Source organism: Anaerobacillus sp. 1_MG-2023, from assembly GCF_030547345.1.
Taxonomy (GTDB): Bacteria; Bacillota; Bacilli; order Bacillales; family Guptibacillaceae; genus Guptibacillus; species Guptibacillus hwajinpoensis_B.
This window is the reverse complement of the sequence record NZ_JAUORD010000020.1, coordinates 1-53,041: the sequence shown is the minus strand read 5'-3', so window position 1 is coordinate 53,041 and position 53,041 is coordinate 1. Positions and strand designations below refer to the sequence as shown.

The following is a 53,041-nucleotide window of genomic DNA, read 5'->3' as shown; positions in this document are numbered from 1 at the left end:
ACAATGTTTTGTTTCCGTAGAAACAACTACTTACATGGCGTTTCGTTCAGTTTTCAAAGATCAATTTATTTCTTTCGATGTCGTTTTCAGCGACTTTATTAATATACCATGTTAACTAAGTCGATGTCAACAACTTTATTGAAATTCTTTTCGGCGTCAACCGCGTTGTTGCGGCGACCTATATAACTATATCAGGGTTACTTTAGATACGCAACCCCTTTTTTGAATTCTTTTTAGAAAAACTAAAAAGAATGAAGTTCGATAAACGAACTTCATTCTAAAGGCTTTTAACTTCTATCGTTCCGTATTTCTCATTTGAGGGAATAGAAGAACATCTCTAATAGAAGGAGAATTTGTTAGAAGCATTACAAGACGATCAATTCCAATACCTAAACCACCGGTTGGTGGTAAACCGTACTCAAGAGCTTCGATAAAGTCATGGTCCATCATGTGGGCCTCGTCATTACCTTGCTCTCTCTCCACAAGCTGCGCTTCAAACCGTTCTCTTTGATCAATTGGATCATTAAGCTCAGTAAATGCGTTGGCGTGTTCACGAGCTACGATAAACAACTCAAAACGATCTGTGAAACGGCCATCTTCAGGATTTTTCTTAGCTAGAGGCGAAATAGCCACCGGATGTCCATATACAAAAGTAGGTTGAATGAGCGTTTCTTCAACTTTCTGTTCAAAGAATTCATTTACGACATGTCCGAATTCCATTGTCTCTTTGATTTCGACGCCATGTTCCTTAGCGATACTGCGCGCTTCTTCATCCGTCATCTCTTTCCAGAAGTCGACACCTGTTGCTTCTTTAACAGCATCGACCATATGCACTCTTTTCCACTCTGGTTCGAGGTTAATCTCATAATCACCGTACTGAATCATTGTAGAGCCTGTTACCTCTTTAGCGATGTGAGCAACCATTTGCTCTGTTAAGGACATGACATCTTTATAATCCGCATAGGCTTCGTATAACTCAAGCATTGTGAATTCAGGATTGTGTCGTGTAGAAACACCTTCATTTCGGAAAACTCTTCCGATTTCATATACACGCTCCATGCCACCTACAATCAATCGCTTTAGATGTAGTTCAATGGCAATACGCATATAAAGCTCCATATCAAGAGCGTTGTGGTGTGTAACGAAAGGACGTGCTGATGCGCCGCCAGGAATAGAGTGCATCATTGGTGTTTCAACTTCTAGGAAACCCTGGTCATCAAGATAACGTCTCATCGATTGGATGATGCGACTTCTTGCGATGAACGTTTCTTTAGAGTCAGGACTCATTATTAAATCAAGATAACGCTGACGGTAGCGTTGTTCTACATCTTTCAAACCATGGAATTTGTCTGGCAATGGACGTAGTGATTTTGAAAGCAAATGAAGGTCACTCGCTTTAACAGAGAGTTCTCCGACTTTTGTTTTGAATGCTTCACCACTTACACCAATGATATCTCCAATATCCATTGAATCAAAAAGATCATACTGCTCATCTCCAACAGTGTCTTTACGAACATAAAGCTGAATTTGACCAGTTAAATCTTGAATATGCGCGAATCCCGCTTTTCCTTTTCCACGTTTAGTCATAATTCTTCCAGCTAAGGAAACTGCCTTGCTTTGTTCAGCTAATTCTTCCTTTGAAAAAGAATCGAACTCTTCTAACATTTCGCTAGCTGAATGAGTACGATCAAACCGATGTCCGAATGGATCAATATTATTCTCTTTCAGAACGTCAAGCTTTTCTCTTCTTACTTTAAGAAGGTCATTCAGTTCAAGCTCCTGACTCATCTCTATCACTCCTGTCAAATCTATGTTTATCCCGCTATAACTTTATCGGAAAGCATCATGAATAGCAAGCATTCACTTATATAAAACTTATGACAAACGCCCCGGGTGTATCATGGCAAAGATGAAGAGCTAGTTAGAAGGTCAAACTGCCTGTCTAAATTCAAGCTCTGCAATAAACGCGCATAGTAATTCAGCAAGACCATCTCTCGTAGTCGTTACATTGATTTGGTAAAGAATCTTACCGTTACCGTGAAGTTCTATTGAGTATTATTCAACATGTTTACCTATTTAGTGAACGGAAACTTTTTCTCCTTTAAGCTCTATAAGACGATCAAGATGAAGCATTGCTACATCAATCTTCTCTTTAACCATAGGATACCCAGAATCTTTTCGGTTTCAAGGTATTGAACCGTGCGATAAAGCAACATCACCAGTCGTTAACACGCTTCACTTCACTTTTTAGTTGTGTTCTAAAGGAAAAAGTTCCTCAAGCGGAACTCTGAGCTGCTTAGCTACTAGCTGCATAAAATCATTTGTAGGTCTTCGGTTCCCTCGCTCGATCTCTCCTAGTACAGATACCGAAACGCCGAGTTCCTTCGCAAGCTGTTCCTGAGTATAACCTTTCAACTTTCGAAAAGCGCGAATACGTCTTCCGTAGATCTCCGCTTCCATAGACGTACACCTTCTTTATCTTCTATATGATTAAAATAGGAATCAATTCTCTTATTGGTAGTTGGAATAATAATATCAGGACTCAATTCGTGAAGAGGTATAACCACAAATCCTCTTTGAATGAGACGAGGATGAGGAATGACCAGACCTTCTGCTACAATATTCTCATGATTATAGAGCAAAATGTCAAGGTCTATTGTTCTTGGACCCCATCGAATGTCGCGCTCTCTACCTAGAGACTGCTCAATCCCTTGGAGAATTTCGAGCAGCTGAAATGCATTCAATTCTGTTTCTAGCAAAGCCACCATGTTAAGAAAAGCACCCTGCTCTGTTACACCTACAGGAGCGGTTTCATATAATGAGGATGTAGATGTGATCTCTACACCTGGGTACTCTTGAAGTCTTAATAAAGATGTTTTGATATAGTTTTCTCGATCCCCTACATTGGATCCAATACCAACATATACACTATTCATTACGTTCCCTCTTCATCTCGATTGCAACAGAATCATATTGACCATCGATTGGAGGATCCGGTTTAGTCACTTTCACCGTACAAGCATCGACAATCTCAAATTCTTGAAACATCTTTTTTGTTATTTCCTCAGCAACAGTTTCAACTAGCTTTCTTGGTGTGCCTTCAACAATTGATTTGATTGAATTATACGCGTCTGCATAATTCACAGTGTAATTTAAATCATCAGAGTTACTAGCCTTGGATAGATCTGTTTCGAGGGCCAAATCAACATAGAAACGTTGACCAAGCTTATTTTCTTCAGGAAAAACGCCGTGATAACCGTAAAATTTCATTCCGTTTAGATAGATCTTATCCATATCATTCACTCTCCTGTTGTTTAATTAAGCTGTGGTTTAAGCATAGCATCCATCATACGAGCCATACGTACCATTGGTTTCACATCATGAACTCTGATAATTTGAGCGCCTCTTTCAATCCCGAGACAAACTGTCGCTCCAGTACCTTCTACTCGATCATTCGGCGGCGTATTCAATGTTCTAGCAACAATCGATTTTCTTGATGTACCAAGCAAAACAGGATATCCAAGAGAAGAAAATTCATCGAGTCTCCTCATAACTTCAAGATTTTGCTCATGAGTTTTTGCAAATCCAATTCCAGGATCGAGAATGATATTTTCAGTCCGTACACCTGCAGAACGAGCTATCTCAATACTTTCTTCAATGTCAGACTTGATATCAAGCATGATATCCGCATAATTCGTGTCATACCGATTATGCATAAGAATAATTGGTACATTATGTTCCGCTGCCACCCTGGCCATATCAGGGTCCGCCTTAGCTCCCCATACATCGTTAATAATATCCGCTCCTGCTAATATTGCTTGATTAGCCACTTCCGCTTTATAAGTATCAATAGAAATAGGGACGTCAACAGTATGACGCACAGCTTTGATAACTGGAATTACACGGTTCAACTCCTCATCCACCGGAACTATTGTAGCCCCTGGGCGGGTAGATTCACCGCCAATATCAATTAGGTCCGCTCCATCTTCAACAAGTTGGAGAGCATGAGCTACCGCTTGTGCTGTAGTGTTATATTCTCCACCATCAGAAAACGAATCAGGGGTTGCATTCAGAATACCCATAATCCAGGTTTTTTCATTCCAGTCAATGAATCCATCCTGCCATTTCATCATCATTGGGTGTTTTTTATGATTATCTATTACCGTCGCCAAACGGCTCACTCCTTTTCGTACATACGTTCTCGGTTAGCATTCATTTCGACTCATTAACGAAGTGCGGTGTTGTTCATATTGAAGGATGAGCTCATTTGTCGCATGACCCTCAAGTCCCGGTAAAGATTTGTGCTCAATCTTAGATAATGGCACGATCTCTTGGATAGAATTTGTAACAAACACTTCATCCGCTTCAAGAATTTCCTTTTTCTCGAAGTTACCTTCCCTAACTAAAATCCCCTTTTTTCTTGCAACATCTATTACATATTGTCTAGTAATCCCATTTAAGATTCCTGTAGTAAGGTCCGGGGTGTAAAGAATGCCGTTTTTAAACCAGAATAAATTTGAAACAATTCCTTCAGCAAGCTTTCCTCTTTGTGAGAGAAAAATCCCTTCCACTGAAGGATCATTTCCAACTTCTCTTTTCGCAAGAATATTATTTAAATAGTGGTGTGATTTAAGTCTTACAGGGCCTTCAGGCGTATTTCGCCTAAGCGAAAGAATCACACCATGCTTTTCTTTTTGTACTGGGTCGCCTATTTCTTTCACATAAATAATTACCGTTGGACTATTGTAAGGTTCCGTCCTCAGACCAATCTCTCCTTCTCCAGCAGAAACATTTAAGCGAACATATGCGTCTGTAATGCCATTCACTTCAATCGTTCGCCTTATCTCAAAGAGAAGCCCTTCTTTTGTAAAGGGTAGTGCAATTTGAAGTTCATTTAAGGAATCACAAAGGCGATTATAGTGATCTTCAAATAAAAAGGGATGTCCATTGTACGTTCGAAACGTCTCAAAAACTCCCACTCCATAGAGATAACCGTGATCATAAGCCGGTATAACAGCTGATTTTTCATCGACAAGTTCTCCGTTAACGTTTATAAACATGGCTCTTTTCGATGCTCATCTATAAAGTTCTTAAGCAAAGCTTTCCCTATACCAGTCATAATCGATTCAGGGTGGAACTGAACCCCTTCAATCGCAAGCTCTTTATGTCGAATTGCCATGATTTCGCCTTCCTGTGTCCAGGCGCTGATCTCAAAGCATTCCGGTAATGTCTCTTTTTTGACAATTAATGAATGATATCTCGTTGCAGTAAACGGATTCTCGAGTCCCTTAAAGATTGATCGCCCGTCGTGATGCATCGGGGATGTTTTCCCATGCATTAGTCTATCGGCTTTAATAACATCTCCACCAAATACCTGCGCAATTGACTGGTGACCAAGGCACACACCGAATATCGGTATGCTACCGGCAAAGTGCTGAATAACAGACATACTAATTCCCGCTTCATCAGGACTACACGGTCCTGGAGAAACCATAATAAATGACGGACGAAGCTGTTCAATTTCTTGAATAGTTATCTCATCATTTCTTTTTACAACTAGCTCTTCTCCCATTTCTCCAAGGTATTGCACAAGGTTATACGTAAATGAATCGTAGTTATCAATCATTAAAATCATTTTGTTTCCTCCTCTAAGCTAATCTCTGCTAATCTCTTCACTTAACTCTTTTGCTTTCCATAATGCTCTTGCTTTCTTTAGTGACTCTTTGTACTCCGCTTCGGGATTAGAGTCAATTACAATTCCAGCACCGGCTTGTACGTGAGCAATATTATCTTTAATGACCATAGTTCGAATAGCAATATTTAATTCCATATCATCATTGAACCCAATCCATCCGATAGATCCAGTGTAAACCCCTCGGCGAACAGGCTCAAGTTCTTCAATAATTTCCATTGTTCGTACCTTAGGAGCTCCCGTAATTGTCCCCCCTGGAAAAGTGGCTTTAATAGCATCAAATGCTGTCGCTTCAGGCGATGAAATACCACGAACGTTTGAAACAATGTGCTGCACATGAGAATATTTTTCGATCACCATAAACTCATCTACTTCTACCGTTCCATAGGTACAAACGCGCCCCAGATCATTTCGCTCAAGATCGACAAGCATCACATGCTCGGCGCGTTCTTTCTCATTCTCAATAAGGGTCCGTGCAAGTTCTTCATCCTCATCGTCATTCTTTCCCCGTGATCTCGTCCCCGCAATTGGTCTTGTACTTAATTCTTGTCCCTTTTTCTTAATAAGTAATTCTGGTGAAGCACTCACAAGATCAAATGAGTGAGTATGAATAAAGGACATATACGGAGATGGATTAATCGTTCTAAGCGTCTCGTAAATAGAAATAGGGGCTGTGTGGAGACTTCTTGACTCTCTTAAGGAAAGATTGACCTGAAAAACGTCTCCAGCTGAAATATACTCCTGTACTTTTCGAACGGCCATCGAGAATGACTCTTGACTCATTGAAAAGGTCTGTGTAGCTGCTTTTGAATAAGAATCAGCCACAGAAGAACTTGCTTCACTTTGTTGTACCCACTTCTCCTTATACGCTTCGAGACGCCGCTTACCTTCTTCTTTATTTCCCTCTTCAACTTGTGCAATAAACCATAGTGTTTGCGTAGTGTGATCATATACGCCAACATCTTCATACACAACAAAGAAAAGTTCAGGAAGCTCCAGGTCATCTGATGCTATATCAGGAAGTTTTTCAATTTGACGCGCAATATCATAGCTCAGAAACCCCATTGCCCCACCCTGAAAGTCAGGTAAGCGTTCATCCATGATCGACACATTCCGTTCCATCCAGTGTTGCATCAACTCAAGTAAATTACCCTCTAACGTTTTCGGTTCTTTTCCTACTTCATCAATCGTAAGAAAATTGCCGTGTCCATACAGGCTCGCAATAGGCTTAATACCAAACATGCTATATCGACCACCACGTGTACTATCCAATAAAATATGTTCATCGCGGCCTTCAATAAAAGATTTATACCCTGAAAACCACTCATCCGCACTTAATTCGAGAGTTTCAAAAATTGAAACCCGTGTTGTTTTCTCTAGTTGTTCCGGCAAATTTTTCACACCCTATCACAAGCTAAGCGTACGCCCTGTTTATGCCTCTATTCTACATGAAGTCTTTCGTTGCTTCATCCTTTTTATATTCCCCAAACTCTTCTGAACAACCTTTTAGAAAAACTTACCTTTTTTCTTTTCGTTTAGCTTTTTGTTGTCTCTAATAAAAAACTTGATAGACTGTCTTGTTTAATTAACTATTATTTAGGATAGTAAAGAATCAATACTTCAAAAAACTAAAAAGAAAAACAGCCCGTTAAGGACTGTTTTTAGAGTTGCTTAATCTTCATCAAATTGAAAAAGAGGTGTGCTGAGGTAACGTTCCCCATTACTTGGAATTACAGCAAGCACTTTCTTTCCTTTACCCAGTTTCTTTGCTACTTCCAGCGCTGCATAAATCGCCGCGCCTGAAGAAATGCCTCCAAGAATACCTTCTTCTCGTGCAGCTTTTCTAGCCCATTCAAAAGCCTGATCATTTTGAACCTGAACGACTTCATCATATACATCCGTATTCAAAACTGCCGGTACAAATCCTGCACCGATCCCCTGAATTTTATGTGGGCCAGGCTTGCCTCCGGATAGAATAGGTGAATCTGTTGGTTCAACCGCGTATAGCTTGATCGAAGGGAAATGCTTCTTTAACACTTCTCCTGCTCCAGTAATCGTACCACCAGTTCCAATACCTGCCACAAATCCGTCAAGCTGGTCCATCTGATCTACAATTTCTTGACCAGTCGTACGACGGTGCACTTCCGGATTTGCTTTGTTATTAAATTGCTGAGGCATGAAATAACCATGTTCCTTCGCTAGTTCTTCTGATTTACGAATCGCTCCGCCCATACCTTCAGAACCAGGAGTAAGGACAAGCTTTGCTCCATACGCCTTCAGCAGGTTACGACGTTCCGTGCTCATAGTATCTGGCATAACAAGAACAGCCTGGTAACCTTTTGCAGCCGCAACCATCGCAAGACCAATACCCGTATTTCCACTTGTTGGTTCTACGAATGTATCACCAGGTTTCAATTCACCTTTTTCTTCAGCTGCTTCGATCATTGCAAGTGCAATACGATCTTTAACGCTGCTTCCAGGGTTCATGAATTCAAGCTTTAAATATACCTCTGCATGTTCCTCGTTAGTGATGCGATTTAGTTTCACAATAGGTGTTTGACCGATTAAGTCAGTAATAGAATTTGCTACCCTCATCATCACGCCTCCTCAAACCCGAGTGTTTTTATAGGAATTCTCTTTCTAAAAGAATATCACCGTAGGTCAAAAGTGTCAATTTGAACCTTTTTAAACTTTACTCTCAGCGTGTAATTCTTCAAGCTCTTCTTTCGAGAAGTGATAATGTGCATTGCAGAAGTGACAAGTTGTTTCCGCTTCACCGTCTTCTTCAATCATACTTCTGATCTCTTCTTTGCCAAGTCCCATAATGCCATTCGAAAATCGCTCTTTGGAACAACTACATTCAAATTGAACAGGCATATTGTCAATAATTTTAATGTTTTCTTCTCCGAGAAGATCATTCAAAATTTCTTCAGGTGTTTTCCCTGCTTCAATCAATTTAGAGATTGGAGGAATCGCTTCAATACGCTTTTCAATAAAACGGATCGTTTCTTCACCTGCACCAGGAAGTAATTGAATCATAAAACCACCAGCTGCAAGAATCGTATTATCTGGATTAACAAGCACGCCCACTCCAACTGCTGAAGGAACTTGTTCTGAAGTCACAAGATAGTACGTAAAGTCTTCTCCTAATTCACCTGAGACAATCGGAACTTGCCCTGTGAATTTTTCACGCATACCAATATCTTTTACAACGGATAAGAAACCATCTTGTCCAACGGCACGCGCAACGTCCAATTTCCCATTATCATTAAGATCAAAGTGCACATGTGGATTGCTTACATACCCGCGCGTTTCACCTTTCGCATTAGCGTCTACTACAACGGCTCCGATAGGACCACCGCCCTCAATCTTCACAGTGATTTTCTCTTCACCTTTTAGTCCTGTTGCTATCATTGTCGAAGCAGTCATAGCACGACCAATTGCAGCGGATGCAGTTGGCCAAGTAGTGTGACGTCGCTGTGCTTCCGCAACCATTTCAGTACTAGATATCGCATAAGCCCTTACATTGCCATCGAACGCAAGTGCTTTTATCAAATAATCATTCATTTGTTTGTAGCTCCTTTCACTAATGGGCCAATGCCCAATTACACGATACAATATTTTTTCAAGAACTTCCATTATGAGAAACTGACATGCTCTCGCTTCCATATCTTTCGTTAAATAAATCTGTGGTCTGCGACTTACCTTTTAAATACTTTTGTGTACTAACTTTAGATATCATTATGGAAAACGTCTCATTCAATAATAAAATAAGAGATATAAAGAGTATCTATTTTTATTTTCCCCCAAAACGCAAAATGAAAAACGCACCCCGTTTTATCGGTATGCGTTTAATTCTTCTTTGTTCTTATTATAAATTAAGTGTAATCCTTTTAATGTTAGAAACGGGTCAACCACATCGATAAGATCGCATTCTTCTGCTATAAGTGAGGCAAGTCCACCAGTCGCTATTACAGTAGGTTCCTTCGGAGAATGTTTCTTCATCCTAGAAACAATCCCTTCCACTTGTCCTACGTATCCATATAGCGTGCCGCTTTGCATGGCGCTAACCGTATTCTTTCCAACGATATGATTTGGCTTCGCAATTTCAATTCGTGGAAGCTTTGCTGCATGCATGTATAGAGCTTCTGTCGAAATGTTAATGCCTGGTGCGATGGCGCCCCCAACATACTGTTTTTGCTCATCAATGTAGCAGTAAGTTGTAGCTGTTCCAAAATCCACAATAATTAGCGGTGCTCCATATAAATGAATCCCCGCCACGGCATTCACAATACGATCCGCTCCTACTTCTTTCGGATTATCATATTTTATATTGAGGCCCGTCTTAATTCCTGGACCAATCACTAACGGTTTATGATGAAAATATTTCTGGCACATACGCTCAAGAGCGAACATAATAGGTGGCACTACAGACGAAATAATGATGCCTTCCACATCGTCAAAAGAAAGCTCCTCATGAGAGAAGAGTCCTTTAATAACCATTGCGTATTCATCTTCTGTCTGTTTTCTGCTTGTCCCCATTCGCCAGTGATGCGTTAACTCTTCGCCTTCATATACACCAAGAACAATATTTGTATTTCCTACATCAAGCACAAGTATCATATTATCACCTTATTAAAAAAATTTAACTTTCATCATGCTCTCTATAGTTATACCACACAATGGAATTAAAAACGAAGTTCTTTTTTGAAAACGATTACTATCCATATGGATTTCACAAAAAACAAGCATTTATTTTAAATAAAAAAGCAGGACGTCCTTGAGACATCCTGCTTTCAATCATATTTATTCTTGTTCTTCATCTGTTTCAGGCTTATCTTCCTTTTTAGAGATGTTAACTTTCACATCTTCAGAGGTACCAGTTGCATGGTGACCTTCAGGAAGTTTTCCATCTTCAACAAGAGAACGAATTTGTTCAGCATCGAGAGTTTCAATATCCTTAAGCGTTTCAGCGACAAGGTTTAACTTATCCTGATTTTCAAGGAGTATTTCACGACAGCGTTCATAAGCTGATTTAATGATTTTTTGAACTTCAAGATCAATTTCATTGGCGAATGAATCACTATAGTTCTGTTCATTTTGAATATCACGTCCAAGGAAGACGTTTCCTCCTGAACCTGATCCAAACTGCATCGGACCTAGCTTTTCACTCATACCATATTCCGTAACCATACTACGTGCAATGGCTGTTGCACGTTGAAAGTCATTACTTGCTCCGGTACTTGCTTCACCGAATGTAATTTCTTCTGCAACGCGTCCACCAAGTAAACCAATGATTTTATCAACCAATTCAGGCTTAGTCATTAAGTAGCGGTCTTCTTTAGGAAGCGTTACGGCATAACCACCAGCTTGTCCGCGTGGAACAATCGTAACCTTATGAACAATATCTGCATTATCAAGTTGTGTACCGATAATTGTATGACCCGCTTCGTGATAAGCAACGATATTTTTCTCTTTTTCAGAGATCACGCGGCTTTTCTTAGCAGGACCAGCAATAACTCGGTCAGTTGCTTCGTCGATATCATTCATATCAACCTTTTTCTTGTTATGACGAGCGGCTACAAGCGCAGCTTCATTCAATAAGTTCTCAAGGTCTGCACCAGAGAATCCTGGAGTACGCATAGCGATCGTTTTCAAATCAACTTCATCGCTTAACGGTTTGTTACGTGCATGTACTTGAAGGACAGCTTCACGACCGTTCACATCGGGACGGTTTACCGGAATTTGACGGTCAAAACGTCCTGGACGAAGAAGTGCCGGGTCAAGTATGTCAGGACGGTTTGTTGCTGCAACGATAATGATACCTTCGTTTGCACTAAAACCATCCATTTCAACGAGAAGTTGGTTAAGCGTCTGTTCACGCTCATCGTGACCGCCACCAAGACCTGCTCCACGTTGACGACCAACTGCATCGATCTCATCAATAAAGATAATACAAGGTGCGTTCTTCTTCGCATTTTCGAATAGGTCACGTACACGAGATGCACCGACACCAACGAACATTTCTACGAAATCAGAACCAGAAATTGAGAAGAATGGAACGCCTGCTTCACCAGCAACTGCTCGTGCAAGCAACGTTTTACCTGTACCCGGAGGTCCTACTAATAGAACACCCTTTGGAATACGGGCCCCAACTGCAGCAAACTTACGAGGATCCTTCAAAAATTCAACGACCTCGACAAGCTCTTGCTTCTCTTCATCAGCACCAGCTACGTCTTTAAATGTAACTTTCTTTTTCTCTTCGCTGTATAACTTCGCTTTACTCTTACCAAAGTTCATGACACGGCCACCGCCGCCTTGAGCCTGGTTAAGTAGGAAGAAGAACAGAATGAAGATAATAACGAAAGGAATGATACTTGTTAAAAATGTTACCCACCCGCTTTGTTCAGGGGCTGGTTCTGTCGTTAATTCTACAATTCCTTCGTCAGCTGCAGTTAAGATATTCTCTACAGCTTTCTCTGAGTCAGGTACATTCGTTACGAATGTATTAGCATCTTCGCTGTCTTCATCACCACCAGCTAATTGACCAGTGACAGTGTAAACCCCGCGCTCAGGTTGTAACGTTAACTCTTGAATCTCACCATTATTCAATTTGGACTGAAATTCGCCGTAATCGAGGACATTCGTGTCATTATTTGTTCCGTTAAAGAAACTGACAACACCTACTACGACGAGGAATATTAACAAATAAAATATTGTATTTCGGAAGATACGATTCATTCCTTACCTCCTCCCACGAACAGGAAACCATAGATTATCTTACCATACTGGCACAACTGACTACAACAAATTAACCTTGATAAATCTCGGGTTTAAGAATCCCGATAAACGGAAGATTACGATACCTTTCAGCGAAGTCAAGACCGTATCCGACTACAAACTCATCAGGTACGATAAATCCTGCGACATCCGGCTTTAAATCAACTTTTCTTCCAGTAGGCTTATCTAGAAGCGTTACAATCTTAATCGACTTTGCTTTACGGTATTTTAGAAGGTCGATCAAATAGCTAAGCGTTAACCCACTATCTATAATATCTTCGAGAATAAGAACGTCTCGTCCTTCTACGGAAGTATCAAGATCTTTAATTATCTTTACTTCACCAGAAGAAACGGTTGAATTGCCATAACTTGATACGTCCATAAAGTCCATCTCAAGATGACAAGTCATACGCTTTGTTAAGTCACCCATGAAAGGCATTGCACCTTTAAGGACGCCAATTACAAGCGGAAAGCGATCCTCGTATTCGTCTGAAAGCCGTTTCCCTAACTCGCGGCATTTCTCTTGAATCTGTTCTTCACTAATTAGTGTTTCTTGAATTTCATTCAACATCAGTGGTATTGCCCTCCCAACCTATGTAAGTGTTTTTTTCTCATAGTGCACGTGCACGAGCTGATTCTTTTTTGCAGACAGTGTTGCCTTTTCAGAACGAGTTACTCCAGCGACCCAGATTGTGTGGCCCATCACATCCTCAACGATTGGCCATACATCGCGTTCTGAACGGTCTATTTTACGGTCGATAAAAATATCTTTTACCTTTTTCGTTCCTATCATGCCTTTTGGCTGAATTCGATCACCAGGACGCCTGGAGCGTACAACCGCAGGAAGCAATTGCTCCTCAATAATAAGATCATCACTTGTCAGGTGTTGCGGAACGTCGTTAACTGGAACGGCCGTAATCGTTCCAAGTGGCGTTTCGACAGCACCCCATAAAGGGAGATGATACTTATACGGTTCTGGTTGCAAAAAGGTTTCAAAAGAAAAATAACAGGTGGTATAAGATTTTACCGCCCTCAGTTCCAGGGGTAGATTAAGGGAAGCAGAAGGGTGCTCAGAATCGAGCATTAACCGCAAATCCTCAATATGTATAGAAGAAAAAGGAGCATTGCCTGTATAAAGATAATTTAATATTAGATGAATCACTCTTCTTTGTAAAGGAATAGGAAGGCAATCATACGCCTTGTTATCCATCTTCACAAATTTGTCATTTTGATCGATGATCACTTCATCGAGATATCTCTTAGCTAAATCCATTAAAAATGCTTCGTCACTTTGAGCTCGCTCGCTATATAATTGGTATCTTATATGGACATTGGGGTTTTCTTCCTTAAGAAAAGGTAGCACATGATTCCGAAACCGATTCCTCATATATTGATTGCTCTCATTAGATGGATCGAGCCTATACCCAAGTAAATGCTCCTTACAATAGTTCACGAGATGCTCCTTTGTAACGCATAGAAACGGACGAATGATTTTTCCAGTTGAGAAGGGACGTTGGACCGGCATCCCAGTAAGTCCAGAACTTGAGCTACCGTGAACCTGTCGCATAAGCATTGTTTCAATCTGATCGTCTCCGTGGTGAGCAAGGGCCAGGGCGCTAGCATGATGTTTTTCCATTACTTTTCGAAAAAAATCATAGCGGCAATCTCGTGCTGCAACTTGTGTAGAGAGGTTTCGCTCCTTTTTGTAGGCATTCACATCTACCGTAGAAGCTTCAAAGATGATCCCTTCTTGTTCACAATAGCTCTCCACAAACGCTAAGTCTTCAGCAGATCCCTTTCCCCGTAAACTATGGTCCACATGCGCGGCAACAATTGATAATTTTAACCTGGGAGCAATACTTACTAAGTAGTGAAGTAGCGCAACAGAGTCTGGTCCTCCAGAAACTCCAATAACTAGTGTATCCCCATGTTTGATTAAATCATGCTTATGGATAAAACGTTCGACATCTTGCAACAAACTCTGTCTTCCTCTCACTCACTGTCTCGATAAACAGCAATTCATTTTAGTACTAATAACCCAACCACGTCTTTTTCAAACCTTTCTTTTATATAGGCTCTGTTAAAAAACATGACCAACTAAGTATAAAGTATAGAAGAATAGAAGAAAAGCAACTATTAGTACGGTTTCAATCCATTTTGAGCCCTTTTGTTTCACACGTTTTGGAGGCTTCTGCCTTGAGGCTACCCTTGAGTTAGAAGGTGCTTCTGGTCGTTTACGGACCTTTGACTTATCTCCTTGCAGTAGGGAAAAAAGCTCCTGTCGCATATCTTGAGCATGTGTATACTTCCCTAGTAGGGCCTTTCGAAGAATTGGCTTATACTCCCTAAGCAGATGACTTTGTTCTATTTTATTGAGCAAATAGGTTTCTGAGTCTTTCTTAGGACGGTCAAACCGCTTAGGGTAAGCGGCATTCATTACGATCATAGCTACAGAAAATAAATCATACGACGGCTCTGCTACTCGGTTGCCAAGTCCCCAGTATCCTCGATCGAAAAACTCCGTAAACTCCTTCACTGATCTTCCCATTGAAGTCGTCCCTCCCACATCAAGCCACCTCATAGTTGGAGGCGATCCTTCTACTAGAAGATTGTCTGGTTTCAGATCACCAAAAACCCAGCCTTCTTTATGAAGGGCTGAAAGATCACGGAGCAATTGAAGCATCAAGATCCCAATCCATTCTTTTCCTCTACGTTCAATGAAAGTAAAAAGAGGTTCACCATCAATATATTCCATCACATAAAAAGAATAACGCTTCCCGTTTATCTCCCAGTCATCCACCTCATAGAAAAACGGCCCAAGAACTGTTCCCTGGACCACCGAAAGCTGTTTTAGAACATTCACTTCTGACGTGATGGACATACTATCAGTACCTAATTTTAATGCGACTCGCCCCTTTTCAGAGTCAGCTAAGTATACTGTACCAAGTGCCCCGCTACCTAATTTCCTCATAATTTGGTAGCTTTGCTGATTCCATTTCCCTCTTATTCTTGTTCCACGAGGAACATTAGCTGCCTGATTCTTCGAAGTACCCGTCATCTAACAGCCCTCTCTTTGAGCGTTTTTTCTGATAAGCTTCGATCGCTTCTTTTAATGCCGGACCTGTTGGCGTAATACCGCCAGATGTCAGCTTTGGAAAAATGGTATGAATATCTTTCAACATTGGCGTCCATTCCATTAGACGTTCTACTTGCTTTCGTTTCCCGGGAAATGCATATAGAGAATATTCGTTTTCACCGATTCTTGAATGAAGGCTAATTGAAAGATCAAGAAGGGCATCTTCTACCGTAGGAAGTTTATGCTGCATACTCGCACTTGTATCGATCATAATTAACACTTCGAGATCCATCGTTTCCCCCAGTTCATCGACCACTTCCACGACCTGCCCCCGTTTGTCAGGTGGTAAATCTTCTATTTCTTTTTCGCTACCCAAGATCGATTGCAATTCTTTATGAATGAATCCTTGAATCGTCTGGGTCATCGCTTTACGTGTAACCATTTGCACCGTATGCGATAGCTGCTTAGCATAAACAAGCTGGTGGATGCCCCCGCCAGATAAAGCAATATTCTCAATTTCTTTTAGACCATGATCTGTCCGCTCGTTTTCGTCTAGCACGCCAATTACATTCACTGTCATTCCATGCTCCCGTGCAAGAGCCGCCATTGCAACCGGATCTTCCCCCTGATTTGAACATCCGTCTGTGATTAATAGAATCTGTCTTAGCGTTCCTTTCTTCATCTCTACTCCTCCTTTTTTGCTGTTACAAGCATCGCCTTTAGGAGGAGAGTTTATACTTACCTACTGCGCTTTTTTCTTCCTGAATGAAGGAGCTGAATAGATTGGAATAGTTGACCATTTAGGCACATTACGTTTTATTCTTGCCACTACAATCGTCATGTCATCATCAATTCTGCCATACTCCGTTCTAATTACTTCTTCCATGATGAGGTCTGCGATTTCTTGTGGCTTATCTGTTGAAAGCTCTCTAATTTTCCGCTTCATCCAGAACTCCGGATTCTCTATATTTTTAACCCCTTCATAAATACCGTCGCTCATCATAATCAAGAGATCCCCAGCTTTCAATTGTTCACTTACGACCTCTACATCAAATTCTGGAATAATCCCCATCGGTAGATTACCAGATTCCACCATCATGACTCGATCGCCTCTTTTTATAAAGCTTGGAATTGATCCGATTTTAAGAAACTTGGCTGAAGCATCCTGTAAGTCAATCATAGCTAAATCAAGTGTTGAGAATATTTCGTCGGTATTTCGTAAAGATAGAACAGAGTTAACCGATTTAATCGCCACCGTCTCATCAATTCCTGAATGAAGAATTTTTTGAAGGAGTTGAATGGTTTCCGTGCTTTCCTGATGCGCTCTTTCTCCATTGCCCATTCCGTCACTTATCGCAATAGCATATTTGCCTGCACCTAGCTCAATCGTAGAATGACTGTCTCCAGATATCCAAGCTCCTCCTTTCGCTGCATTTGCTACGCCTGTTTCAATCACGAAATCTTTAGCTGATCCAAAGTAAAGGTGACATGTGTCGTGCTCATGTTCTGCACACACTTCTTTTTTCACGACGATGTTTTCCTTTAGAATATCTGACAGCATTGGAGCGATGACCTTTTCTCCTTCTCCTCTCCCTCCGCAGGCAGGTATCTTCATTTCAATGTCGACGTTCCCCTCTTCTAGGCTGTAGATTTCCACCTGTCCTACTTCCAGACCCATACTTTGAATGGCATCCATGATTTGCTCTTCTTGTTGGTGGAGATTATCACGTTCTTTTTGTATTTCTTTTGCGAAATCCCCCATAACATGCGACACTCCACGCAATTGATCCGCAACGATCTTCCGGCTTTCACGAACTTGTTTTTTTAACATTCGATTGGCGTGATAGTGACTCATCTCCTTTCCAATAAGATCAATCACCTTATTTGCCTTAATGCAGTGCTTATCGAAGTCTCTCTTCAGACTATAATTAGTCAATTCTGCCGTTTGTTCCAGTTCCTCCATTATTCCTGTCATATACCCATAGGTAGCATCGAAGTTCTTCGCCCAGCACGTTTCTTTCTTAAAACAATTTTGACAAGTCTTTTCTGTAACATGACTTAAAAAATAATCAACTTCGCGCTCTGACTGTTCATCACCTTGAAGGTCGGCATCTGTAAAGCTACTCGACAGAGCCTGAAATAAGCTTGAAAACTGCTCGACGCGATTGGCTGTAACGTCGCGTACTTTTCTTAAGTATTGTTGCTGCTCATTCGCATGTTCCACCGTTCCTGGTATATATTTAGAAAGCTGAGAAGTAACTTTAGATGGTGTGAAGAAAAAGAGTAATACGGCAATCACAGACTCCATCAGATTAGGATATAGAAACTCAGGACCACTCCCATATAAAGCGATTAATAACGTACCGATCAGTAAACCCATACCAACTCCAACTTTTCTACCGTCTTTCAATAACCCTCCTAATAATCCCGAAAACGCAAGCATACTCATCTGATAAAGACTGGCTACATTAGCGAGGGCCAGTATCAAGCCAGTAACCACGCCAACTGTTGAGCCAATCGCTGCTCCACCTACATATGCGAAAATTAATACGAGATACCGAGAAAGGATATTTTCAATTGAGAAACCATATACAACCCAACCTATTGTTCCGGTTAACATCGTTGCTAATAAAATGATAAAACTAATGATCTCTTCATTTTTTAGAGCCTGTGTTCTTTTCTTAATAGATAATACCGGTATACTCTGAATAAAAATAATGGTTAGTATCATTCCAAGAGCACCTTCAACTGCTGCTAGGATCCAATTAGTGTTAGCTAATGAACGTTCAGTAAGTAAACTTAGGATCAGACGTCCCAACATACTCGTTGAGAACACAAGTATGGGTAACGTCTTAACAAGAGAAAGGGAAGATAACTTCACAAAACGATTAATGAATAGAAAAACAAGAATGCCACACATTATAAATGCTGTATTCTGCAAATTAGCCGTTGATACCGCTCCAGCTAATAAAGCAACGATAATCATAGGTGCACGTTCTCGTCTCAGGAAGAATACTGCGCCAAAAAAAGGAATAGCGAAAGGAGTAACCTGAGTAAGGATGACAGCTCGTCCAAGTAGGAACCCAATCACAAAAAGCAGAAGACCTCGCTGGAATAGAATCGTTTCTATCCGACTCTTTGTTCCGTGAATCCATTTGCCCATCTTCGATTTTGACCTTTCCATCACTAGTTCGCTTTGCATTCCCCCACCTGCTTTCTTTCATTCTTTTTTTCACCGATCTGCTTGAAGCAGTTTGTGTTAATCATTAAAACACAATAGAAATTCGCTTTTTGTCAAAAAAAGAACAGGTATGATATAAACTTCTCGACTTCTTTCAGTGAAGCTTGTCAATCACTTGTAGACAGAACAAGAAACCTGTAAACAAGTGGAACGATCTATAATATAGGAGAGTGTGAATTTTCATTAGAAAGATAAAGCTTTTTCATGCTTTTCTATCTAAAAAAGCAACTAGAAATAAAAGGTCGAAATGTTAAAGATAAAAAAGAAAAGAAACTCTCATAAAACCGATAAAAGAGTAGTAATAACGTTTGTTTTCACTATGAATCCTAGAACTCATAGTAAAATCATGAAAGACAAGACAAAAAAACACCCTGCATTAATAAAATGCAGGGTGTTTTTTAGCAGACTATGTATATAACTAACATTCAAATGAATAGTTATTACTAATAAGTGGTGACCCGTACGGGATTCGAACCCGTGATACCGCCGTGAAAGGGCGGTGTCTTAACCACTTGACCAACGGGCCAATTAATAAAAATGGTAGCGGCGGAGGGGATCGAACCCCCGACCTCACGGGTATGAACCGTACGCTCTAGCCAGCTGAGCTACACCGCCATAAGACTGTTGCTTTCTTAAGCACAAGATATATAATACATTGCGAGAAAGTTTGTGTCAACTTCTTTTTAATATATTTGCATAAAAATCTTATAATCTTCTTCAGAAACTATAAAAGATTCATTTCGTATAATCCTATACTGTAACTTACTTAAGAAAATTAACCAAAAACATTTACTGAGATGACAGGGAATACATCTTCACATATAACAAACCAGGCATGCGAATGCATGCCTGGTTTGTTATAGAATATAAATAGTAGACAACAAGCCCTAGCCGCGACGAGCGCCGCGACCACCGCGTTTTGACTCTGTTTGTTTCTTCAAAGTTGAAAGGCGGTCTTCACTGTCTTTAAGGAACTTACTCATCTTATCCTCAAATGACTCTACCGGTGGACGTCCGCCACCACCGCGTGGCTTACCTTTAAAACCACCGCCTCCAGATCTTCCACCGCCTTGTGGACGGCCTCCGCCACCTTGAGGGCGACCTTGTGGACGGCCCTGAGGACGCTCAGGAGCAGGTCGATCTTTTGCTTTCTTAATCGATAAACCAATTTTACCGTCGTTTTCAACCTGGATGACTTTTACCTCAACCTGATCGCCAACTGAAAGAAAATCATTAATGTCCTTAACATAATTGTCTGCAACTTCACTAATGTGAACGAGACCTGTTTTGCCGTCTGGTAGTTCAACAAACGCGCCAAAATTTGTAATACCTGTTACCTTTCCCTGTAACTTGCTGCCTACTTCGATTGCCATGTAAAAAAAGCTCCTCCTTAGAATCTTTAAAAGATCAGTCGTACGCTAATTATACCCCTTCAAAAAACAACGTGTCAATTTGAGGAAGAAGGAAGCTTAAAGATTGTCTCTCCGGGTTTTGACATAAAGTAGTCTCTTCTTGCCAATTCACCAATATAATCAAGGTCATTAAGTTTCTCAATTTCTTCCGTTAAATATTTTTCCTGTTCTTTCAGTTTCGTTAATTCTTCTTCAGCCTGCTTTTGCTGTAAGTTTTTTTCTTCGATCGTTGCTGCCTGTGAAGTGAATACGGAGATGAATAGAATAGCTATGGCTAAAGCAGCTACCGCGAAGGCCGTCAGACGCCGTACAAGACCTCTCTTTCTTCGTTCTTTCACTTTGTCCTGTAGCTGTTTCTCTTGATGATATTCCGAATGCACTTCCGTAACTTTAGGCTTACGCTTATTCGCAGTAACCAAGCTTTTCCCTCCTCACTTTCGTATTTTAGTTAACCAATGGTATATGTAGTTCTTTATTTTATCGGCAACTCCTGCTAATTTTATTAGTGGCATTTGTACCGATTGTGGTATTAATCGCCAGATCAACGAAGATCCCCACTTTAACGGTACCCAAAAAAACTTAAAGATAAACCAAAAAATGGTTGTCATAATACTCACTATCATCATACATAAGCTAAATACAACTTTCAATATGAACCTTATCGGCTGATAAATAAGATAAATAAATAAAGACTTCACAAAACGAATAATAGCAATAGTTATTAGAATGATTCGTTCAAGTAAACGGCGATATAACGGTTGAAAAAGGGACCGATATGCTGCATAACCACATAATATGGCCAAAAAGACATAAAATCGTAATTCACCCTCGTTAACAAGATAGAGAACATAAAAGATAATCAGCCCTTGTAGCAACCAGAAAACGATATCGTTCGCATAAAGCCACAAACTTTTACTTCTATCTGGATGAAGAAAACGGCTATAGGTATCCATGGCTATACCAAGCCACACCCCCATAGCCACCATGGCAACCATCGTATAAAATTGCACCGTTAGCGTCATTTGAACAGCTTGCTAAAGAAACCTTTAGCTTTTTCCCCTTCGTGATGATCGAGATAACTAAGGTCAAAGATTTTCCCTTCGATCGAAACACGACCTTGCTCGACATTTAAATTTTTCATTTTCAAATGCTGCCCTCTGATCGCAAGAAATCCCATTGCTGTTTCTAGAAGAAATTCTTCATTATCGAAGCTATCTACGTGCTTCACACCTGTAATTTCAAGCGACTTTCGCGACTTCATAACTAAATCATGCTCAGGGGGGTTAGAAGCCTTATCATATGTGCCATATTCATAATAATTATCCATCGCTCTCCTCCTCTTCTCGATACATGTCTATGAGAAGAAGAGATCATTTAGAACAAGCTGTTCTGATGGTTTAAACGATTCAAAAAGGAGCCCATCCCCTTCTCATTTAGAAGAGAATTTCAAAATGATCATCAATAAAAAAAGACCCTCTCGGATCTTTTTTTATTCACCTGCAGCTTCTTCTTTTAAAATGGTAAACATATTGCTAGCTTCTTCTTTCTTCGTTGTTTCTTTAATTTCATCAACGCGAGCCGTCACTTTCTTATGACCAAAAGAAATCACCAGTTCGTCGCCGGCCTTCACATTTGTTCCAGCTTTTGCTTTATTTCCATTCACTTCAATTCGTCCTTTATCACAAATTTCTTTAGCGATTGAACGACGTTTAATTAAACGTGATACTTTCAGAAATTTATCTAATCTCATTTGTTTCAACGCTCCCTATTAAATTCCTTTTTCTTTTGCCTCATCCCAGAAGTGATCAAGTTCCTCAAGTGATAAATTCTCGATCTCAAGTCCCTTTTCCTTTACCCGATTCTCAATATATTGAAAACGCGAGAAGAATTTATGATTCGTGCGATGGATCGCCACTTCCGGATCAACTTTATAGTACCGAGCTAAATTGACGACAGCAAACACTAAATCGCCTAATTCGTCTTCTCGATCATCAAAAGATTTTTCATTTACAGCTTCTTTAAATTCGGCTAGTTCCTCATAAATCTTTGCCCAAATCGGTTCAACTTCGTCCCAGTCAAATCCGACTTTCGCAGCAGCCTTCTGGATTTCATTGGCGCGCATGAGACCTGGAAGCCCTTTTGGTACCTGGTCAAACTGTGATGGTGCAATTTTCTTTTCTTCTTCTTTCACTCGCTTCCAAACACCAGCTACTTCTTCGGCTGTTTGCACATTTTCGTCGCCGAATACGTGTGGATGCCTCCGTATTAATTTGTCGTTTAGCTTATGAATCACATCATCCACAGAAAACATACCTTCATCTTCACCTATCTGGGCATGAAGCATAACTTGAAGCAGCACATCACCAAGCTCTTCTGCGAGATGCTCTTCATCTTGATCATCAATAGCTTCTAATACTTCATAGGCTTCTTCAATCAAATATTTTTTGAGAGACTCATGCGTCTGCTTCCTATCCCACGGACAGCCCCCAGGTCCTCGCAGTGTTGCAACCACATTTCGTAACCATCCGAAATCCTGGTAGAGAAGCTTTTCTTCTTTTACTGGAGGAACATAGACAGCGGTTAAATTATTTACTTCCATCGAACGATCTAATTCAAAAAGCGGAACAGAGACGATTTTCTCATCCCGACTTCCCGCTGCTTGCAGTACAGTAATTTCATAATCGTCAGGTAAGAGCTCCATTAATGTGAGTTTTACACTCGATGCTGTAAATTGATCATAAACTTGGACAAAGATTAAGTGATTACGTACCTGAACCTCAGACCTTGTAAAACGCGTGGCATCTAGAATTTGACAACCTTCAATAGGATCGATTTGAACTGCAGTAAAAAGCGCATCAAGAAAGCTTTGGCCTCCAGCAACAGTCACTTCAACACCATGCTGAGATTGTTCTTCCAACAGGAGCTGCACGGTTGCTTCAGCCATCATTGGATGACCAGGTACTGCGTAAACAAGCGATCCTTTTTGTGCTTCATGAAACAGCTGATTAACAATGGTTCGATAAGTCTCCTCGAAAGATTCATTCGCTTCATATACCTCATCAAACCCTGTCATCGATAGCCCATCATCCATCAATTCCCTAAGAACGGGGTGATCAAGCGTCCTAGCAAATATCCGTTCAGCTGACTGAAGCATGCGGTAACTTCCTAGTGAAAGCTGACTGAGATCTCCCGCTCCAGTTCCTACAATTGTTATACGTGGCATTGCTTATGCCCCTCTCCGTAATTTATTTTGATAGATCGTAATAATTTCTCCTTTTGGCAATTGCATTAATTCTTTCTCTGTAAACACCCGCAGCGCTAATGTTGCAAACCCAAAAACGATGCCTCCGAGCAACGCGCCTCCAAGTGCTGAAACACTTGAAAGCCCCCTAGAAAGGAAGGAGGGGATAAATAGTTGCAGAATGATTACAGCTGCACTCATGAACATAACGGCTGTTACTGCACGCCCTACATGAAATTGGTACTGGAGAAGCCCTACTTTGTAATATACGGCAAGAATGGCGAGCGTAGCGACAACGACAAAGCCAAAAACCGTGGCCACTGCCGCCCCATTAATACCGATAAGCGGGATTAGCACAAGGTTTAACAATCCCTTAACTAGTATTCCAATTCCAGCATACCGAGCAGCGTTTCTCGCTAAGCCCACTCCTTGCAAAACACCTGCTGCCGTCATGCTAAGCGAACTAAAAAAGATTGCAACGGCAAGGATACTGAGCGTAGCAGAAAGGGATTGATCTTTAAATAACATCATGTTTGTCTCACTCATAATAATGGCCAACCCCGCAGCAGCAGCAAGCCCTATTACAAAGCTCACTTTAAGAGCAAGAGCTGCTTTTTCGCGAATCAATATCTCATTATTCTCTGCAGCCGCTTTAGAAATGACTGGGACAATCGATAATGAGAGAGATGTGGCCAGAACGGTACCGACCTGCATTAATGGCTGTCCTCGATCAAATACCCCTTTCATTTCACGAGCTTCTAAAGAAGAAAGACCATGCTCAGTTAATCCCGGCACAATCGTTAAAGCATCCATTAACTGAAATAGCACCAATACAAGCGCACTTACACAAATTAACGTACCTTCTGTTAGGAGCCTACGCGCAATACCAATGAACTGAAAAGACTCAAATTTGATTTTCGTTATTTTAGCTACTCGGTTCTTAAATCGAAGCACTACAAGAAGCAATAGCGCAGCGACTCCCCCTAATATTGACCCTAGCGCTGCACCTGTACCAGTCGCATATGCATCCGCTCCGCCCGCTACAAGACCAATTGAGATAGCAAGAATAGCGATAACACGAATCGATTGTTCTGTCACTTGAGACCATGCAGTAGGTACCACATTTTCCTGTCCCTGAAAAAAACCTCTGATTGAAGCAATGCCAGGCATAATAAGAAATGAAAATGCCGTCATTCGCAGAGGACCAATTAAATTTCGATCCTCCATTAAAGCCGCCACGGCTGGCGCACCTGTATAGAGCAAAATAAAGCCTGTAATGCCTAGAATCACAAGCACGTAAAAGCTATACCGTGAAAGCTCCTCAGCCTTCTCATACTCACTTTTTGCAATTTCTTCTGAAATAAGTCGGGAGATTACGACCGGAAACCCATATGTAGCAAGTATTATTGCGATTGAGTAAAATGGATAGATTTGTTGATACACATAAAAACCGATGTCACCAGTTATATTTTGATAAGGAATTCGATAGCCGACGCTGAGAACTTTCATAAAAAGAGCTACTGCAGTTAGCAGAAGCGCGCCTTGCCAAAATCCTTTTTGATTTTCTTCTTTTGTCATATACACCTGCCAAATGAAAGTACCAGTTTATGTACGAATTATATCACATGAATAAAAATGGGAAACTTTTCAAGCTTCATAAAACGAAGAAAATGGAGGCATTGGCCTCCATTTTCTTCTATACTTATTGTTCCATTTGTCTTGCAAGGAAACCTGCTGCCGTTTCAGACAGCTTTTGTTCCAATTCAGTCACTTTTTCATCTTCTTTTGCAAGTAGAATCACCGTACCAATTGGATCGCCATTCGCTATAATTGGAGCTATCACGTGACCTGTATCAACAGGAACACCTTCAATGAGCTCTGACTTACTTTCGTTCAATAAACTTCTTCGCTCATTCATTGCTTTTTCTACAGAATCGCCAATGCTTTTGTTCAAATACTCTTTCTTTGGGCCACCTGCAGCTGTAATATAGACATCTCGGTCAGATATGAGAGCAATGTGTCCCGAATGTTCTGCAAGAGACTCGGCATACTCTTTGGCAAAGTCACCTAGTTCACTAATGGGAGAATACTTCTTAAGAATAACTTCCCCTTCGCGATCAACAAAAATTTCTAATGGATCTCCTTCTCTAATCCTGAGGGTTCTGCGAATTTCTTTCGGAATGACAACACGACCCAAATCATCAATACGACGAACGATACCTGTTGCTTTCATCTAAGTTGCCTCACTTTCTGGAAGTTGTAGGTGATTGCTCCAATCACTTTTACTATTGTTTGTTCTACAATATGTTTCCATTAGTATCCTTTCGAGGTATCAGTTCTATTCACAAACCTGTCAAAATTATGAGATTCATCCAAAATCGACTTTAATTCGCATTCATTGGCTGTTTTACTGCTTGCTTCACTTTCTTTAAGACTTTCTCAACAAGCTGTAGGTGAGCTTTTGTATCAAGACCTCTTCCTTTCACCGTTACCTTCACTTTATTTCCATCTGCTCCTAAAGCTAACTTATTTCCAAATTCATTCGCTACTTCAAAAATTGTTTCCCCACCAATCGCCTCTCGAGCCGATTCATGGAATAGAAGTTGAATATCTTTTTTACTTCGGCCAACTTTCTCAACCTTAACTTCTTTGGCAATCTCTTTCATGCGGGAGACTTGGAAAAGATAGCCCACTTCTTCAGGAAAATCACCGAAGCGATCCATCATTTCATCTTGTAAGTCCATAATATCTTTCAACGATTCAATTGATCGGAAACGTTTATACATATCGATTTTCTGTTTCTCATCGTTAATATACGTACCAGGAATATAGGCATCTACTTCAAGGTCAATTTCAACGTTAAATGCCTTCTCTTTCGATGCATCACCTTTTCTTTCTTCGATGGCATCTTTTAACATTTGAGAATATAAATCAAAACCAACTGAATCAATAAATCCATGCTGCTCCGCACCTAGAAGGTTACCAGCACCTCGAATTGAAAGATCTCGCATCGCAATTTTAAATCCAGAACCTAGCTCAGTAAATTCCTTAATCGCTTGAAGACGTTTTTCCGCTACTTCGGTTAAAACCTTATCCCGTTGATAAGTAATATAAGCATAAGCTACTCGGTTGGAACGCCCAACGCGACCACGTAGTTGATAGAGCTGAGAAAGCCCCATTTTATCCCCATCATATACGAGCAGTGTATTGACATTCGGAATATCAACGCCTGTTTCAATAATCGTTGTACTTACAAGAACATCGTAATTCCCATCAAGAAAATCAATCATCACAGACTCAAGCTCCGTCTCAGTCATTTGACCGTGTGCAAAACTGACTCTTGCTTCAGGCACTAGTGTACGAATTTGGTCTGTCATATATTCAATTGATTCCACTCGATTATAAAGAAAATAGACCTGTCCCCCTCGAGCAAGCTCTCTTTCAATTGCTTCTCGTACAAGGGTGCCGCTATATTCAACCACATACGTTTGAACCGGGAAGCGATTCTCAGGCGGAGTCTCGATTACGGATAGGTCCCTCACACCTAACATCGACATATGAAGCGTTCGTGGAATTGGCGTTGCAGTAAGAGTAAGCACATCGACATTCGCTTTTAACTTTTTAATTTTCTCTTTATGTGTTACTCCAAACCGCTGTTCTTCATCCACAATAAGTAATCCAAGCTCGTTATAGGTGACGTCCTTTGATAAAAGACGGTGCGTACCAATAACAATATCAACGGTCCCATTTTTTAATCCTTTTAACGTCTCATTTTGCTCCTTACGTGAGCGAAAACGACTTAATAAGCCAATGTTAATCGGGTGATCTGCAAAACGCTCTTGAATCGTAGCAAAATGCTGCTGAGCTAGAATTGTAGTTGGAACAAGCAAGGCTACTTGCTTTCCGTCCATTATAGCTTTAAAAGCGGCACGGATACTGACTTCTGTCTTACCGTAACCAACATCTCCACAAAGTAATCGATCCATCGGACGTGTTTTTTCCATATCCTCTTTAATTTCTTGAATGGCTCTAAGCTGGTCGTCTGTTTCTTGATAAGGGAAGGCAGCTTCAAATTCTCTTTGCTCTTCCGTATCTTTCTCAAAGCTGTGACCAACGCTTGCTTCACGTTCTGCATACAATTTAATTAAATCGTCTGCAATATCTTCAACGGAAGATTGTACTTTACGTTTAACTTTCTTCCACTCTGTTCCACCAAGCTTATATAGCTTTGGTTCTTTCCCTTCAGATCCAACGTACTTCATCACCTGATCAATTTGTTCAACTGGTACATACAGGTTGTCATTACCAGCGTAGCTCACATACAGATAATCCTTGTGAATACCACTCACTTCAAGGGTTCGAATACCGAGGTACTTTCCTATCCCATGATTCACGTGAACGATATAATCGCCTACTTTTAGTTCTGAATAACTCTTGATTCGCTCCGCATTAGACATCTTTTGAGAACGGCGCGGTTTTTTCGACTGCTTCGTAAACACTTCCGCCTCTGTTAGAACGGCTAGTTTCTGCATCGGCAGTTCAAATCCACCATTAAGACTTCCGATTAATATTTGTGGCTGTTGATGAGAGATCGGCGTATCTTGTTCGACCATCATCGCATTAATCTCATAATCCTCTAGTACACGTTCAAGTCGTTTACGTCTTTCTTCCGTTGCTGCAAGAAAGACAATCGCCATACCGCTTTTCTTCCATCGTTCAATCTCAGTACTTAATACTTTCATCTGACCATGGAAATTTTGCATCGCTTTACTTGAAGCATTAATGATATTCTCAGGATTAGTATAAGGAACATGTCGTAAGAAAATTGATAAATAGATAGTTGAGTGTACAGGCTTCGAGAATAACGTATCATAAGATCTCGATAGGGAAACAGACGAGACAATCTCTCCTTGATTGAGAAGAGCTGTTTGCCATTCTGCTTCTTCCTTATCCAGATCAGTTGACATTTCCTGAATGCGACTCACTTCATCAAAAACGACCAAACCATCTTCGGGTAAATAGTCTAGCAAACTCGCAGGTTGATCGTAATAAAAGTCCATGTATTTGATAACACCCTGGAAATTTTGCTGGTTTTTCAATTGATCAATTTCGTAAGTAATGTTTTCATGCATTGCTTCTTTTACTTTCTGATCCTTCACTTTCTTTAAGGAACTCTGAAGTTCTTTTTGAAGACGTTCTGCCCCTTTTTTATAGTGCTCAGGGAATAAAACAACTTCGTCTGCTGGCCCAATCGTAATTCGTTCTGTTTTGTTAGCAGAGCGCTGAGACTCGATGTCAAAAAATCGAATCGAATCAACTTCGGTATCAAATAACTCAATTCGTATTGGGCTATTTTCAGTCAATGGATAAATATCTATGATACCACCACGCACACTGAACTCCCCCGGTGAAGATACCATTGGTACTCGTTCATAACCCATCGCTACAAAAGTAGCGAGTGTTTCATCTAAAGGAATATCGTCGCCTACTGCAAACGAAATCTGACTTCTTTCCCAGATACTCTTCGGTGGTAAATATCTTCTTACCCCCGAGATCGGGGCAATCACAATACCATTGTTATTTTTCATCCAATAATTTAAAGCTTCCATTCGCTGCCCTCTTAATTCCGGGCTAGCAATCGCGATTTCCGAAGAAATGAGTTCATTAACTGGGTATAAGTAAACTTCGTCTGGTGAAACAAGCTCACACATGTCTTCATATAGCTTTTGAGCTTGATATAAATTATGGGTAATAATCAGCTGGGGGCGCTTTGTTTCATGATAGAGAGAAGCCATTAGGAACATCCGAGCAGAACCAGCTAGCCCTGCAACAAGTTGTTCTTTAAGACCCTCTTTCACCCCGGTAAAAACGGACTGGAATTCATCGCCCTTACTAAAATATTCTCTTAAGCCTAACATCGGTAGGTTATTCTCCCCTCTCACTCTGAAAAGCGCAAGCGCACATGTAGTCCCAAGAAGCGCTTCCACCAATTAGTCAAAACAGATCTTGATTGTTTTGAAAAAGGCGAAGCAGCCCATGGGACCTGGCACTGAAGCTAGACTTCTCTTAAATTTATATTCTATAACACAAACTAATCTTTATAATCATTCTGTTAACGCAAAAATGCTTTGGACGAACTCCCAAAGCTTCTTACTGAATAAATGTATCAAGCTCATGAAAAGAAGGCGTACGCTCCATAGCTTCATGACAATCTTCACAAATGGCTTTCACTTCAATTGTACCATCGTGGTGGTAATGAACCATTGCTTGCCGCTCCTCTTCAGTGAGCTGCTGAAATCCGAGTTCATCAGCTGTGTGGTTCATCTGTGACAGTCTTCCAATCTCAGCTCTACAGTGACGACATACGTAATGAATATCCATAACAGATCCTCCCTGTTCCTAACTTTTACTAGTATGGACGGGAGAATAGAAGGATATTCACGTGTTATATTGATTCATTACTTCTGGGAAAGACGTTGTTGTCCACGCTTCACAAGCTTTGACCGTCTGTTCAATGGCAAGCTGAATTGGCTCTGCCTCTTCTTTAGAGAATGGCTTTAGAACGTAGTCAATGACGGACTGTCTGGCAGAACGATCAATTCCTATACGCACTCTCTTAAAATCTTGAGTATGAATGTGTGTGATAATTGACTTCATCCCATTGTGACCGCCAGCGCTACCTTTTTGACGAATTCTCACTTTACCAGTAGGAAGGTCCAAATCATCGTAAATGACTAACAAATCATTCACTTCAATATTAAAGTATTCCATCAAAGGACGTACCGATTCACCTGACAAGTTCATATATGTTTGCGGTTTTAAGAGGTACACTACTTCTCCGTTTACTACACCTTTCCCATAGATCCCCTGAAATTTCTTCTGATCTAAAGATATGCCTAAGTCTTTCGATAGCTGATCAATAGCCATGAATCCTACATTATGTCTTGTATTATCAAATTTCTTCCCCGGATTACCGAGGCCTACAATTAATTTCAACAGCTGACGCCCTACCTTTCATTACTTTTATTCTATCCTATCAAAAATGCGACCACTTATTCACCTGTTAGCTCATTATCTTGAAAAAAAGACGTAACCCGTTCGGTTACGTCTTCGAAGTTTATTCGGTTTTCGTTGTTTCATCATTAGTTTTTTCTTGATCTGCTGGTGGCTCTTCAGCCACTTCATCAGCTTCTTCTTCGTCTTCAGCAGGTTCTTCCGTCGGAGGAACAATTGAAGCAATTGGCTCTTCAGCGTCTAAAAGAATTTCGTATTTATCTCCTTTTGGAAGATCTCCCGCTTGAATAGCATCTCCAATGTTAAGTTCAGCAATACTAACGTCGATGCTATCAGGGAAATCGTTCGGCTTCGCTTTTACGAGAATCTCGTGAAGCATTTGCTGAACAACGCCACCCTCTTTGCTACCTGCAGCTTCGCCAGTCAAATGAACTGGAACCTCTGCTTCAACTTCCTTGTTAAGGTCAACTGAATAGAAGTCTACGTGAAGAACTTGATTCTTGATTGGGTCGACTTGCATGTCGTAAACCATGACTGGATAAGTGCCCTGTCCTTCAAAGTTCAATTCAATAACGCCGTTTTTTCCGACCTGACGATATACTTTAATGAACTCTAAAGCGTCAACCTGTACCGGTGCGCTTTTGCGGTCTTTACCGTAAAGAACAGCCGGAAGACCTTCTTCTGTTTCGCGTAATGTTCTAAGTTCACTTCTTTTTTTCGTATTACGATCTAATGCTTTTAATGTTGCTGCCATTTGAAATCACCTTCCTGATTAGGTTTTACTCTTCTATATGGATACCCATAATCACGAGGCAATAAACATAATTTATTTAATCAAATAATTTACTTACAGAAAGTTGCTCATGAACACGGATGATTGCTTCACCAAGAAGAGGTGCAACAGATAGTTGTGTGATTTTATCGATTTGCTTATCATGCGGAAGCGGAATCGTATTTGTGATAGCAAGTTCCTTAATTTTAGATTGATCGATGCGTTCAATAGCTGGTCCTGATAAAACAGGGTGCGTACAGCATGCAAATACTTCTGTCGCTCCATTTTCGATCAATGCATTGGCTGCTAAGGTAATTGTACCGGCCGTATCAATAATGTCGTCAATAATGATTGCCGTTTTTCCTTCAATATTACCTACAATATTCATGACCTCTGCTACATTTGGACGTGGACGACGCTTATCAATAATAGCAATTGGTGCCTTTAGTCGCTCAGCAAGCTTGCGAGCACGAGTTACACCGCCATGGTCTGGAGATACGACAACAATATCTTCAAGGTTCTTTTCTTCAAAGTGTTTAGCGAGAGTCGGAACCCCCATTAATTGATCAACAGGAATGTCAAAGAATCCTTGAATCTGAGAAGCATGAAGATCGAGTGTAATGAGTCGAGTTACTCCAGCAACTTCAAGTAAGTTTGCAACTAATTTCGCCGTAATGGGTTCACGAGACCTTGCTTTACGATCCTGACGTGCATATCCATAATAAGGGAGTACAATATTAATTGTTTTAGCTGAGGCTCTCTTTAGCGCATCAATCATGATAAGAAGCTCCATAATGTTTTCGTTTACTGGAGCACAAGTTGATTGGATTACGTAAACGTCACACCCACGAATACTCTCTTCAATGTTAATCTGGATTTCCCCATCGCTAAAGCGAACAACAGAACATTTCCCCATCGGAACACCAATATGTTCTACGATCTCTTCTGCAAGATCAGGATTCGAGTTTAAACTAAACACTTTCAAGTTTGGATCTAAATAATTAGCCATTGGCCGGTACCCCTCCATTAATTAGTAAGAAAAGCGCGAGCGTCTTAATCAATCCAAAACGATTATGCATTGGAGTAAGACACCAAGAGTTCAAGCTTTCTTATCTTCTTAAAATTAACTATCCTTCTTTTTCGTTGCGTAGTCTTCTTTATTCGTCTGACGAGAACGAGCAATTGATAGCGCCTGTTCAGGAACATCATCTGTGATCGTCGATCCAGCAGCAACTGTTGCACCTTTACCTACCGTTACAGGGGCAATCAAATTCACATTACATCCAATGAACGCGCCATCTTCAACTTTTGTTAAGTACTTTTTCTTACCATCATAATTTACTGTAATAGAACCACAACCAAGATTCACATCTTTACCAATTTCAGCGTCGCCAACATAGCTTAAGTGGGAAGCTTTGCTACTATCACCCATAACGGATTTCTTTACTTCAACGAAGTTTCCAATCTTCACTTCGTTTCCAATTTGTGAAGCTGGACGAACGTGTGCGAAAGGACCAATATTGACAGCATTTCCTACTTCGCTATCATGAATAACCGATTGTTTCACAACGCTCTTATCTCCAACTTTACTATCCTTAATTTCAGAGTTAGGGCCGATCTTAGCTTCATTACCAATAGTAGTTCTGCCAGTTATAGTGGTTCCTGGATAGATAACAGTATCTTGACCAATCACTGCTTCTGAAGAAATATATGTTTGATTGGGATCAATTAACGTAACGCCATTACGCATATGTTTCTCATTAATTCGTTTTTTCATCGCAATTTCAGCTTTTGAAAGCGCGACTCGATCATTTACGCCCATTGTTTCATCAAAATCTGCTGTTTGATAGGCGCTTACGATCTCACCTTGCTTTTGAAGAATTTCAACAACGTCTGGAAGATAATACTCTCCCTGAGCATTTTCATTCTTAACGAGCTGAAGCGTCTCAAAAAGGGTTTTGTTATCAAAACAGTATGTACCTGTGTTAATTTCCGTTACTTTCTGCTCAGCTTCACTTGCGTCTTTCTGTTCGACAATTCGTTGAACACTTCCATTCTCATCACGGATAATTCGACCGTATCCAAATGGATTATCCGCATCTGCTGTTAGAATCGTAGCTTTTGCACCCTGATCTTCATGATAAGTCAATAGCGCATCCATTGTTTCTTTCGTAATTAAAGGGGTATCTCCACATACGACAAGGGTGACGCCATCCTTATCGGATAGGGTGTCTTGAGTCTTCATCACAGCATGCGCTGTACCAAGCTGTTCTTCCTGGAGGACATAATTCACTCGACTACCAAGCTGGTCACGAACCTTTTCAGCGCCGTGACCGACGACAGTTACAATGTTTTGGAGCTTAAGTTCATCAAGTTGATCAACAACATGCTCTACCATAGGCTTCCCACAAACGGGGTGAAGCACTTTATAAAGCTTTGATTTCATCCGTGTTCCCTGACCTGCTGCTAGCACAACTGCAAATCTATTCATGTATATGGTTCCTCCATTGTATCCTATTTTTCCACTTTGACTATATCTCAAAAACCCCTCATTTTCAAGGAAGTTCCCTAAATCCTCAGCATATAAAAAGTTGGAAAAGAAAGGTCTATGACTTTTTTCTAAATGAAGCGAAATTTTTGGTCAAATAAAAAAGCCCGGTCAGTTGACCAGACTTTTACGATTAGGAAGCTCCAGCTTCCTCATAAGCAGCTTCCATTTCACCAACACGGTGATATTCAGCTAACACAGCTGTTTGAATCTTTTCCCTTGTATTCGAGGAAATTGGATGAGCGATATCGCGAAACTCTCCATCTGGAGTTCTTTTGCTTGGCATCGCTACAAACATGCCGTTATTCCCATCAATGACGCGAATATCATGAACGACGAATTCATGATCCATTGTGATGGAAGCGATTGCGCGCATGCGTCCTTCCGTATTCACACGACGTAGGCGAACATCTGTAATTTCCAACTTGAGTGCACCACCTTTTTCCATTAATTAGAGCATATATGCACTATTCAACTTCTAGTTATTAATTCCTTCTTCTAAATATAAAAAATGTTATAAAAATTTAGTTGCTTTCATCCTAAGATTCTATTCCAGAATAAAAAATCGATTGAAACAAGCTAAATTAATCACCTTAGTGACATTCACTCCAAGAACTTAAATAAGTCAGATAAAAGTTTCATAAATAAAAAACCCACTCAGCGGATGAGTGGGTTCAATTGATTAGCCTACTAGGGCAATTACTTCTATTTCGATAAGGGCATCTTTTGGAAGACGCGCAACTTCAACACAAGATCTTGCGGGTTTATGTGCATTGAAATATTCACCATAGATTTCATTGATCGCGCTAAACTGGTTCATGTCTTTAATATAAACTGTAGTTTTTACGACATTCTCGAGTGAAGATCCGGCAGCTTCTAGAACAGCTTTCACATTTTGAAATACTTGATGAGTCTGGTCTTCTATCGCTCCATCAATGAGCGTTCCATCTGCTTTAAGCGGAATTTGGCCAGAGCTATAAAAGATGTTGTTCACGATCATTCCTTGTGAATAGGGGCCAATCGCTTCTGGTGCTGATTTCGTATAGACTGTCTTCATTCGTTCTCCACTCCTTCTGTTAATGGCGTAAGAAATTTCTTGTAATTCCCTGGCGCAACCTGAATCGATCGCTCTTTCATATCGACTCCACCAAGGTTCATCATAGATACGTACTCTTCAACTAGTCGTTCTTCGCCTTCACCCTCAGCCTCAACAAGCACTCCAATTCCAGCAACGTCTGCTTGAAATTCTTCAAGCAAATTAACCATTCCTTGAATTGTTCCACCAGCCTTCATGAAATCATCTACAATCAAAACGTTCGCTCCTGGTTTCAAACTTCGACGAGCAAGCGCCATTGTTTGAATTCGTTTTGACGATCCTGATACATAGTTAATACTTACTGTTGAGCCTTCAGTGACCTTGCTATCGCGTCTAACAATGACAACCGGAACGTTAAGATGACTTGCAGCAGCATACGCAAGGGGGATTCCTTTCGTAGCAACAGTCATCACACAATCAATTTTACGATCAGCAAAAACAGACGCAAATAAGCGGCCAACCTGATTCATAATTTCCGGATTACCGAGGATATCTGTTAAATACAAATAACCACCCGGAAGAAGACGATCAGGACTTTCTAGAAAATCGCATAGTTCGCCAACGACACGATCTGCTTCTTCTTCACTAATAAGGGGCATGTATCTTACGCCTCCAGCTGCACCTGGAACGGTTAATAATGATCCAACACCCTGTTGTTCAAAATTCTCTTTAATGATGACTAAATCCTCACTTATAGATGATTTAGCCGCCCCATATCGCTCTGAGAAATAAGTTAGTGAAACTAACCGGTGTGGATGCTCTAATAAATACCTTGTCATATCCACTAGCCGAGAACTTCGTTTCATCTTCATAGAAGAACCTCCAAAAAATCCGAATAATTAATCATAATATATCACTAATGTACGGATTTATTCAAGGGTTCTTCTCACCTAATAGACGTACCGCATAAACTTGACCACAGAAACCTCTTAAACCGTTATAAATTCGTTGCATGCGCGATTCATGTCGCGTAAGACCAAAGACGGTTGGCCCACTGCCACTCATTAGCACACCGTCTGCTCCGAGGCTTTCCATCTTTTCTTTAATTTGACGTACTTCAGGATGAAGTTTCAATGTAACATCCTCGAGAACATTACCAAGGCGCTGACATATCGCTTCATAATTTTTTTCCTCTATTGCTTGCATCATTCCTCTTACGTCTGGATGGTTCATCTCTGCTGTTCTAAGGCGTCGATATACATCTGCTGTCGATACCCCAATAGAAGGCTTAGCAAGAATCACCCAACAAGGAGGTGGTGCATCCATTGGCTGAATAATTTCTCCACGTCCTTTTGCAAGGGCAGTGCCACCATATACACAAAACGCAACGTCTGACCCTATCTCAGAACCAATATTAGCAAGCTCATCATAAGTTAAACCTAATTGCCAAAGCTCATTAAGTCCTCGTAATGCCGCGGCAGCATCACTGCTTCCTCCAGCAAGACCAGCAGCAACTGGAATTTGCTTATCAATCTTGATCGATAAACCCTGCCGAATATTGAACTTTTTCTTTAATAATGCTGCAGCTTGAAAAGCTAAATTCCTTTGATCGTCTGGGACAAAACCGCTTGTTGATTCAATAACGATTTCATTTCGTCTCAATTCCGTTAACTCAAGTCGATCTGCAAGATCGACATTCGTCATAACCATTTCTACTTCATGAAAGCCATCAGGTCGTTTATGAAGCACATCGAGTGCTAAATTTATTTTCGCCGGTGCTTTCACACTCAGTTTTCTTTTCATCTCGTTCACCTACATTTTCGTCCTACCGTTCGACATTTTAACTTACTGTGAATTATTGTAACACAACAAGCCTAAAAGAAAGAAACGGAATAGGATGCAACCACGGAAGAGTTTAACTTCTCTGCAACAAAAAAAGAACCCTGACTATTAGTCAGAGTTCAATCGTCACAGGGTTCAGTGTTTTGGTTGGTTTGCAAGTTGCTCCTCAGCTAGTTGAATAGCACGCTTCACGATGTTACCTGCATCGCGAGCTTTTATTCCTCCCCAACCTTCTTTCTGAACCGTATCATAAAAACCAAGCTCTTTCGCAATTTCTTCTTTCAATTGATCAGACATAATCCCTTTACGTCTTGCCATGCGAATCAAGCTCCTTTCTATCCTGTAACACTCTTAGTGTGAGGATCGAAAGCCATCGCTATACTGCAAATATGTAACCAAAAGAAGGAGAAAAATTATTTATTCCCAAATAAAGCAAAAAAGCAGTTAGACCATTTGCCTTAACCGCTTACTGCCGCTTGTTCTTCATTAAATGTAATTTGTACTGTATCTGTTAGAATATCTGTGTAGCTGTATGACACACGCTCAAATGCGTTCGTGTCCTGATCCAGCTTAACAATGAACACTGCCGGGTAGGTTTCTTCAAGGATGCCTGAACGTTGAATTGTCTTTCTGCGACCTCCGTTTGCCTTTAAGGTCAACCGTTTGCCAACCTGAGATTGTAACGTTTGTTTGATCTCAATAATCGTTTTTGCCATCGGAACCTCCACCTCACTTAGACAAATTATAACATCTTTTGCACCATCTTGTCAAATAAAACTTAAATTATAACAACGAAGCAAAAACAATGTCAATTGTTATTTACTGATGATGTGTATTTTTATTGTTTCTTAATTTGTCGAAAAATATGTATACTCATTGAAATATGCTGGTTATCTCATGTTTCGCAAAAGAACATTTCTCTATTCTAGTCCCTTTCAACAAGCATATTTTTTTATTAAAACTGACATAAAAAAGCGAACGGATGGATATGTATTCCACCCGCTCGCTTACTCTGAATAATCCTCCTGGTCCTTCATAGGCATACCTGTACGTAGAATTCCTCTAGTTTCTACTCCACCAAGTCCATCTTCACCAGTCAACGTGTTTCTAAGAGCGTCCCAAACATTAACGTGATCAGTAAAAGATGTGAGTGCAATTTTGGATACGATAAAAACTGGATCAAGCATGTGAATGTTAATTCGAGCTGGAGAGCTTGCAAAATTAGCCCCTGCACGAATGAGTGACTCAAAATGAGACTGACACGCTCCAGCAAAAATAACAAGGTGATCAAGATTCGGAAAAACACTTCTCACTTCTTTTACAGCTCGAACAAAGTACCGTGAATTTCGATACGATTGAAGATCCTTTTTCTCGCCTTTATGTTTTGTATACGCATCATGCCCTGTGATAACCAAAATATCTGGTCTAACATTGTTAACTAATTTGATAATATTCTCCGGTATTTCGCTCTCCTTCATATATAGCCCATAAACCGGGACGCCAAGACGCTTATACATTTCCAAACATTTACTAAGGTATAGTGGATCCCCGTCAATATGAAGAATTTTTCCCGGGAGTTCAAAAAAACTTGTTTCTTTCTTGAAATGACTAGTTGCCGAATATTCTCGCTTCATTCGCAACAGTTGATAGTCTTGTCGAAACAAACGAAAGGAATAGTCTTCTTTCTCTTTGGACTGCTCCCGTCTCATTTTGTGTTCATTGGAGTCAATTACCACTAGATCGTCAAACGGGGCATCTGCGATTAGCCTCATATCCTCGCCCACGAGCTCCGCTGACTTACTTGACTCATTCATCCTTGTCACTCGAAAGATTAAGTCACAGCCATATGAACGCCTGGCAACGATATCTCCTTCTTTCATCGTCATTATCTTCCCTCCACACCGCTTGACCTGAAAGACTAAACAGCATCTCCTTTACCTACTATATGAGAACTTTAAGAAAAGATGATTTATATAGAAATGAGAACTTGGTTTACCTTCACTGATTATTAGGAAGATGTTCGAATCATGACAACTAAAAAAAAACACCCCGGAAGTTAGTTTTTAACTCTAACTTTCGAGGTGCTCCACCATCAAGGTGTTCTTTTAGTTTCATCTTTTCTGCTATAAAAAGCATTACTCAACGCCGCGAATTCTTCCATTGAGAGCGTTTCGCCCCGACGTGTTCCATCAATCCCTGTCTCTTGTAATACTTCCTCAATCATTGGCTTTTGCTCTTTACTTAAAAGATTATTTTGCAGATTGTTCAATAAGGTCTTTCTACGTTGACCGAAGCTTGCTCGAATCACTTCAAAGAAATAGGCTTCATTCAAAAGATCGACAGGAGGCTCCTGACGCAGCTCCAAGTGAAGAACGGATGAATCTACATTGGGCTTTGGTACAAAAACGGTTTTTGGTACTGTGAGAGCCGTTTTAGCCACTGCATGGTATTGCACTGCAAGTGATAATGAGCCGTATTCCTTAGAACCAGGCTTTGCAGCAATACGCTCTGCTACTTCTTTTTGAATCATGACAACGATCCCACGGACTGGTAATTTTTCTTCCAATAACTTCATGAGAATAGGCGTCGTCACATAGTAAGGAAGATTCGCTACTACCATCAAATCCTGACCCTCTTCAAACTCTTCTTCAATCACTTGACGAACATCTGCTTCTAACACATCACTATGACGTATATGAACGTGTGGATAAGGAGAAAGAGTGTCTTCTAGAATAGGGAGTAGACGCTGATCAATCTCAAATGCCACGACCTTTTTAGCTTGTTTTGCTAGTTTCTCTGTTAAGGCTCCAATACCAGGCCCAATCTCGATAGCGCCAGAATTCGGTGATAACTTAGCCTGGTCTACAATTTTTGTTAGGACATTCGAATCAATTAAAAAGTTCTGTCCAAGACTTTTCTTAAAAGTAAAACCATGTTTAGATAAAATTTCTTTTGTTCTAAAAGGGGTTGATATTTCTTTATTCATTTCTCTTCCTCCTGTAACACTTCTTCCAAAGCCTGACTAAACTCTTCTCTTGAAATTTGAAATATTTGTAGCCGTTTGAAAAGCTGCTTTCCATTCATATAGCCCATTTGCAACCGATCTCCTAAAGCTTTTCTTCTCTCCTTAGAACGATCGCCTACAACCAGACCAGCAGCGATAAGATCCTCCCATTCAATCAAAACATCTGGAGCTTCTATCTCTTCTCTTACTGAAAGAATGGCTTCTTGAATATCCTGAATAGAGGCATGTTCAATTCCAACTTTCTTTCCATTAGATGAGATGGCACGTTTTTTATTTAGAAAGGCGTGTTTACAAGAAGGCAGTCGGTCACTAATGATCTGACGAATTCTTGTACCAGGATAATCTGGATCTGTAAAAACAATTACGCCTCGTCTCTTCCAAGCAAGCTCAATACGTCTAAGCGTCTCTTCGCTAACCTCAGATCCATTCGTTTCTAGCGTATCCGCATCAAGCGCTCGTTTCACAGCCAATGTATCGTTTTTGCCTTCTACGATAATAATTTCTTTTACTTTCACTCTGTTTCCTCCATAATACATAACCGATTCTACCCTGTTATTATAACTACACGTGAATTTTTATAGTTTCTCTCATAAATCTTTTCTTTATCATACAAAAAACACAGAGAGAGACTTTCCCCACTCTGTGTTATTAGCATACCATATCTCGATCACTAATCGAGAATTGTAATTTGAACAGTCTTGTTTCCCCATGCGTAAGCTGCAGACTTCGAAGAGAAAAACACATCAATCTTGTTACCTTTAATCGCACCACCCGTATCAGCCGCAATAGCCGTTCCATATCCTTCTACGTGAACTTTTGAGCCGAGTGGAATCACACTAGGATCAACCGCAATGATTTTCGCATCAGGATTAGATTTTAAGTTAAAGCCCGTAGATGTGATACCTGAACAGCCAGCACAATTTGCCGTATAAGCTGTCGTCGATACGTTCATTACCTTCCCTGACGACTTACTTTCAGGTTTAGATGGTGATTTTGAAGTTTTTGTAGCAGGCTTACTAGCTGTCTTTGTTGATTTAGATTGAGTTGAAGGGGCACTGCTAGTTTTCACAGCTGTTTGTGTAATAACCTGGGTACCAACAGCAACGATTTTGTCACTGCTTTCCTTCACTACATCGGTTTTCTTAAGCTCACGGGAAACCTCTTTACCATTTTCTAAAACAACTTCGTAATGTTTCTCCCGCTTGCCTTCTTGTCCGTCTTCTAGGACTGTTTCTTTACCTTTTTGAATTGAACTATCATTCTTCTTAATCGTTGCATAGTCAATCGTCTCTTCCACTACATCGGTGACCTTTTCCACTCGAATCACGTTGATTTCCGAGTTCGCTGTAACGTCCTCTTCTTTTTTGGGTTCTACGCGATCAAGTTCTCCAAGTTGTATATTCTGCTGTTCTAAAAAGCCAGCGACCGTAGTCGAAGTTGTCCAAATCTCTTTTTGTTTCCCACCGTCGTTTACCGCAACTTTGAAAGCTTCATCAACGGCAATCGTCATATTTTCTTTCAATTCATCATCGAGTGATACAGACATTTGATCATGCTTACCGAGCTCCATGTTTTGATCTTCAAGAAACCCTTTCACTGTATCTTTGGTGGACCAAACTTGTTGGTTATCCCCATTAATCGATAGCGTTACTTGAAAAGCCGGTTTCCATTCAATCACATCTCCAGCCTCAACCTTGGCTGATAAATCGTGACTTAAATAATCATGAGAACCAGGATTCAATTCTTCATCCTTTAATAACTCCGCAACTGTATCTGCATGTGTATCTACTGGCTTCTCTTCCCCATCAAGGACAAGCGTGACCGAAGCTTTTGTAGTTTCAAACACGATAAAGCCGGAGACTAAACCTAGTACAATTACACTTAAACAAATCATGAATACGTTCTTTCCACCCTTAACGCGAGCAAAAAAGTTTTCCATGTTCGATTTCATTGTCATAGTTACCCCCTGAACCGACTGTGTTTCAAAAAGAAAAGCTTCTTACTTATCCCCAATTGCTAGTTTAGTAGAAAAGGCATCTACTTTGATCTTGTATGATGGGAGAAGTTATTTTTAAAAGCATCCTATCATTTCTTTTCAACGACAACGGTCTTTTTTATTAGCGACTAATACCGAATAATGTCATAGCATTTTCGGATGTTCTTCTTGCTAATTCTTCATAATCCATTTCTTTCAAATCCGCAATTTGTTCAGCGATGAGCTTCACATATGAAGGTTCATTTCGCTTCCCGCGGTTTGGGTGTGGTGCTAGAAAAGGACAGTCCGTTTCAATTAGCAAACGATCAATTGGTATTTCTTTCGCTACTTCTTTTGGTAGTTTAGCGTTCTTAAACGTTACTGGTCCACCTAGAGAAATGTAGAAATTCATATCAAGGCACTCATTAGCCTCTTCTACAGTTCCAGCGAAACAGTGCATGATGCCACCTACCTCAGCTGCATTTTCTTCTTTCAATACATCAATGACATCTCGCGTAGCTTCACGATTATGTATGATGATCGGTAATTTCACTTTTTTCGCAAGTTGAATTTGCTTACGAAAAACATCTTTTTGTATGTCATGAGGTGATTTGTCCCAATGATAATCAAGTCCCATTTCACCGATTGCTACTACTTTTGGATGACCAGCAAGTTCTTCAATCCACTCAAGGTCCTCTTCTTTCATATCAATCGCATCAACAGGATGCCAACCTACGGCGGCATAAAGAAAATCATACTGTTCAACAAGTTCCATAGCATGTGTTATCGTTTCACGATCAAAACCAACAACAACCATCTTGCTTACTCCCGCTGCCTGGGCACGCTCAATTACTTCTTTTTGATCTTCGGAAAATTGTTCAACATTCAAATGCGTATGTGTGTCGAATAACATGTCAAAACTCCTTCTCCGCTCTAGTACGATGCTAGTGTACCAAATGTCCTAGTTATTTTCTAAGTCTAAACAGTTTCATTTTAATTACATTTTGTTTACAATGCTCACAAAATAAGTTAGAATATTCTGTATATTAAGGTGTTTTGGTTCTTTTTTATATACTTATCTTGCAACTCAAAATGGAAGTTTAGTCACAAATAGCAAAGTAAATGGCAGGGATTTATTGTGAATTAGAAAGTAAAAAAGACCCGGTCTATTTTAAGACCGAGTCATGAGTCATTATTTGATTTGTGTTCCATTTGGCAAGCTTTCAGCAATAGTCGACAATTTCAGCTCGCCGTCATGCTCACCTGCTAGAATCATACCTTCAGATAATTCTCCTCTAAGCTTTACTGGCTTAAGATTGGAAACACAAACAACTTTTTTGCCGATGAGTTCCTCTGGTTTATAATGTTTTGCAATTCCTGAAACAACTTGTCTCGTTTCATAACCAAGATCTAATTTTAATTTCAATAACTTATTGGCTTTTTTCACCGGCTCTACTTCAAGTACTTGGGCGACTCTTAAATCAACTTTTGTAAAGTCATCAATTGAAATCTCATCTAAATCTGGTTTTTCAATTGGCGGTGCTTCCTTTACGACATTGCCATCCATTTGTTCAACTATATATGCAACCTCTTCTTCACGGTCAAGTCTTGGGAAAAGCGGAGCATCTTTTTGAACCGTTGTACCACCGAATCCTTTTTTGAATCCTAATGATTCCCAGCTTGTTTTCTCGCCTTCTTCAATACCTAGCTGTGACCAGATCTTTTTAGGCGTTTGCGTAAGGAAAGGCTGCAATAGAATACCCACTTGTCTCAGTGATTCAGCGAGGTGAACCATTACAGCACCAAGCTTGTCTTTATGAGTTTCTTCTTTAGCAAGAATCCATGGTTCTGTTTCATCAATGTACTTGTTCGTTCGACTAATGAGCTGCCAAATCGAAGCAAGGGCAACTGAAAACTCCATGTTTTCAAGAGAGGTCTCTACTTTAGAAATTGTTGAATCTACCATCTCTACAAGAGTATCATCAAAATCTGTGACCGATCCTTCATAAACAGGTACTTCACCGTCGAAGTACTTAGCGATCATCGCTACTGTTCGATTTAACAGGTTGCCGAGATCGTTCGCCAAATCATGATTGATTCGCTCCACAAAGCTCTCAGGTGTAAAGACGCCATCTGAACCGAACGGTACTTCACGCAATAAATAATAACGTAAAGCATCAAGGCCATAGCGATCAATTAAGGTAACTGGGTCAACCACATTACCTTTGGATTTAGACATTTTTCCATCTTTCATTAACAACCAACCATGAGCAAAGACTTTCTTTGGTAACGGCAGGTCTAGTGACATCAGCATAATTGGCCAGTAAATCGTATGGAAACGAACGATTTCTTTCCCAACAAGATGCACATCCGCTGGCCAGAACTTATTATAAAGCTCATCATTTTCAGTGCCATACCCAAGGGAGGTGATGTAATTGGACAATGCATCGATCCAAACATAAATGACATGTTTCGGATCTCCAGGAACTTTAACACCCCAGTCAAAAGAAGTTCTTGATACCGCAAGATCCTCAAGACCAGGCTTGATAAAGTTATTGATCATTTCATTTTTTCGAGATTCCGGCTGGATAAACTCGGGATTGTCTTCATAAAACTTCAATAGACGATCGGAATACTTGCCCATTTTAAAGAAGTAGGACTCTTCCTTTACTTTCTCCACCTCACGTCCACAGTCGGGACATTTCCCATCGACTAACTGGCGTTCAGTAAAGAAGGACTCACATTGTGTGCAATACCAACCTTCATATTGGTCAAGGTAGATATCACCCTTCTCATACATCTTTTGAAAAATCGTTTCGACAATTTCCTCGTGACGCTTTTCGGTTGTACGGATAAAATCATCGTAACTAATGTCTAACTTATCCCACAAATCTTTAATGCCAGCAACGATGTCATCAACATACTTCTGAGGAGTAACCCCCTGCTCGTGTGCTTTCTTTTGGATCTTTTGCCCATGTTCATCCGTTCCTGTTAAATACTGAACATCAAAACCTCTTAAACGCTTGTAACGTGCCATAGCATCTCCTGCTACAGTTGTGTAGGCATGACCTATGTGGAGCTTTCCACTAGGATAATAGATCGGTGTCGTAATATAAAACGTCTTGTCACCCATGTTGCTTCCTCCTTGATTAAAACAGTGATAAAGTGAAAAGCTTAATTTGTTCTTTAGGACAGTGAATCCCCCACCTTAACGCAAAATTGACTCACGTTTAGAGGTGGGGGCTACTGGACAAAAAGCTCCCGCCCCATGTAGGACGAGAACGTTAGCAACTCTCAACTACAGCCCGCGTTTGCGTATCGCTGTGTAACGTCATTTCGTTCATTCAAGTACAATTCTTCTTCATCAAAATATAACTAATTTAAGGAAGAAATGCAAGGAAGCGGAGCTTAAATCGCGTAACCTACACAAATTTACAATTAATGTCGAAGGATTTACAAGAAAATTGTCGAATCATTTATTTAAGGAAGTCAGGTTTTGGTAATAATATAGTACTTCGAATCCCGTAACAAACCTATTATAGGAAATATTTACCCAATTAAAAGGATTGACGCTTATGGGAAACACTGGTATTATATAGAACATAAATAGAGAAATTTGTCGAATCCTGACGTAATTAATAAAAAAATGGGAATAGGGGAGTATAAAACATGAAATCTACTGGTATTGTACGTAAAGTTGACGAGCTTGGCCGTGTTGTTATTCCGATCGAACTACGCCGTACACTTGGTATTGCTGAAAAGGACGCTCTTGAAATCTACGTTGACGATGAGCGCATCATCCTAAAAAAGTATAAGCCTAACATGACTTGCCAGGTAACTGGTGAAGTATCCGATGACAATCTTGCCATTGGTAACGGCAAACTAATCCTTAGTCGCGAAGGTGCGGAGCAAGTATTGGAAGAAATCCAAAAAGCTCTTGCTAAATAATGAACGTATAGAAAAGCTCCTGCCAATATAGGCAGGAGCTTTTTTTGTACTCTAAGATTCTACATGATAAGCCTGATACACTTCTCTTTTGGGTAGCTCACGATCAAGCGACACTTGTTTGATCGCATCCTTACTTTTCATTCCGTCATTAATATAGTGTTCTACATGATCTCGTAAAGTGAAATCTTCCCACCAAAGCTCTTCATTCACTTCTTCGGATATTCCACCTTCGACGATCACACAAAATTCACCACGGATTTCATTTTCTTCACACCAGCGAAGCACCTCTTCAACTGATCCCCTAATAAACTCTTCATATTTTTTCGTTAATTCTCTTGCTATAATAATTTCTCTGTTTCCCAGAACTTCAAGAACCGCTTTCATCATTTCTTTTAAGCGATGAGGAGCCTCGTAGAATAGAACTGGTGAAGGAATTGTTTTTAGCTGTTGTAATTCAATTTTCCGCTCTTTCCTTTGTCTAGATAAAAAACCATAATAATAGAAATGCTGTGTTGGCAAACCTGATGCCACAAGAGCAGTAATTGCTGCATTCGCACCCGGTAATGGAATAACAGGGATTTCCTCTGCCACACATGCCGACACAATTTCATAACCAGGATCTGAAATAGCGGGCATTCCAGCATCGCTAATAAGGGCAATACTTTGTCCTCCCCTTAATCGCTCCAGAAGTTTATATCCACTCGATTCCTTGTTATGTTCATGATAGCTAATCAACCGTGTCTCAATTTCAAAATGATTCGTTAGCTTTTTGGATTGTCTTGTATCTTCTGCAGCAATAAGATCTACGTCTTTTAACGTCTGAATAGCGCGGAAAGTCATATCATTCAGGTTTCCGATAGGGGTAGGTACGAGATAAAGTTTACCTGTCTCGCTCTTTTTGTAACTCTTCTGACTCCACATGAACTTGCCTCTTTTCTTTTATTATCTTTTCTTTTTGAATACGAGATAGTTGTTTGATTCGATATTCTTCTTGCATTGCTTTACTTTTTGTCTCATATTCTGCTTGATAAACGAGTCGTAGTGGACCTCTCCCCCTCGTATATTTTGCACCTTTTCCACATTCATGTTGAGCTAATCGATGAGATAAGTCCGTCGTATAGCCTGTATAATAACTACCATCTCGACATTCGAGCATATAAACAAAATGACTATAGTTCTTCATAAACATTTCTCATCTCGTCACTATATGTATTATCTTTCTGATAAACGATGAACGGCGGCAACACTTTTAAATCAGGCTTCCCATCTTTAATTCCTTCAATTAATAGCGTATTTGCTTCTTTACCAGCTTTCGGATAAACGAGCTGCATTCTCTTAGGTTCAACACGGTATTTTCTCATTAGCGTCACAATATCAAGTAACCTCTCAGGACGATGAACCAGTGATACCTTCCCACCCTGTTTCGCTAAACGACTGCAAGATTGAATAACATCTTCGAGAGTACACATAACTTCATGTCGGGCGATGGTAAGGTGTTCATTTAGATTACGCTGTTCATTTCGCTGACTTTGAAAATAGGGTGGGTTGCATGTTACTGCATCATAAGATTCCTTTAATAATCTAGCAGGTAGGTCCCGAATATCCCCATGATGTAGGGTAAGCTGATTATTAAGGTCATTTAAATCCACACTTCTCGTCCCCATATCATATAGCCGATCTTGAATTTCGACCGCGTCAATCGGAACCTGACTTCTTCTCGATAATAGAAGTGGAATAATGCCATTACCTGTACAAAGATCAATTATTTTACCACGTTTTATCGGCACCCAGGCAAATCGTGCAAGTAGAACGGCATCTAGAGAAAAAGAAAATACCGTTGGGCTTTGAATAATTCTTAATTCATTTTCAATGATGTAGTCAATCCGTTCATCATCATATAAATGCATGATGCTTTTCTCCTATCTATTTTAATTCTTTAGTGAACAAATTATATAATTGTAAAAAAGGTCTTTCCAGATGTGGAAAGACCAAATCACTACTTTTTATTTAAGAACGACAAGCAGAAAAGACAATCTCCCTCTGTCCGGATGCTACCATAATGGAGATTACAAATATGGAAACCTTCTTGATATAATCTCGCAAGATTATCATACCCTTCTCCAACTTCTGGTTTACCGCGCTTCTTTTTGCCAGATGAATGACTCTTCGGCTCGGAAGTTTGTTCTAACCGCTCTCGCAAGTGGTGATTCTCAATTTCGAGATGGTGATTTTCTTCCAGCAGTCCTGCAAGATGTTCTTTTAGTTCGCCTAATTGTTTGTATAAGTCACCAATCTGTTCTTCCATTGAGCTTACACGTGAAAAAACTTCTTTTTTCTCCACTTCCGTTCCACCTCAATCAATCTGTGGCTTGCGTAGATACTGCGCCGTCTTGTATCAATTCATCAAGCGTATATTCTGTCACGCGGTTGAGTTCAAATAATTCGACCTGAACAAGACGTTCCAATATATTCAACCCAACAACTTTTCCTTTACCTTGTCCGGTTTGAATCGTCTTCCCAACGTCTGGAAGCTCTTTTTTACCGGATTCGTATGCATCGTTCTCATATTTCAAGCAGCACATTAACCTGCCGCAAAGTCCAGAAATTTTAGCAGGATTTAAAGATAGATTTTGATCTTTCGCCATCTTAATCGAAACAGGTTCAAAATCGCCAAGCCATGTTGAGCAACAAAGCATTCGGCCACATGGTCCAATTCCACCAAGCATCTTCGCTTCATCTCTGACACCAATCTGACGAAGTTCAATTCTTGTTCTAAAGATGGATGCGAGCCCTTTCACAAGTTCGCGGAAATCTACTCTTCCATCTGCTGTAAAGTAAAAGATGATCTTATTCCGATCAAATGTATATTCAACATCAACAAGCTTCATATCAAGCTTGTACTCTTCAATTTTAGAAACACACACTTCAAAAGCTTCTTCAGCTGCGTGTTTATTATCTTCTACAGCAAGGCGATCTTTTTCATCAGCTATGCGAATTACTTTCTTGAGAGGAAGTACAACATCCTCTTCATCAACTTGCTTGTTTGCTAATACGACTTTGCCAAATTCAACCCCTCTTGCAGTCTCCACGATAACAAATTCTTTGTTGGACACCTGGAGGCTACTCGGATCAAAGTAATAGATCTTCCCCGCTTTCTTAAAGCGAACGCCAACTACTTCATACACAAACTTATCCCTCCCGTAACCTGAGTACTAGCTGTTCCATCACAAACTGCGGGTTTGTGTTTGCACTCAGACGTCTTTTGGCATCAAGTATCGCCATCATATGCTGACTTATCTTCTTTCTTCCGAATTGAAGGGCATAACGTTCGAGCTTATCCTTCTGATCTGCATAGACAATCCGATTATCCTGCAGTTGTATTTTCATTATATCCTTATACCAAAAAAGCATAAGATTAAGTCCCATATCCTGCTGCGTTTTATCCTTAAAATGAGCTAGCCATTTGTCATGGATCGTTAGGAAAACCTGATGAGGTCTTTCCTTCAACTCTTCAGTCAATTGTATCACTATCGCTCTAGCCTGTGCAAACCACTCATCAAGCGCCAACTCCTTTGCTGCACGCTGATCATTCGTTAATTGAGCAGCTAATTTAGCAAGGTGTGGTGTTACTCCGTCATTCACTAAGGCTTGTTCCACCCCATTTGTTGAAAGGGGTTGAAATGTAATAACCTGGCACCTCGAATAAATCGTGGATAGAATATGCTGCTTTTGCTCTGTTAAGAGAATAGCCATCGTCATTTGTCCTGGCTCTTCAAGAAATTTAAGTAAACTATTAGCAGCTTGAGTTGTCATTCGATCTGAATGATTCAATATATAAACTTTCTTTCGAGATTCTACCCCAAGATAAGAGAATTCCTTCTGAAGCTTACGAATTTGATCGATTTTAATCGATTGTCCATCAGGTTCTAGGAGATGTAGATCGGGATGATTTCCAGAATCAATCCTTTTACAGTCTCTGCAGTTTTGACACGGATCGATACCCGTTCTTTCCTGACAAAAATACGTTTTCGCCATATGAACAGCAATATCTTTTTTGCCTGTTCCTGCCCCACCGTCAAATAAATACGCATGAGAAAGACGTTCTTTCTTGAAACTATTTATGACCATTCTAACAACCGTGGGTTGCCGGTCTTTTAATTCATTCCAATCTGTCATTGCTATCACTCATCCTACCGTGCATATTAAAAATGATGGAAGGCCTCTACTGGAAGTACAAATACCGTTGCTCCTCCAACTGACACTTCAACAGGATACGGTACATAAGAATCTGCATTTCCTCCCATCGGAGAGACCGGTGCCACCATCTGTTCTCTACTCTGACAATTGTCTTTAATAATATCAAGAAGCTTTTGTACACGATGATCTTCCGTACCTACTAGAAATGTCGTATTTCCTGCACGTAAAAACCCACCTGTAGTCGCAAGCTTTGTCGCCTGGAAATTATGATCGACCAGGGCGTTGGATAACCGATTGCTATCCTTATCCTGAACGACAGCCATTACTAGTTTCATGTATATCCCTCCCCGGGCGGCAAGCATGCACCCGTCAATTAGTTATTACTACAATAGTTATCCCACAACACTGTAAAATCCTTTTTTATTGAAGAAAAAATCTCATCCACAGCATTTTCACCATCGATCAAATGAATCCGTTCATTATTATTTTTATATAATTCCAGAAAAGCTTCTCTCACTTTTTCATGATAAGCTGTTCCTTTTTGTTCAATTCGATCAAGTTGATTTCTTGCTGCCATTCTTTCTTTACCAACAGAAACAGGAAGATCAATCATATAGCTTCGATCAGGTGTTAGCCCTCCTGTTGCAAATTCATTGATGACCTTTATCGTTTCTACATCTAGTCCAAGGCCAACCCCCTGATAAGCAACTGATGCATCAACAAAGCGATCACATAGTACAAGATATCCTTCATTTAATGCTGGCAGAATCTTTTCTCTCACATGCTGAGCTCGGGATGAAGCATAAAGAAGCACTTCCGTCTCATCCACCATCTCTTCATGTTCTGGATTAAGGATCAAAGATCTAATTTGATCGCTTATAGCTGTACCACCTGGCTCTCTTGTATGAATAAAACGAATGCCTTCTTCGTTTAAATAATCGGCTAGTTTCTGAACCTGTGTTGACTTACCTGCGCCATCCGGTCCTTCAAATGTTATAAATAATCCTTTCAATGCCCTACTCCTCTTCTATTGCAATCTCAATCATCTCACCATTCATCCCCTGTATGTGTCCTCCGCCATTCAACACTGTTTCTACTAGTTGGATCTTACCTAAAGTTATGCGCTCCCCTGGCAGAACGATAGGAATTCCTGGGGGATAGGGGATAATGGCTTTCGCTGCAATTAAACCAACAGCGTTTCTAATACTAACTGTATTGGTATTCATCGTTTCCAACTTCGCAAAAGAATAAGCAGGAAATGTTATCTCTTCATGATTCAACTGATTCATAGATATTCTAAATGTGGCTTCATCCCTATGAACTGCAATCCTTTCAAATGCCTGTAACGTTCGTTCATAAGCCTCACCATTAAATGCTATGGGACAAATGAGCAAAATGTTTAATGGGTCACTAAGCTCAACAAATATACCTTCATTCTCAAGCTTTTTTGCCAAATCATATCCTGAGGTGCCAGATAACTGGACCGTTATTTTTATTGGATCAATCTGCTTATAAGCATGACTTACATCTCCAATAACGTTTATACCAGGAATCTTATTCAGCCGGTGCTTAAACTGAAGAATCTCTTCTAAAATTTGACCAAGTTGTTTATCAGGAAGTGAAGAAATATAGTGTCTTGCTAAATCGAGCGAAGCCATGATCGGGTATGAAGGGCTGCTTGATTGAAAGACTTGTAAATAATCGTTTATTGCATTCCTATATTTCGGATCACCTATATGTAAGTATGAGCCCATCGTCATGGCAGGGAGTGTTTTATGTGCTGATTGAACAACAACATCTGCTCCTAGTTTCAAAGCACTTTCAGGAAAAAACCTTTCTTTTACAAAATGTGCTCCGTGTGCTTCATCAACAAGAACCGGAATTCCTTTCTGATGAGCATAAGAAATGATCGGTTTTAGATCATTCGTCATTCCGTAATAATTTGGGTTTGTCAGTACGATTGCTTTAATATTTTTATATTTTGTTATCGCTCGATGGATGAGATCGACTGACACACCTGTGGAGACCTGACTTTCCTCATCAATGGATGGATTAAGAAAAATAGGGTGTGCTTTCGATAAGCGAAGTCCATTTAGTACTGATTTGTGACAGTTCTTCTGAACAAGAACAATGTCCCCTTCAGAACATAATGCCATGATCATCGCGAGGTTACCAGCTGAAGATCCCCCTACCAAAAAGCGGCTTTCAACACTTCCATAAAGATCAGCAGTAAGCTGCTCTGCCTTCTTAATTGGACCGTCTGCATGATGAAGATCATCTAGTCCCGAAAGTTCTGTAGCATCTATATTCAATATTTCTTTAAATGAGTTATCTGCACTTCTATAAGTTGAAAAGACCGAACCGTTTTTATGACCTGGTACATGAAATGAGAGGGGGTTCTGATCCTTCCACATAATTAATGCTTCATATAAAGGTGCTTGATCTGCTTTATTCATAAAACCAACTTCTATCTATCGAAGATTCATTGCTTATACTAGTATTCTATCATTATCTAGACTTTCGGAGAAGTAAAGGGTCAAGCAAATCTGTATCGTTTTTTCCTACTTACTGCTGCTTCACATTCATACGTAAAAAAGCAGATAGCCTATAAAACAGCTATCTGCTTATGCTAATCGACTAAGTCGTAGTTTTCGTAGTTTTTCAAGATAAAATTGATAGTTTTCATGACTGGTATCTGTTTGAATTACCTTTCGCTCACACTCATAACAAATAAATCGGTCGCAAATATGAATACCTTTTAAACTGTGTTCTTCGCAAACAAGACAGCACTCACTTAAGCTATGCCTAATTCTCTTCTCCATCTTCCCACCTCCATGGTAAAAGCTTTGCCCAATTATAGTGGATCTATACCGATTCACTTCATTTCAGCCTATTTTTTTCTTCTTTCTATGGATATGTGCCTTTAACTTATCCCGTGTCAGTGATTTTAAAAAAGAAAGGAAATTTCATAGGTATATTATCCTTGTAGCTTAAGAAGGTAAAAGAAGATACGAATTTTATTCCGCTACATTTTAGATATTTCCGCGAATTTCGGATTTTTTCCGCGCTTTTCCATAATAATTCCGCGAATTTGAGATTAATTCCGCGAACGTAAAAAAACCATACAAAAAAGCGAGAAACCCTCAGGTCTCTCGCTTCTCTTATGTTGCCCAGCGACGTCCTACTCTTGCAGGGGGAGATCCCCCAACTACCATCGGCGCTGAAGAGCTTAACTTCCGTGT

At 40.3% G+C, this 53,041-nt stretch carries 54 protein-coding genes, 2 tRNA genes and 1 rRNA gene; 1 reads left to right on the top strand and 56 read right to left on the bottom strand.

The genetic code is table 11. The features are described 5' to 3' along the window. Nucleotides 1-294 precede the first annotated feature (294 nt). The 45 genes from lysS to metG all read right to left on the bottom strand — a co-directional run bounded on the left by lysS (nt 295) and on the right by metG (nt 44,787). A complete protein-coding gene (lysS, locus tag Q4550_RS22020; protein ID WP_303536083.1) occupies nt 295-1,788 on the bottom strand; it encodes a lysine--tRNA ligase in 1,494 nt (497 codons plus the stop codon). A 459-nt stretch (nt 1,789-2,247) separates the two neighbouring features. Then, the gene (locus tag Q4550_RS22015; protein ID WP_283153205.1) at nt 2,248-2,460 is read right to left on the bottom strand and encodes a helix-turn-helix domain-containing protein; all 213 of its coding nucleotides are present in this window, start codon (nt 2,458-2,460) and stop codon (nt 2,248-2,250) included. After that, entirely contained in the window at nt 2,412-2,936 is a 525-nt protein-coding gene (gene folK / locus Q4550_RS22010; RefSeq protein ID WP_194222621.1) for a 2-amino-4-hydroxy-6-hydroxymethyldihydropteridine diphosphokinase, read from the bottom strand. Before folK ends, Q4550_RS22015 begins: the two co-directional genes overlap by 49 nt. Next, the gene (folB, locus tag Q4550_RS22005; RefSeq protein ID WP_194222620.1) at nt 2,929-3,294 is read right to left on the bottom strand and encodes a dihydroneopterin aldolase; all 366 of its coding nucleotides are present in this window, start codon (nt 3,292-3,294) and stop codon (nt 2,929-2,931) included. The genes folK and folB overlap by 8 nt, the downstream gene beginning before the upstream one ends. A 20-nt stretch (nt 3,295-3,314) precedes the next feature. Further along, nucleotides 3,315-4,136: a dihydropteroate synthase gene (gene folP, locus Q4550_RS22000; RefSeq protein WP_303536088.1), complete on the bottom strand. Its 822-nt coding sequence runs from the start codon at nt 4,134-4,136 to the stop codon at nt 3,315-3,317. A gap of 69 nt (nt 4,137-4,205) precedes the next feature. Continuing rightward, nucleotides 4,206-5,060: an aminodeoxychorismate lyase gene (gene pabC, locus Q4550_RS21995; RefSeq protein WP_303536081.1), complete on the bottom strand. Its 855-nt coding sequence runs from the start codon at nt 5,058-5,060 to the stop codon at nt 4,206-4,208. After that, on the bottom strand, nt 5,051-5,635 hold the full coding sequence (gene pabA, locus Q4550_RS21990) for an aminodeoxychorismate/anthranilate synthase component II (RefSeq protein WP_226616869.1): 585 nt from the start codon (nt 5,633-5,635) through the stop codon (nt 5,051-5,053). The genes pabC and pabA overlap by 10 nt, the downstream gene beginning before the upstream one ends. Before the next feature lie 18 nt (nt 5,636-5,653). Then, nucleotides 5,654-7,048 carry an aminodeoxychorismate synthase, component I gene (pabB, locus tag Q4550_RS21985; RefSeq protein ID WP_303536085.1) on the bottom strand — a complete coding sequence of 465 codons (1,395 nt, stop codon included), beginning with the start codon at nt 7,046-7,048 and terminating at the stop codon, nt 5,654-5,656. 315 nt (nt 7,049-7,363) lie between these two features. Beyond that, nucleotides 7,364-8,290, bottom strand: coding sequence for a cysteine synthase A (gene cysK / locus Q4550_RS21980; protein WP_303536078.1), 927 nt, complete (start codon nt 8,288-8,290; stop codon nt 7,364-7,366). An 87-nt stretch (nt 8,291-8,377) separates the two neighbouring features. Beyond that, a complete protein-coding gene (gene hslO / locus Q4550_RS21975) occupies nt 8,378-9,259 on the bottom strand; it encodes an Hsp33 family molecular chaperone HslO (RefSeq protein WP_303536077.1) in 882 nt (293 codons plus the stop codon). A gap of 270 nt (nt 9,260-9,529) precedes the next feature. Beyond that, entirely contained in the window at nt 9,530-10,315 is a 786-nt protein-coding gene (locus Q4550_RS21970; RefSeq protein ID WP_303536075.1) for a type III pantothenate kinase, read from the bottom strand. Nucleotides 10,316-10,498: 183 nt separating this feature from the next. After that, nucleotides 10,499-12,433 (bottom strand): ATP-dependent zinc metalloprotease FtsH, encoded by a 1,935-nt coding sequence (ftsH, locus tag Q4550_RS21965; protein WP_194222613.1) that lies wholly within the window; start codon nt 12,431-12,433, stop codon nt 10,499-10,501. A 70-nt stretch (nt 12,434-12,503) separates the two neighbouring features. Beyond that, a complete protein-coding gene (hpt, locus tag Q4550_RS21960) occupies nt 12,504-13,043 on the bottom strand; it encodes a hypoxanthine phosphoribosyltransferase (protein ID WP_098445932.1) in 540 nt (179 codons plus the stop codon). A gap of 21 nt (nt 13,044-13,064) precedes the next feature. After that, nucleotides 13,065-14,450: a tRNA lysidine(34) synthetase TilS gene (gene tilS / locus Q4550_RS21955; protein ID WP_303536071.1), complete on the bottom strand. Its 1,386-nt coding sequence runs from the start codon at nt 14,448-14,450 to the stop codon at nt 13,065-13,067. A gap of 102 nt (nt 14,451-14,552) precedes the next feature. Next, on the bottom strand, nt 14,553-15,530 hold the full coding sequence (locus Q4550_RS21950; protein ID WP_303536069.1) for a serine/threonine protein kinase: 978 nt from the start codon (nt 15,528-15,530) through the stop codon (nt 14,553-14,555). Next, the gene (locus tag Q4550_RS21945) at nt 15,499-16,230 is read right to left on the bottom strand and encodes a vWA domain-containing protein (RefSeq protein ID WP_226616863.1); all 732 of its coding nucleotides are present in this window, start codon (nt 16,228-16,230) and stop codon (nt 15,499-15,501) included. The genes Q4550_RS21950 and Q4550_RS21945 overlap by 32 nt, the downstream gene beginning before the upstream one ends. Before the next feature lie 60 nt (nt 16,231-16,290). Further along, entirely contained in the window at nt 16,291-18,750 is a 2,460-nt protein-coding gene (gene spoIIE, locus Q4550_RS21940; protein WP_303536066.1) for a stage II sporulation protein E, read from the bottom strand. 490 nt (nt 18,751-19,240) lie between these two features. Beyond that, nucleotides 19,241-19,315: transfer RNA gene (locus tag Q4550_RS21935), tRNA-Glu, on the bottom strand. A 12-nt stretch (nt 19,316-19,327) separates the two neighbouring features. Continuing rightward, nucleotides 19,328-19,404 (bottom strand) — tRNA-Met (locus Q4550_RS21930). A gap of 272 nt (nt 19,405-19,676) precedes the next feature. After that, complete coding sequence (locus Q4550_RS21925) at nt 19,677-20,162, bottom strand: S1 domain-containing RNA-binding protein (RefSeq protein WP_303536064.1); 486 nt, start codon at nt 20,160-20,162, stop codon at nt 19,677-19,679. Between the two features lie 74 nt (nt 20,163-20,236). Beyond that, the gene (locus Q4550_RS21920) at nt 20,237-20,620 is read right to left on the bottom strand and encodes an FtsB family cell division protein (RefSeq protein ID WP_303536062.1); all 384 of its coding nucleotides are present in this window, start codon (nt 20,618-20,620) and stop codon (nt 20,237-20,239) included. Nucleotides 20,621-20,632: 12 nt separating this feature from the next. Then, nucleotides 20,633-21,223, bottom strand: coding sequence for a spore cortex biosynthesis protein YabQ (gene yabQ, locus Q4550_RS21915; protein ID WP_194222606.1), 591 nt, complete (start codon nt 21,221-21,223; stop codon nt 20,633-20,635). After that, nucleotides 21,220-21,528 (bottom strand): sporulation protein YabP, encoded by a 309-nt coding sequence (gene yabP, locus Q4550_RS21910; protein ID WP_303536059.1) that lies wholly within the window; start codon nt 21,526-21,528, stop codon nt 21,220-21,222. The genes yabQ and yabP overlap by 4 nt, the downstream gene beginning before the upstream one ends. Before the next feature lie 162 nt (nt 21,529-21,690). Next, nucleotides 21,691-21,951: an RNA-binding S4 domain-containing protein gene (locus Q4550_RS21905; protein ID WP_194222604.1), complete on the bottom strand. Its 261-nt coding sequence runs from the start codon at nt 21,949-21,951 to the stop codon at nt 21,691-21,693. A gap of 18 nt (nt 21,952-21,969) precedes the next feature. After that, a complete protein-coding gene (gene yabN, locus Q4550_RS21900; RefSeq protein WP_303536056.1) occupies nt 21,970-23,424 on the bottom strand; it encodes a bifunctional methyltransferase/pyrophosphohydrolase YabN in 1,455 nt (484 codons plus the stop codon). A gap of 3 nt (nt 23,425-23,427) precedes the next feature. Further along, a complete protein-coding gene (locus Q4550_RS21895) occupies nt 23,428-25,020 on the bottom strand; it encodes a putative polysaccharide biosynthesis protein (protein ID WP_303536054.1) in 1,593 nt (530 codons plus the stop codon). A gap of 124 nt (nt 25,021-25,144) precedes the next feature. Beyond that, the gene (gene spoVT / locus Q4550_RS21890) at nt 25,145-25,675 is read right to left on the bottom strand and encodes a stage V sporulation protein T (protein WP_194222601.1); all 531 of its coding nucleotides are present in this window, start codon (nt 25,673-25,675) and stop codon (nt 25,145-25,147) included. Between the two features lie 151 nt (nt 25,676-25,826). Continuing rightward, complete coding sequence (gene mfd / locus Q4550_RS21885) at nt 25,827-29,360, bottom strand: transcription-repair coupling factor (protein ID WP_303536051.1); 3,534 nt, start codon at nt 29,358-29,360, stop codon at nt 25,827-25,829. Between the two features lie 232 nt (nt 29,361-29,592). Beyond that, complete coding sequence (gene fin / locus Q4550_RS21880; RefSeq protein WP_283153210.1) at nt 29,593-29,823, bottom strand: anti-sigma-F factor Fin; 231 nt, start codon at nt 29,821-29,823, stop codon at nt 29,593-29,595. 57 nt (nt 29,824-29,880) lie between these two features. After that, nucleotides 29,881-30,438, bottom strand: a complete 558-nt coding sequence (gene pth, locus Q4550_RS21875) for an aminoacyl-tRNA hydrolase (RefSeq protein ID WP_303536050.1) — start codon at nt 30,436-30,438, stop codon at nt 29,881-29,883. Between the two features lie 121 nt (nt 30,439-30,559). Further along, nucleotides 30,560-31,210, bottom strand: coding sequence for a 50S ribosomal protein L25/general stress protein Ctc (locus tag Q4550_RS21870; RefSeq protein WP_303536048.1), 651 nt, complete (start codon nt 31,208-31,210; stop codon nt 30,560-30,562). A gap of 76 nt (nt 31,211-31,286) precedes the next feature. Further along, the gene (locus Q4550_RS21865) at nt 31,287-32,237 is read right to left on the bottom strand and encodes a ribose-phosphate diphosphokinase (RefSeq protein WP_194222596.1); all 951 of its coding nucleotides are present in this window, start codon (nt 32,235-32,237) and stop codon (nt 31,287-31,289) included. A gap of 114 nt (nt 32,238-32,351) precedes the next feature. Next, nucleotides 32,352-33,719, bottom strand: a complete 1,368-nt coding sequence (glmU, locus tag Q4550_RS21860) for a bifunctional UDP-N-acetylglucosamine diphosphorylase/glucosamine-1-phosphate N-acetyltransferase GlmU (protein ID WP_303536046.1) — start codon at nt 33,717-33,719, stop codon at nt 32,352-32,354. Between the two features lie 190 nt (nt 33,720-33,909). Then, the gene (gene spoVG, locus Q4550_RS21855; protein WP_098445913.1) at nt 33,910-34,200 is read right to left on the bottom strand and encodes a septation regulator SpoVG; all 291 of its coding nucleotides are present in this window, start codon (nt 34,198-34,200) and stop codon (nt 33,910-33,912) included. A gap of 258 nt (nt 34,201-34,458) precedes the next feature. Continuing rightward, nucleotides 34,459-34,833, bottom strand: coding sequence for a RidA family protein (locus tag Q4550_RS21850; RefSeq protein ID WP_194222594.1), 375 nt, complete (start codon nt 34,831-34,833; stop codon nt 34,459-34,461). Further along, the gene (gene purR, locus Q4550_RS21845; RefSeq protein WP_194222593.1) at nt 34,830-35,684 is read right to left on the bottom strand and encodes a pur operon repressor; all 855 of its coding nucleotides are present in this window, start codon (nt 35,682-35,684) and stop codon (nt 34,830-34,832) included. Before purR ends, Q4550_RS21850 begins: the two co-directional genes overlap by 4 nt. Before the next feature lie 61 nt (nt 35,685-35,745). After that, on the bottom strand, nt 35,746-36,615 hold the full coding sequence (gene ispE / locus Q4550_RS21840) for a 4-(cytidine 5'-diphospho)-2-C-methyl-D-erythritol kinase (RefSeq protein ID WP_194222592.1): 870 nt from the start codon (nt 36,613-36,615) through the stop codon (nt 35,746-35,748). Nucleotides 36,616-36,789: 174 nt separating this feature from the next. After that, a complete protein-coding gene (locus Q4550_RS21835; protein WP_194222591.1) occupies nt 36,790-36,972 on the bottom strand; it encodes a small, acid-soluble spore protein, alpha/beta type in 183 nt (60 codons plus the stop codon). 140 nt (nt 36,973-37,112) lie between these two features. Next, the gene (gene veg / locus Q4550_RS21830) at nt 37,113-37,370 is read right to left on the bottom strand and encodes a biofilm formation stimulator Veg (RefSeq protein ID WP_098445908.1); all 258 of its coding nucleotides are present in this window, start codon (nt 37,368-37,370) and stop codon (nt 37,113-37,115) included. A gap of 291 nt (nt 37,371-37,661) precedes the next feature. Continuing rightward, nucleotides 37,662-38,540, bottom strand: a complete 879-nt coding sequence (gene yabG, locus Q4550_RS21825; RefSeq protein ID WP_194222590.1) for a sporulation peptidase YabG — start codon at nt 38,538-38,540, stop codon at nt 37,662-37,664. Between the two features lie 206 nt (nt 38,541-38,746). Continuing rightward, the gene (gene rsmA, locus Q4550_RS21820; protein WP_303536040.1) at nt 38,747-39,640 is read right to left on the bottom strand and encodes a 16S rRNA (adenine(1518)-N(6)/adenine(1519)-N(6))-dimethyltransferase RsmA; all 894 of its coding nucleotides are present in this window, start codon (nt 39,638-39,640) and stop codon (nt 38,747-38,749) included. Then, nucleotides 39,637-40,194: a ribonuclease M5 gene (gene rnmV, locus Q4550_RS21815; protein ID WP_369290141.1), complete on the bottom strand. Its 558-nt coding sequence runs from the start codon at nt 40,192-40,194 to the stop codon at nt 39,637-39,639. The genes rsmA and rnmV overlap by 4 nt, the downstream gene beginning before the upstream one ends. Nucleotides 40,195-40,349: 155 nt before the next feature. After that, the gene (locus tag Q4550_RS21810) at nt 40,350-41,636 is read right to left on the bottom strand and encodes a resuscitation-promoting factor (RefSeq protein ID WP_303536037.1); all 1,287 of its coding nucleotides are present in this window, start codon (nt 41,634-41,636) and stop codon (nt 40,350-40,352) included. Nucleotides 41,637-41,796: 160 nt separating this feature from the next. Further along, nucleotides 41,797-42,567, bottom strand: a complete 771-nt coding sequence (locus Q4550_RS21805; protein ID WP_303536035.1) for a TatD family hydrolase — start codon at nt 42,565-42,567, stop codon at nt 41,797-41,799. Nucleotides 42,568-42,846: 279 nt separating this feature from the next. Continuing rightward, nucleotides 42,847-44,787 carry a methionine--tRNA ligase gene (gene metG / locus Q4550_RS21800; protein ID WP_303536033.1) on the bottom strand — a complete coding sequence of 647 codons (1,941 nt, stop codon included), beginning with the start codon at nt 44,785-44,787 and terminating at the stop codon, nt 42,847-42,849. A 536-nt stretch (nt 44,788-45,323) separates the two neighbouring features. Between metG and Q4550_RS21795 the strand changes: the two genes are divergently transcribed. Then, on the top strand, nt 45,324-45,602 hold the full coding sequence (locus Q4550_RS21795; protein WP_136948810.1) for a transition state genes transcriptional regulator AbrB: 279 nt from the start codon (nt 45,324-45,326) through the stop codon (nt 45,600-45,602). Between the two features lie 51 nt (nt 45,603-45,653). Here Q4550_RS21795 and rsmI read toward each other — a convergent pair whose 3' ends face one another. From rsmI to rrf, 11 genes are all read right to left on the bottom strand, one after another. Beyond that, entirely contained in the window at nt 45,654-46,523 is an 870-nt protein-coding gene (gene rsmI, locus Q4550_RS21790) for a 16S rRNA (cytidine(1402)-2'-O)-methyltransferase (protein WP_303536030.1), read from the bottom strand. Then, a complete protein-coding gene (locus Q4550_RS21785) occupies nt 46,483-46,785 on the bottom strand; it encodes a GIY-YIG nuclease family protein (protein ID WP_303536028.1) in 303 nt (100 codons plus the stop codon). Before Q4550_RS21785 ends, rsmI begins: the two co-directional genes overlap by 41 nt. Then, on the bottom strand, nt 46,772-47,509 hold the full coding sequence (locus Q4550_RS21780; protein ID WP_303536027.1) for a tRNA1(Val) (adenine(37)-N6)-methyltransferase: 738 nt from the start codon (nt 47,507-47,509) through the stop codon (nt 46,772-46,774). The genes Q4550_RS21785 and Q4550_RS21780 overlap by 14 nt, the downstream gene beginning before the upstream one ends. Before the next feature lie 89 nt (nt 47,510-47,598). After that, nucleotides 47,599-47,943, bottom strand: a complete 345-nt coding sequence (yabA, locus tag Q4550_RS21775) for a DNA replication initiation control protein YabA (RefSeq protein WP_098445898.1) — start codon at nt 47,941-47,943, stop codon at nt 47,599-47,601. A gap of 16 nt (nt 47,944-47,959) precedes the next feature. After that, on the bottom strand, nt 47,960-48,787 hold the full coding sequence (locus tag Q4550_RS21770) for a PSP1 domain-containing protein (protein ID WP_194222582.1): 828 nt from the start codon (nt 48,785-48,787) through the stop codon (nt 47,960-47,962). A 4-nt stretch (nt 48,788-48,791) separates the two neighbouring features. Beyond that, entirely contained in the window at nt 48,792-49,778 is a 987-nt protein-coding gene (gene holB, locus Q4550_RS21765; RefSeq protein WP_194222581.1) for a DNA polymerase III subunit delta', read from the bottom strand. Nucleotides 49,779-49,804: 26 nt separating this feature from the next. After that, nucleotides 49,805-50,134 carry a cyclic-di-AMP receptor gene (locus Q4550_RS21760; RefSeq protein ID WP_048313368.1) on the bottom strand — a complete coding sequence of 110 codons (330 nt, stop codon included), beginning with the start codon at nt 50,132-50,134 and terminating at the stop codon, nt 49,805-49,807. Nucleotides 50,135-50,172: 38 nt separating this feature from the next. Further along, on the bottom strand, nt 50,173-50,811 hold the full coding sequence (gene tmk, locus Q4550_RS21755) for a dTMP kinase (protein ID WP_226616834.1): 639 nt from the start codon (nt 50,809-50,811) through the stop codon (nt 50,173-50,175). A 4-nt stretch (nt 50,812-50,815) separates the two neighbouring features. Continuing rightward, nucleotides 50,816-52,255 carry an aminotransferase class I/II-fold pyridoxal phosphate-dependent enzyme gene (locus Q4550_RS21750; RefSeq protein WP_303536018.1) on the bottom strand — a complete coding sequence of 480 codons (1,440 nt, stop codon included), beginning with the start codon at nt 52,253-52,255 and terminating at the stop codon, nt 50,816-50,818. 168 nt (nt 52,256-52,423) lie between these two features. After that, nucleotides 52,424-52,621: a sigma factor G inhibitor Gin gene (locus Q4550_RS21745; RefSeq protein WP_303536016.1), complete on the bottom strand. Its 198-nt coding sequence runs from the start codon at nt 52,619-52,621 to the stop codon at nt 52,424-52,426. Nucleotides 52,622-52,967: 346 nt separating this feature from the next. After that, nucleotides 52,968-53,041: ribosomal RNA gene (rrf, locus tag Q4550_RS25215) — 5S ribosomal RNA — on the bottom strand; the annotation flags it as partial.

Coding starts and splice junctions, on each gene's coding strand:
- lysS (WP_303536083.1), bottom strand. CDS start 1,788: ATGAGTCAGGAGCTTGAACTGAATGACCTTCTTAAAGTAAGAAGAGAA.
- Q4550_RS22015 (WP_283153205.1), bottom strand. CDS start 2,460: ATGGAAGCGGAGATCTACGGAAGACGTATTCGCGCTTTTCGAAAGTTG.
- folK (WP_194222621.1), bottom strand. CDS start 2,936: ATGAATAGTGTATATGTTGGTATTGGATCCAATGTAGGGGATCGAGAA.
- folB (WP_194222620.1), bottom strand. CDS start 3,294: ATGGATAAGATCTATCTAAACGGAATGAAATTTTACGGTTATCACGGC.
- folP (WP_303536088.1), bottom strand. CDS start 4,136: ATGATGATGAAATGGCAGGATGGATTCATTGACTGGAATGAAAAAACC.
- pabC (WP_303536081.1), bottom strand. CDS start 5,060: ATGTTTATAAACGTTAACGGAGAACTTGTCGATGAAAAATCAGCTGTT.
- pabA (WP_226616869.1), bottom strand. CDS start 5,635: ATGATTTTAATGATTGATAACTACGATTCATTTACGTATAACCTTGTG.
- cysK (WP_303536078.1), bottom strand. CDS start 8,290: ATGATGAGGGTAGCAAATTCTATTACTGACTTAATCGGTCAAACACCT.
- hslO (WP_303536077.1), bottom strand. CDS start 9,259: ATGAATGATTATTTGATAAAAGCACTTGCGTTCGATGGCAATGTAAGG.
- Q4550_RS21970 (WP_303536075.1), bottom strand. CDS start 10,315: ATGATACTTGTGCTTGATGTAGGAAATACAAATATTGTTCTTGGTGTA.
- ftsH (WP_194222613.1), bottom strand. CDS start 12,433: ATGAATCGTATCTTCCGAAATACAATATTTTATTTGTTAATATTCCTC.
- hpt (WP_098445932.1), bottom strand. CDS start 13,043: ATGTTGAATGAAATTCAAGAAACACTAATTAGTGAAGAACAGATTCAA.
- Q4550_RS21950 (WP_303536069.1), bottom strand. CDS start 15,530: ATGACGGGTACTTCGAAGAATCAGGCAGCTAATGTTCCTCGTGGAACA.
- Q4550_RS21945 (WP_226616863.1), bottom strand. CDS start 16,230: ATGAAGAAAGGAACGCTAAGACAGATTCTATTAATCACAGACGGATGT.
- spoIIE (WP_303536066.1), bottom strand. CDS start 18,750: ATGCAAAGCGAACTAGTGATGGAAAGGTCAAAATCGAAGATGGGCAAA.
- Q4550_RS21925 (WP_303536064.1), bottom strand. CDS start 20,162: ATGGCAATCGAAGTAGGCAGCAAGTTACAGGGAAAGGTAACAGGTATT.
- yabQ (WP_194222606.1), bottom strand. CDS start 21,223: ATGACGCTAACGGTGCAATTTTATACGATGGTTGCCATGGTGGCTATG.
- yabP (WP_303536059.1), bottom strand. CDS start 21,528: ATGGATAATTATTATGAATATGGCACATATGATAAGGCTTCTAACCCC.
- Q4550_RS21905 (WP_194222604.1), bottom strand. CDS start 21,951: ATGAGATTAGATAAATTTCTGAAAGTATCACGTTTAATTAAACGTCGT.
- yabN (WP_303536056.1), bottom strand. CDS start 23,424: ATGCCACGTATAACAATTGTAGGAACTGGAGCGGGAGATCTCAGTCAG.
- Q4550_RS21895 (WP_303536054.1), bottom strand. CDS start 25,020: ATGACAAAAGAAGAAAATCAAAAAGGATTTTGGCAAGGCGCGCTTCTG.
- spoVT (WP_194222601.1), bottom strand. CDS start 25,675: ATGAAAGCAACAGGTATCGTTCGTCGTATTGATGATTTGGGTCGTGTT.
- mfd (WP_303536051.1), bottom strand. CDS start 29,360: ATGTTAGGCTTAAGAGAATATTTTAGTAAGGGCGATGAATTCCAGTCC.
- fin (WP_283153210.1), bottom strand. CDS start 29,823: ATGGATATTCATTACGTATGTCGTCACTGTAGAGCTGAGATTGGAAGA.
- Q4550_RS21870 (WP_303536048.1), bottom strand. CDS start 31,210: ATGGCAGCAACATTAAAAGCATTAGATCGTAATACGAAAAAAAGAAGT.
- Q4550_RS21865 (WP_194222596.1), bottom strand. CDS start 32,237: ATGGCTAATTATTTAGATCCAAACTTGAAAGTGTTTAGTTTAAACTCG.
- glmU (WP_303536046.1), bottom strand. CDS start 33,719: ATGAATAGATTTGCAGTTGTGCTAGCAGCAGGTCAGGGAACACGGATG.
- Q4550_RS21850 (WP_194222594.1), bottom strand. CDS start 34,833: ATGAAGACAGTCTATACGAAATCAGCACCAGAAGCGATTGGCCCCTAT.
- purR (WP_194222593.1), bottom strand. CDS start 35,684: ATGAAGATGAAACGAAGTTCTCGGCTAGTGGATATGACAAGGTATTTA.
- ispE (WP_194222592.1), bottom strand. CDS start 36,615: ATGAAAAGAAAACTGAGTGTGAAAGCACCGGCGAAAATAAATTTAGCA.
- Q4550_RS21835 (WP_194222591.1), bottom strand. CDS start 36,972: ATGGCAAGACGTAAAGGGATTATGTCTGATCAATTGAAAGAAGAAATT.
- veg (WP_098445908.1), bottom strand. CDS start 37,370: ATGGCAAAAACGATTATTGAGATCAAACAAACGTTACAATCTCAGGTT.
- yabG (WP_194222590.1), bottom strand. CDS start 38,540: ATGACGATGAAAGAAGGAGATATCGTTGCCAGGCGTTCATATGGCTGT.
- rsmA (WP_303536040.1), bottom strand. CDS start 39,640: ATGAATAAAGAAATATCAACCCCTTTTAGAACAAAAGAAATTTTATCT.
- Q4550_RS21810 (WP_303536037.1), bottom strand. CDS start 41,636: ATGACAATGAAATCGAACATGGAAAACTTTTTTGCTCGCGTTAAGGGT.
- Q4550_RS21805 (WP_303536035.1), bottom strand. CDS start 42,567: ATGTTATTCGACACACATACGCATTTGAATGTTGAACAATTTTCCGAA.
- metG (WP_303536033.1), bottom strand. CDS start 44,787: ATGGGTGACAAGACGTTTTATATTACGACACCGATCTATTATCCTAGT.
- Q4550_RS21795 (WP_136948810.1), top strand. CDS start 45,324: ATGAAATCTACTGGTATTGTACGTAAAGTTGACGAGCTTGGCCGTGTT.
- rsmI (WP_303536030.1), bottom strand. CDS start 46,523: ATGTGGAGTCAGAAGAGTTACAAAAAGAGCGAGACAGGTAAACTTTAT.
- Q4550_RS21785 (WP_303536028.1), bottom strand. CDS start 46,785: ATGAAGAACTATAGTCATTTTGTTTATATGCTCGAATGTCGAGATGGT.
- Q4550_RS21780 (WP_303536027.1), bottom strand. CDS start 47,509: ATGCATTTATATGATGATGAACGGATTGACTACATCATTGAAAATGAA.
- holB (WP_194222581.1), bottom strand. CDS start 49,778: ATGACAGATTGGAATGAATTAAAAGACCGGCAACCCACGGTTGTTAGA.
- Q4550_RS21760 (WP_048313368.1), bottom strand. CDS start 50,134: ATGAAACTAGTAATGGCTGTCGTTCAGGATAAGGATAGCAATCGGTTA.
- Q4550_RS21750 (WP_303536018.1), bottom strand. CDS start 52,255: ATGAATAAAGCAGATCAAGCACCTTTATATGAAGCATTAATTATGTGG.
- Q4550_RS21745 (WP_303536016.1), bottom strand. CDS start 52,621: ATGGAGAAGAGAATTAGGCATAGCTTAAGTGAGTGCTGTCTTGTTTGC.